Source organism: Tenacibaculum sp. FZY0031 (genome assembly GCF_036350695.1).
Taxonomy (GTDB): domain Bacteria; phylum Bacteroidota; class Bacteroidia; order Flavobacteriales; family Flavobacteriaceae; genus Polaribacter.
On record NZ_JAZDVY010000011.1, the window covers coordinates 57,672 to 115,342 of the forward strand.

The following is a 57,671-nucleotide window of genomic DNA, read 5'->3' on the forward strand; positions in this document are numbered from 1 at the left end:
TCCATGTGCAACATTCCTAAGAATCCACATCGGAAACCAAACCCAAGTGCTGCTGAGCTTTCTGGTTGAAATACCAAGGAAGCATCGTTTAACTGTAGTTTTTCCATCGAAGCACGAAGCTCTTCATAATCTTCAGTATCTACAGGATAAATTCCTGCGAATACCATGGGCTTTACATCTTCAAATCCTTCAATTCTATCAGTCGTTGGATTGGCAAAATCGGTAATAGTATCTCCTACTTTTACTTCTTTTGCAGCTTTAATCCCTGTAATTAAATACCCTACATCACCTGTTTTAATCTCGTTTTTTACAACTTGGCTTAGTTTTAAAGTTCCTACCTCATCTGCTCCATACTGTCTACCAGTAGCCATAAACTTTATTTGTTGATTCTTTTTGATGGAACCATCAATTACTCTAAAGTAAGTTTCAATTCCTCTATATGAATTGTATACTGAATCGAAAATCAAGGCTTTTAAAGGGGCTTCAGGATTTCCACTAGGCGCAGGAATTTTTTCAATAATCGCTTTTAAAATATTATCTACTCCGAATCCTGTTTTTCCACTTGCGTGAATTACATCTTCGGGCTCACATCCTAATAAATCAACAATATCATCTGTTACCTCTTCAGGGTTAGCTGAAGGTAAATCTACTTTATTTAATACTGGAACAATTTCCAAGTCGTTTTCTAACGCTAGGTATAAGTTAGAAATCGTTTGTGCTTGTATACTTTGTGCCGCATCTACAATTAATAATGCTCCTTCACAAGCTGCTATTGATCGAGAAACTTCGTAAGAAAAATCTACGTGACCTGGCGTATCAATTAGGTTTAATATATAATTTTCCCCCTCATACACATAATCCATTTGAATAGCATGTGACTTAATGGTAATTCCACGTTCACGTTCTAAATCCATGTTATCAAGTAACTGATTTTGTTTTTCACGCTCAGTAACTGACCCCGTATAGTCTAACAATCTATCTGCAAGGGTGCTTTTACCGTGGTCTATATGTGCAATAATGCAAAAATTTCTAATGTTCTTCATCAATCTAAAGTTTCTCAAGCCATTGCCAGACATGTAACATAAACTTTTGTCAACTCAATATCTAGCATGGATTCATTCGTCGTAATTCTAACTACTTGTAATTTGCAAAGATACTTTATTTGCAGGCTACTACAAACAAAATAAATAGCGAAAATTAAACATCATTTTTAACTTATTTAACTAAGTACACCACCGCATATGCCTAGTCCAATTATCAGATACAAAACAGCTAGTATATAAAAAATTTTTGAGGCTGTTTTACTTTTTTTTCTGATAGCTGCGCCAACAACAGCAAATAATATAGGTGGTCCAAACATAATTAAACCTATAATTACAAATAAGCCTGAAAGGTCACCTACTTCTAAAAATACCATATCTTTTTTCTTATATTTCTTTTCTTAACGCTTCTAAATACTCTTTTTTATCATCCCTGTAAAATAGATTCATTGTCTCAAAAGGAATAATTTTATTGTCTTTATCAACTATATGTACACATGATTTCTTTACCGCTCGTACATCAAAATTATAAGCATCAATAAATTGCATGATTATAACTCTAAATAAATTATCGTACCCTAACTCTGGTGCGTCAATATTAGGCAAACAACACATGATTGATTTCAAATTTTCTTCAGCCACCTCAACAGAATTCCCTGTACTAAATAAATCTATCATTTTTCCGTGTAAGGCTTCATCTTGCTCGTAAATAATGGTGTTTTTACTATTATCTAACAAATCATTGGGGTTGATATATCTAGTTAACGGAAATACTTCTCCTCCCAATTTAAGAGCATACCCCATTACCAAGGCATCAGGATTACACGGTACTGGAATTAAATCGTCAGTATTGAAAACATCAGTTTGTTCCATTATTTTTCTTCTAACTTCAGTAAGTGTCATTCTATCCGTTTCAGGATTAAAGCTTTCTAGCCTTCCCGCTATTTGTGTTGGTTGAAACGTAACCCCTCTCACACACTTTTGTTGCAAAGCATAATCGATAATTTTCCCTATTTCGTGATCATTTAATCCTTTTTGAAGCGTAACTACCAAAGTTGTTGATAAATTTAACTTATTCAAGTTATCAAGTGCTTGCTTTCGAATACTGTTCAAGTCTGCTCCTCTTAACTCTCTTAGCACACTATCTTCAAAGGAATCAAACTGTAAGTAAACTTCAAAATCTGGCGTATAGGTTTTCAATCGTTCTGCAAAAGCAAGATCTTTCGCTATTTTAATTCCGTTAGTATTCAACATTAAATGCCGGATAGGAAGTGATTTTGCATAGTCTAAAATTTCCCAAAATTCAGGATGTATCGTTGGCTCTCCTCCACTAATTTGGACTACATCAGGTTCTTTTTCGTTTTTCACCACAGCATCTAACATTGTTTTTACTTCTTCTAGTGTTCGATGGCGTCCGTAAGTAGGTGATGAACCAGCATAACAGGTAGGACAAGTTAAATTACATCTATCAGTAACCTCAACAACGGTTAAGCACGAATGTTGTTCATGATCTGGACATAAACCGCAATCGTAAGGACATCCATAAGCTGTTTTTGTGTTAAACGTATAAGGCATCTCACTGGGTTTGTTGTAGTTTCTGATATTTTTATAATACTCAATATCATCAGCTATCAACACTTTTGAGTTCCCATGCTCTCTACAACGTTTAAGCATATACACCTTATCATCTTCAAAAACAATTTTGGCATCTACTCTTTTTAAACATTCAGGGCATAAGCTCAATGTAAAATCATAGTAGTTATATTTTCTTTCTGGCATTTTTTTAAAATTATAAGTTTATAAAGTTAAAGGTATTGCTAAAAAGCTATGAAACTCTTTGTAAGTGTACTTTTGTTGTAAAACTAACATCATTAATTTCTTGGTTTAAAATCTTTTTTAGCTATATAAATTCCTTCAGATTTTTCCCATTTGGTATCAATAATTTTCTCAAAATAATTGCGAAGAAATTTTAAGTTTTGTCCTTTTACTTTAGTCGTAACATTTAATAGTTTTTTAAGTTTTTTCTTTTTTCGAGCGAAATAAAAACTATAGTAGACCATTGCTAGTTTACTATTTAAAATTGACACTGCATTATCAAAATTAAAATACTCACTTTTAGGATTGTTGAAATAATATTCAAAATAATCTTGAGAGTAAGTTAAATGAATATCATTCTTTTTATTACCTGAATAAATCAAAAGAGCTAAGTCACTCATCCCTAAACCCATTTCTAGGTTGACAAGATCAAATTGGTCTTCAGCTTTACAATAAGTAAAATTCTCAATTTCATTTTTATACTCAACAAGCATTAATTGGTATAACTCTTTTACCGGATTACTAGCTCTTTCAATCATAGAAGACAACGTATCTTTTATAAGACTAAAACCATCATATTCTTCCCAAGTATGATAAATTGACTCATCAACAGAAGAGAAATTAGCGAAAAAGTCTCCTCCACACCCATCAATCCCTATATAATTTAATGGAGATATTAATGTGACAGCTTCACATGGAGCCAAACCAGAAAATAAATCATCTGACATCTCTAACATTGAAGGTCTTGCTGCGTCAAAATATTGAGTTCTATCACTTTTATATTTCACTTCTTCAAAACCATGAAGAGGGAAAATAAACAATGACTTAAACAAATTTATACTAGGATTACACCCTTGGGCTCTTTTATACTTTTCATAAAAAAGTGGCACTTCTGTACCATAAAATTTTATAAGAAAATCTTTACTCTCTTTGAAATTTTCTATTATAAACTGCTCAGTTTCTGATTTCATAAATTTTTTATTGCTTTAAATTCCTAAAGGAAGTTACCAAGAGTACATCTTCCTTAAATAGTAAATTAACCCAAAATTAGGCTTGGGAATATACAAAAACCTTCCCATATCAAGTATGGAAACATTTTCTTACATAGATAAAAACAACTATTAAAGTGAGACCAAACGAAAAGGGAAATAACTTAAACTGTGAGAAGTTTACAACTTTTACCTATGTAATATACATAACAAACTATACATAGTATTTGAATAGTACTTAACCCTAGTACAAAAAAGGTATTGGGTTTTAAAAACTCTATACAAAAGCGAAAACCAAAGTATGCCAACATAAAAACCTTAAAAAGTTCTCCTGATTGTAAAACGTATTCCTTTTGTAGGTATTTTAAACTTATGAATAGCATTATTAAAAACACCAACTCATATAGTGCAACTGGATGTCTTAACACTCCATCCCCTAAATCCATACCTAAAAAGAATTTAGTTTCTACTCCGTAGGTAAACTCATTTATTCCTGAAAGAAAACACCCTATTCTCCCTATAAAAATCCCAGCAATTATAGGAAACACAAACAAATCACCTGATGATTTTGTTTCTCCTATTATTTTTTTTGCTAATTCTACCCCTATTAAACCGCCAAACAAACCTCCCATAATAGTTTTTACATTCAATAATTGAATGACGTTTTTTACTGAAAAAGTTACTAAGGGATTTTCTAACACTCCTACTAGTCGAGAACCAATAAAAGCTCCTATAGCAGCTCCTAAAATAATTGACAATCTGTTATTGGAAGAAATATAATCTTTCCTTTTCTTACGTAAGAAAACATAATAACGAAAGGCTAAAAAGAATGCTAAATATTCTAGAACAAGATGAATATTAACTGTATAACCGAATAAAGTAGGCTCAAAAGGAAGTTCCAATAAAAAAGTTTATGAGTTAAAAAGTGAAATATACATAATTACTCAAAAAAAAGTAACTTTGCAGCATGGTAAAAATAGGTAACATAGAACTTCCTGATTTCCCGCTATTGTTAGCACCAATGGAAGATGTGAGTGATCCACCGTTTAGAGCTTTATGTAAAGAAAACGGTGCAGATGTAGTGTATACTGAATTTATTTCTTCAGAAGGATTAATTCGCGATGCAGCTAAAAGCGTAATGAAACTAGATATTTACGAAAAAGAACGTCCTGTTGGGATTCAAATTTTTGGTGCTAATCTAGACTCTATGTTACGTTCGGTTGAGATTGTTGAAAAAACGAATCCAGATATTATCGATATCAATTTTGGTTGTCCAGTAAAAAAAGTAGTTTCTAAAGGAGCTGGGGCTGGAATTTTAAAAGATATTGACTTAATGGTTTCTCTTACTGAGGCCATGGTAAAACATACCAACTTACCTATTACTGTAAAAACTCGTTTGGGTTGGGACCATGATTCTATTCGAATTATTGAAGTTGCCGAACGCTTACAAGATGTAGGTTGTAAAGCTATCTCTATTCACGGTCGTACACGTGCTCAGATGTACAAGGGCAATGCTGACTGGGGACCTATTGCTGAAGTAAAAAACAATCCAAGAATGCATATTCCTGTGTTTGGAAATGGCGATGTTGATTCTCCTGAAAAAGCCATGGAAATGCGTGATAAATACGGATTGGATGGCTGTATGATTGGTCGTGCTTCTATTGGATATCCTTGGTTTTTTAATGAGGTAAAACATTATTTTAAAACCGGCGAACATTTATCTAAACCAACTATTTCTGAACGTGTTGAGATGGCTCGTCGTCATTTAGAAATGGCTATTGACTGGAAAGGGGAACATTTAGGTGTTGTAGAAACGAGAAGACACTATACAAACTATTTTAAGGGAATTCCACATTTTAAAGAGCACAGAATGAAAATGGTTACTTCTGATGACCCTAAAGATGTTTTTGCTGCATTTGACGAGGTGCAAGCTAAGTTTGGAAATGCAACAATTCCTGAAATAGGGTAGGCTAACGTTTTATCTCTCAATAAAACTTTTTGAAATTCTAGAACTTGCAATTTTTGCTGCTAAATATCCTAAAGCCGAAATTGTAACAACTACTACTAGTAAGTTTAACCATCTAAACTCTACTGGGTACGCCAGATTTTGTGTAATCATTAGCAGTTCAAAACGTTGCTGTATGACTACTAGGATACCACCTAAAACAATTCCTATTCCCATTCCTACGAGTGTTAATAAGAAGCCTTGTAATACAAATATCTTTTTTATATCCTCTATGCTACTTCCTAAGTTAAAGAGAGTTTTTAAATTTTGACGTTTATCAATAATCATCATAATAATTGACCCTATCACATTAAACAAAGCAATAGCTACAATTAACGTAAAGATTAAATACGAAATAAAATTTTCTGTATTAATTACCTTATAATACAACGTATTTAACTGCGCACGTGTTTGTACTTTTAATTCATCTCCTAAAATACTTTGTAAGTTTTTTTGAAATGTATCTAAGTTTATATTGCTTTTTAAGCGAAGTTCAACACCTGTAATTTGGTTTTCATCGTACCCTAACAGTTCTTGCGCAAGTGAGGTTTCAGTAAACACATATTTGTTCTGAAATTCTTCCGAACCTGTATACACACCTACTATTTGCGTTGACACAGATCGAAAAGCATTATTAGCATTGATAAATCCTTTTCCTGGTTTAGGTACTAAAATTTGAAGTGCTTCTCCAAAATTAAAAATTCCTAATGATAATTTATACGATATTCCGTACCCTACTACTGCTGTATTCTTATATGCTTCATCAATCCAAGTTCCTACTGTTAGCAGAGAATCTATCGGAATAATTTTTGAATAATTAGAGTCTACTCCTTTAATTTGAGCTATGTGTTCTTTGTTTTTGTATTTTAAAAACACACGCTCTTCCACTACTTTTGAAGCCACTTCTATCTCTTTATTTTGCTGTAAAATACTATCTATTTTTTGAGAGTACAGAAAAGTCTTTCCTTTAGATGCAGTAATTTTTATATCTGGATCAGAAGCATTAAGCAATGAATCACTAAACGTTTTTAATCCTGAAAAACCAGATAATACAACAAACAAAGCCAAGGTACCAACTACAACACCAAAAACAGCAATTGCTGTGATTATATTAATTGCATTGGTACTTGTTTTTGAAAACAAGTATCTCTTAGCTATGTATAAAGGAAAGTTCAAGCATTCATGAATTTAGCTAGCCAAAGTAACAAAAATTATTAACGTTTTTGACGACGAGGTAAAACATCTGGATTTTTTATAGGGTCTATATCTTCTCCTTTTAAAGACTTGTCAATATCTTCAATATAATCCAAACTATCATCTCCAAAGAACAGCAATTCTGGCATTCTTCGTAATTGATTTTTTGTTCGCTGAGCTAATTCATGGCGAATTAAAGGAGTATTAGATTTTACGCCTTCAATAATTTTATCTCTTTTTTCAGAAGGAAAAACACTTAAGTATACTTTTGCAACACCCAAATCGGCAGTAACCGAAACTTTAGAAACCGATATAATCACTCCCTTCATTCCATCTTGAGCAGCACGTTGTAAAACGTCTACTAAATCTTGTTGCAACACTCCTGCTATTTTTCGCTGTCTATTTGTTTCTTCCATGTTGCAAATTTAAGCATAAAATTACGGAGTGTAAATTTTATTTTTTATGGCATACATAACTAAGCCCACTCTGTTTCTTACATTTAATTTGGTAAACAGGCTGTCTCGATAACCATCAATAGTTTTTGGGCTTAAAAACATTTTTTCTGCTATTTCTTTATAGGTCAATTCAGAGCATGCTAATTTCATAAAAGTTATTTCATTGTCCTTAAACGCTAAATTGTTTCTTGAATTTTTTCCTGAAACGGAATCTAACAATAATGTGGTTACGTTTTTGGTGTGGTAAAACCCGTTATCCATCATTTCTAATAATGCTTTCTCTAAGATTTCTTTTTTGGTATCTTTTAGCAAGTACCCTACAGCGCCGGCTTTTAACATTTTTAAAATGGTTCCATCAGCATCCTCTACAGACAATGCCATCACATGAACTTGTGGATAGTTATTTACTATCCATTCTGTAGTCTCAATACCATTCATCACAGGCATATTGACATCTACTAAAACTAAATCAGGTATGTTTTTAGGTGATGCTAAGAACTTTTCTTCAACCTCTTTACCGTTTTTACAAGTGTAAAGCACCTTAAATTTATCAAAAGTGTTTACCATACCTTCTATAGCTTGTGATAATAACGTATGATCATCTACAACAACAACTGAGTATTTCATAATTTCTTGAGTTATATTGGTTATTTAGTTGTTGGGGAAATACACTAAGGTTCTTTAAATATAGTAATTTATTATTAAACTTGTTCCTTTTTGGGGTTCCGACATAAACTTTGTCTCTGCATTAATAAGCTTAGCTCTAGCTTTTATATTCTGTAAACCTAGGCCTTTCAACCTCACTCTTTCCATGTCAAAACCCACCCCATTATCTTGAGCTTTTACCTCTATTGAATTGTCTCTGTAGGTTAAAAAAACTTCTAATTTAGAGCCTTTAGAATGCTTTATTGTATTAGAAAAAAACTCTTGAAGGATTCTAAAAATAACTATTCCATGTTTTTGATTAATCTCCTGTTCTTCTCCTGCAATTGTTAACCTAGCATCAATATAATTTAGTCTATTAAATCGCTCTACTTCTAAATTTAATGCGTCCTTTAATTTTATATTATTAATAAAATCGGGGTTAATTATTTTTGACAAGGCTCTTACCTCCGTTAAGCTTTTTGCTATAATTTCAGATATTTCTCCCATGTTTTCAGGAGAAGCATGTTGCAACTGTATTTTAGCTAAAGTTAGGAGTTGTCCTATATTATCGTGCAACTCCCAACTAATATTTCTTAACGTTTCTTCTCTTATTTCTATTTGAGTCTCAGCTATTTCTCGTTCGTAACGTTTTTTATTTTTATCCCTTTCTTGCAACAGTTTATTCTTACGGCGTTGAAACACCGTAAATAATGTCACTAAAAAAACAATAATGATAACAATTACTATTGTAGTGACTATTAATATTCTACCTTCTTGTTGCTCCATAATAACCCAAAGGATATAATAACATTCATTAAAACAATTAACGAATGTAGAATTGGTAATAAATCTCTATTTTTCATGTAGGTCCAAAAACTAAAAAACGGAATCGCCGGTAAATGAAAAACTAAAAAACCTACCGAAACCCAAAAAGGTAATAATCTTTTATAGTTTATTATTTCATCAGATAGCAGCAATTCTCTTAAGTATAAAAAAACTAAGACACCTACATTAAACGATCCAATAATTACTAGGTAATAAAATATATTTTTAAAATAAAAAACAAATATCCATGTAACTACAAAAACAGCCATCAATAACTCTGGTATTTTCAACCATTTCTTATCTCTAATCAGATTTTTATACAGAAAATAAATAACAATATATTGAAAAAAAGTATATCCATAATAAAGAAAAAAGCTTGACTCCCTTGCTTTTATATAATAACTCCCAATTATTTCTGTTAAAAACGTCACTATTAACAAAAGCGTTAATAACCTCATAAAATAGGTTTTCCTTTTTAATAATAAAAAGAAGCTTAACGTAGCTACAGCCAACTGTGAGCATAAAGGAATATCAAACTGAGTCATAAAATAATAAAACTAGTACGGAGGAGAAAGTTGTCCATAGTTTCCTGCTCCACTTAACAACTCATTATATAGAGGTGAAGCAAACATAAATCCAGCTTTATTTTCTCTCACTGTTTTGATTCTATAATTGTAATCGTCTCTCTTCCCTTTTTCAAACTCTTCTCTCGTATTATATATCCATTTATATCCATGCTTTGCCAGCATTTCTTTAAACGTTACTAATTTTCCTTGTTTTGCAGATTGCACAGGGTCAAAAGCTATTTGTTCTCCATTAATTGTAGTCGTAGGAATGTAAATTAAACTACTATAATTTTTCCCTGTATCCTTATGATTTTCTTTGGCTGTAGAGATAAAACTAATTCCCGTAATTTTAATTTTTGCTTTTTTACTCAAATTTTCTACGTGTCCTAAATACTTTTTAAACTGTACAAAATCGAATGTATTAGCACGTGTATCCTCATACCCTAAGGCTTCTTCTAGCGGAGCTATTCTTGTTCTATCATAACTTGATAGCATTTGAATAACTTCCTTGTAGTTTAGCATTTCCTTTGTTCTTCCTTCATCAGAGTAACAAAAAGTGCCTTCTGGCACTTGAGATTGCCAATCGTCACAATCACATTTATTGCCATTGATCTTATCGCATGAAATAGCAAAACTCATTACAAGAATTAACAATACTAATTTAAGTTGGTTAGTGTTTTTCATAATAAAATTGATTTTTTGATTTTCTAAATATAAAGGCTTATTTCTTAATAAAAAAAACAGAATCGTACAGAAACCCCTTAAAACCTAAGTTATCAATTGGTTACTCAAGATTCTACAACCCACAAACAGGAAAAACCCCTTGCCTCTACAAATGTTTTAACTCTTGTTTTTTCATGGCATATACTCTTGTTTTTTTCTTGTAAAAAAAGTTAACCATCCTTTCTACACTAATTTCACTACAGAAAAAGAGTTTTTACTTGGAATATTTAAAAAAATGTTCTTAAAATTTTACTCGTAATTTTCGAAAACACATAAACAACCTGTAATACAATATTATAGAGAAGTGATTTTTATTAAATTTTTCATAGCATTTCAAATCTAATAATAATAACTACATAAAACCAAAACTTTTATTTCCTAAAATACGCAGGAGAAAAACCACCTTTAAAACCTAGGGCTATCACAACACTTTTACAGTTCTACTCCTCGAAACTCTACTCTAAAATTCTTTCAATTTTGTCTTCAGTTATTTCGAAATACTAGGCGAACACCGAAAAGCCTCATAATAAACAGAGTAGGTAGACAAAATAAAAAATATGCCAAATTTAGTTCCAGAATTAAACAGTTTAGACTTCAACGTATATGTTGGAGGCCCTTTACAAGCTGCCATACAAGCACAAACAGCAGCTTCTATGGCCACTGTAAATTTTATTAAAGAAGTAGGATTTGAAAAAGACAATGACCCTGCTACTCCAGATGAATTACGTTATGTAGATTTTAACTATAAAAAGTCAGTTCCCAATCCACATCTTGGAAAAACACCTCAGCAATTGACTGATGAAGGATTACCATCAAGTACAGATGTAAGTAGTAATTTTATTGAAAGTGAAATTGAAATTAAAGTACCATTTTTAACGATGCTTACCATTCCATCAATTCGTATTGATGAAATTAACATTGATTTTAATGCTCGTTTGAGTTCTACTGAAACAAGAAATGTGTCTTCTGAGTTTGCTGCTAGTGCAGAATTAGGAATCAATTACAAAATTGTAAACTTTAAAGCTTCTGCTTCGTACAAAAGAAACACCTCTCAAGGTGTGAAAGTAGATAAGACATACAACCTTGGGGTAAAAGTTCGTGCCGTAAACGATGAATTACCAGAAGGATTGAGTAGAATCTTAAACATGTTAGAAGACAGTATTGCTGCTGTAGCTTAACATTTATAACGAGGTTGTACCGTACCAAACCGTACAACCTCATTTTAAAAACTTTTTATTATGGTAAATTTAAATGAATACTTGGGTGGAATTGCCACCAGCATCGCAGAGGCACGCTTAATGTCTGATTTGAAATCTTTAGAAATTGCTGAAAAGTTTTCACGTCATGAACTCTTGAAACATTTTTCTATTCCTCGTTTTAAAGCGCAAAATATTGAACTCACCATTCCTGTAGCGATTGGAGAATTAGAAGAAACTTATGAAGCCGATTACGAACCTATTGATAATGTTGCTTTCAATTCACAAACCTATACAATCTTAAAAGATGCTTCAAAAATTACTTCTTTTGATAGAAAAACGTCTACTATACTTCGTTCAATAATAGCACAAAGAACAGATGAACTTGAAAAAAACATAAAAGCATCTAGAGAAATCGACCCTGTATTATCAAGATTTTCACAACAATTATCTGAAGAATTTATCTCTATTTATAATGAAAAAGTTAGTTATGATGTATTAGTTAAAAAGCTTAACTCAGAATTAAGACCATCTATTAAAAGTAGGCAAATAACCCAAAAAAACACGAAAGTTATTGTAGAGGCTCATAAACTAAATGAAATCAAACCTGAAAATATTGTTCAGATTAAAATGACATTAAATGAAGAAGGTATGGAATGGTATACTTCAGAAAATGAAGACGGTGTAAGAGAAACCAAACTATTACCAGAATAGTCATGAGAAAATCGATTACCAAAATAACCAATCAACTCAAAACTCAATTGAATGAAATACATGAGTTGGCGAATCAAATTGAGAAAAAAAATACACAAAGCACTAAAAATATTCGCGATTGGTTGTTAGCCACAGAAGATGTATTAAAGGGGCTTAACTTACCAGAGTCATCTATGTTTGCCGTAAAAAGAGCTGTGTTAAGTTCATTCATCCCAAATAGTAGAAATAAGAAAAAAGAGGTTTTACAATTAGGAGCATCAACATTAACAGAAGCTCAACACGATTTATGGGAAGTATACACTCCCTATGCTACTATATTAAATAATTCAACAACCTTAATAGAACAACTTTTAGCTGTTATTTATCAAACCAAACAATTTAAATACGATACAAGTGAAGATTTTACGCAATTCCTAGAACAAGTTTGGAGGTTTTGTTGCAATCATGAACAACTTAAAGGGATTAGTTCACAAATTCTCTCAATGATAAACCAGTCGGATGTACTTATTATAATGGCTGAAAAAATAGCGCTAGAAAGTTTATAGATAGTTCGCTATATTTTTTACTTTTACCTTATGAACAAAATTGAACATATTGGTATCGCTGTTAAAGATTTAGAAAAATCGAATGCTTTATTTGCTTCTCTTTTTGGAGAATCACATTATAAAATTGAAGAAGTTGCTAGCGAAGGAGTCAAAACTTCATTTTTTAAATCTGGTCCTAATAAGATTGAATTGTTAGAAGCTACAAAGCCTGATAGCCCTATAGCCAAGTTTATAGAAAAAAAAGGAGAAGGAATTCATCACATTGCTTTTGCAGTTGATAACATAAAAGAAGAAATTAAGCGTTTACAAGATGAAGGTTTTACAGTTTTAAACGAAACCCCTAAAAAAGGAGCCGATAATAAACTAGTAGCTTTTTTACATCCTAAAACTACCAATGGTGTACTTATTGAGTTATGTCAAGAGATAGAAGAATAGGAAGTATTTAAAAATTAAATATTTGTATCTTGCAACGCCTTAAAATCAGTATTTACTAATGACAACCTCTTTTGATTCTTTTCAAAAACGCCGATTACAATCTTCATACATATCTGTAGTAGTAAGTATTGCACTTGTACTTTTTATGATTGGTGTTTTAGGTCTAGTCCTTTTAAAATCAACAAAAGTTGCAAATCACTTTAAGGAAAAAGTAGTTATGACGCTTTTCTTAAAAGATGAAGTTGCTGATAAAAACATTAAAAGTCTTAAAGAGTCTATTAAAAAAGAAGAGTTTGTTAATAAGGTGGTTTATATTTCTAAAGAAGACGCTGCCAAAGAGTATAAAAAAGATTTAGGTGAAGATTTTTTACAGTTTTTGGGAGATAATCCGTTAAAAAACGGAATTGACATTTATCTAAAAGCTGATTATGTTACTCCTGAAAAAATGAGTGAACTTGAAAAATCTTTTGATAAAAACAACTTTGTTGCTGAAGTAAGTTACGACAAACCATTAGTACAATTACTTACCAAAAACATCCAACGCATTAGCTTTTGGTTATTGGTGTTAAGTGGTTTTTTCGGGTTGGTTGCTATTATTTTAATCAACAGCTCGATCCGATTGTCTATTTACTCAAAACGATTCAATATCAAAACCATGCAAATGGTAGGTGCTACAAAAAGCTTTATTCGCAAACCTTTTATTTGGCAAAGTATAAAACTAGGACTATTAGGAGCTTTTATAGCAATAAGTGGCTTAGGTATTTTAATTTATTATGTAGACAAATACATTCCTACACTAGAATTACTTACAGATTATATTGCCTTAGGATATGTAGCTGGAGGAGTTATATTGGTTGCTTTTTTTATTACGTGGATTAGTACCTTCTTTGCTACACAACGATTCTTAAATTTACAAACCAACGATTTGTATTACTAAAATATTTATGAAAAAAGACAATTCACCCAAACAAGAATTTCTATTCGGTAAACGAAACTATATCATTATGCTTATTGGTATTGCTGTAATTGCCTTAGGGTTTATTTTAATGGCAGGTGGCGGTAGTGATGATCCTAATGTGTTCAATCCAGAAATCTATAGTTGGCGCAGAATTCGTTTAGCTCCTACCTTAGTCATTATTGGATTGGGTATAGAAATTTATGCTATTTTTGCCAATCCTAAACAATAAGCATGGATTTATTAGAAGCAATTATCCTTGGAATTATCCAGGGTCTTACTGAATTTTTACCTGTATCCTCTAGTGGTCATTTAGAATTAGCAAAAGCTTTATTTGGAGACACTTCTGTACCTCAAGAAAGCTTAACTTTCACCGTAGTGTTACATGCTGCAACAGCATTAAGTACTATTGTAGTGTTTAGAAAAGAAATTGCTGAAATTTTTAGAGGATTATTTCAGTTTCAATGGAATGAGGAAATGCAATTTTCTGTAAAAATTGTGCTGTCTATGATTCCTGCTGTGGTAATTGGTTTAGCCTTTGAAAAAGAATTGGAAAGTTTTTTTGGAGGGAAAGTATTATTAGTAGGTTTTATGCTTTTAGTAACTGCTGTATTGCTTTTATTAGCAGATAAAGCGAAGAATACGAACAAAAGTGTTTCTTTTAAAAGTTCAGTAATTATAGGAATCTCTCAAGCAATTGCTATGTTACCTGGAATTTCACGTTCAGGAGCTACTATTTCAACATCTGTGTTATTAGGAGTAGATCGTACCAAAGCTGCTCGTTTTTCATTTTTAATGGTGGTACCATTAATTTTAGGAAAAGTAGCGAAAGATATTTTAAGTGGAGATATTAATTTTCAGAGCTCAGAAATTGTTCCTTTGTCTGCTGGATTTATTGCAGCTTTTATCTCGGGATTATTAGCGTGTACATGGATGATAGCCCTAGTTAAAAAGAGTAAATTATCATACTTCTCATTATACTGTGCTATTGTAGGTTTAATTGCTATTGGCTACTCTTTATTTTTCTAGATGACTGCAGAAGATTACAAAAACGGACAGGTTTTATTGATTGATAAACCTTTGGAATGGACTTCTTTTCAGGTAGTGAATAAACTTCGCTGGCATATTCGTAAACATTTTAATATTAAAAAAATTAAAGTTGGACATGCTGGAACGCTTGATCCTTTAGCTACTGGCTTGTTAATTATTTGTACTGGTAAACAAACCAAAAACATTAACGAATATCAAGGACAGGTAAAAGAATATACAGGTACGTTTGTTGTGGGAGCTACCACACCAAGTTACGATTTAGAAACTGAAATTAACGAAACGTTTCCTACAGAACATATAACAGAAGAATTACTGCATAAAACTACGGAACAGTTTATTGGTAAAATTCAGCAAAAACCACCTATTTTTTCTGCCATTAAAAAAGACGGAAAACGCTTATATGAATTAGCTCGCAAAGGTGAAACCACCGAAATTAAAGCTCGTGAAGTAGAAATTAACGAGTTTGAAATTACCAAAATTGATTTCCCTAATGTTGAGTTTAGAATCGTGTGTAGTAAAGGAACTTATATTCGTTCTATTGCTAATGATTATGGAGAAGCGTTAAATTCTGGAGCACATTTAGCTGTTTTAAGAAGAACTAAGATTGGAAACTTTTCTGTAGATAATGCGTTGAGTGTTGATGAGTTTATTGAAAAGCTAACTCATAATGAATAGATATAAGAAACTAATAAAGAAATTTAAAACAAGTAATAAAAAGAGCAACAATTAATAAAATAGTAAAGACCATTATAAGGTTCAGTCTTTTTTTGTCTTTTTTTGCTTTGACTCTGATTTTTTCTTTTATCTTTTCTAGTTCTTCTTCAGGAACTTTTATAAATTTTAAGTTATTATTATTACCTGTATAGTTCTGTTTATTTTTAAACAGCCTTTTTCTATCCAGTAAACTCTTCTTATTTTCTCTTAAAGTTGAACTAATTTTACTCATGTGTCCCTCTCCTGCCATAGTAATTACTTTACTATAGGACGAAAAAAAACAATAATGTTACAAAAACCGACTATACCAACTTTCTGTAATTGGCACTTCCCAATAATTTTCTAATTCTATTTTAGTTTGTACCAAATTATCAAAAACGATGGTTTTAGCTGATACAGACTTCTTTTTAAGCAACTTTTTAAATTCTTTGACTTCTTTGTACTGAATAAATTCTCCTTGCTTAAAACACACATTCATCTTATCTAACAGCTCCACTTCATATTCTTGTTGTAATTGTAAAATAAATGCTACTTGTTTATCAATGTCTGCATTCGTTAATTCAGAACCTTCTTCAACAGAAAAAATAATGAAACGGTCATATTTCAGCTCAAAAGAAACTTTGAAAGCAGCCTCTTCAGACTTCCACCCATCTACAAAATGATGTAACTTTTCTTTTAGACCGTCAATTTCTTGCGGGTAAAATTTTCGACTTGATGGATATACCCAAATCTTTGCTTCTTCTGATAAACTACTGAACTCTACAAACATATTTATTCCTTATGGGCACAAAGATACAGAAAACAATTCCCCTTTTTGACAAAAACAAAAAGGGGAATTTCTAGCTTTTTTATGTACTTTATTACTGAAGCATTGATACTAAATCTTCTTGTGTGTTTTCTCCTTTGTTTTTATTGTACCAAACTTGTAAATCTGTTTTAAAATCAGCATCCAAGCTACCGTGTTTCTCTTTATAATCAACAACCATTTTAGTTGCTATGGTAGGTCTTGGTCCCCACGTATTGATTACTTCATTCTCTTTATTTAAAGCAATTAACTTAGGAATTGACCTCCCTCCATTCGTTAAAAATTCGTCCATCAATTCTAAATTTTCATCTCGTAAAACTAATTTTAAATTGATGTTTGGATTTTCTTCTGCTACTTTATTAATTACAGGTAAGTTTTGTGCTGCATCACCACACCATCCTTCAGTTAACACTAACCAAGTTTGTGGTTCTTTTACATCTTTAATTTTAGCAAGTGTTTCTTCGGTTAGTTGTAGCGTTTTATCTAAACGCTTCATACGCCTATCGTTCAACTTGCTATAATTTAATAAATCATCTGATTGCTTGGGTCCGGTAGATTTTCCTTGAGCCAACAAATTACTTACCAACTCTCTATACTCTTGATAAGAAAACGCTTTTTCTAAGCTATTTTGAATAATTTTTTTCATCATAAATGTATTGTTATTACAAAAGTATTTTATTTATAATGAATCATAGGTAACCTAAGTTACCATTCACTATAAAACTTGAATAACATAGACGAAAACAAAAACAACACCTTACACTTCTGCTGACTCTTGAGTTTTTGCTTGTAAATTAGTAATGATATCTTTAGTCATAGAGGCTAAATCAAACTGATGTCTCCATCCCCAGTCTTTTCTTGCTGCTGAATCATCAATTACTTGAGGCCAACTATCAGCAATCGCTTGTCTAAAATCTGGATGATATGTGATAGTAAATTCTGGAAGGTATTTTTTAATTTCAGTAGCTATTTCAGCTGGCGTAAAACTAATTGCCGCTAAGTTGTATGAAGTTCTTGTTTTAATATTCTCTTCATCTGCTTGCATTAACTGGATAGTTGCATTGATAGCATCGTCCATATACATCATTGGGAGACGTGTATTTTCTGACAAAAAGCATTCAAAAGTTCCTTTTTTTAACGCATCAAAATAAATATCAACCGCATAATCAGTCGTTCCTCCACCTGGTAAGGTTTTCCAACTTATAATTCCTGGGTAACGAATGCTTCGTACATCTACTCCATATTTATCATGGTAATAATTACACCAATGTTCTCCTGCAACTTTACTTATTCCATAAACCGTAGAAGGCTCCATAATGGTTTGTTGTGGTGTATTCATTTTGGGTGAAGTGGGTCCGAAAGCCGCCATTGAGCTAGGCCAATACACCTTTTCAATGTGTTTTTCTTTTGCCAATTCTAACACCGCCAATAACGAAGTCATGTTTAAATCCCAACCTTTTAAGGGATACTTTTCTGCAGTTGCCGATAGCATAGCTGCCATTAAATACACTTGGGTTACTTTATATTTTTGAACAACATTTAAAATTTGTTCTTGATTGGTCGCATCGATGATTTCAAAAGGCCCTGAACTCATCATTTCTGCATTCCCTTCTCTAATATCGGAAGCTATTACATTATCTACGCCATAAATAGTGCGTAATTTTTGGGTTAGTTCTGTTCCTATTTGCCCGCAAGCTCCTAAAATTAATATCGTTTCACTCATTTTAAATTATTCAAAAATACATGTTTGCAAAGTTATTAAATTTAAGATTTCGCAAAAAGCATTTGTTCTTTTTTAACTATCTACAAAAGAGACTCCTAATCTATTGATTTCAAACTTCTAATTGAATTCTGTAAAGAATGCCAAGTAAAATATGTACTTTTATCCTTTAATTTTTTTATGAAAATGAGTCGTTTTTTATTGGTTATTGCTTCGTTATTTATTTTAGTTACTTCTTGTAAAAAAAAGAGTGTGCAAAAAGAAGAATTCCCTACTAAAACTGAAATGAACATTTCGGTTAAGCATACCGATTACTCTGAAATAAATAAAAAATACGTTGATGAAATCAAACCTTGGAAAGAATACTTTATTGTTGAAGATTTTTTGCAGGAATTAAAAAATACAAGTCCTACTGAAGCTTTAAACAATGCTTTAGAGTTACAAACACTTACCAAGCAATTTAAGGATAGTTTGAATATAGAGTCGCTAAAAACACCTGCTTTTAAAGCTCGTATTAATGTTTTTGAAAATGAAACTTTACGTTTAGCAGACATGACTTTTATTCCTTCTATCTCTGCGCAACAAGTTAACAGTCAGGTTGAAAAAATTATGATGCTTTTTAGCAGTGTTAACGATAAGATTAACACAGTTTACACTAAGAAGCAATTTGATAGTGAAATAAACCTTGATAGCTTATTTAAGAATCAATAGTTTTTAAGGCTTCGTAAATTAAATTACTTTCAAACCCTCTGTACAAGAGGTAGTCTGCAATTTTCTTTTTTCGTTTGAAATGATTGGTTTCGGATACGGACTCATTCTTTTTTTCAACCAACTCATATAAGGTTTTTATATATTCCTCTTCGTCGATTTCTTTCAGAGCTGATTTTATGTTATACACAGAAATATCTCTAAATTTCAACTCCCTAACAATTCGGTCTTTTCCCCATTTTTTTATTCGGAACTTTCCCCTTGCAAAACTTTTGGCAAAGCGTTCTTCATTTAAAAAATTATGTTCTAATAAGTGTAATAAAATATGTTCTCTGGCTTCTGGAATTAAACGGTATTCTTTCAGTTTTTCTTCTACCTCCTTATGACATCGATCTTGATACACACAGTAGTGCTCTATCTTTCTCTTTATTTCTTCAACTGTAAAAACCGGTTTATTCATAGCACGAAAATATAAAAAAGGGTTAAAAGTAAATTACTTTTAACCCTTTTTACAGTTAACAAAAAATCAATTATAAAACGCTACGTAACCACATTTTAAACTTGGTGATTAAGTAGAATAATATCGGTACTACAATTAATGTCAAGAAAGTTGCTATGAATAATCCGTAAATAACAGTCCATGCTAATGGACCCCAGAAAATTACATTGTCCCCTCCAACATATATATGTGGATTCAACTCACTAGCTAAGGTAAAGAAATTAATATTTAAACCTGTTGCCAATGGAATTAACCCTAAAATGGTTGTGATTGCCGTTAAAAGTACTGGTCGTAAACGTGCTTTTCCTCCTCTAATAATAGCTTCTCCTAATGTATGTACATCTACAAACTCATCAGATGACAATCCATGTTCTACTTTTTTACGATCAATTAATAACTGAGTATAATCGAGCAGTACTACCCCGTTGTTTACCACAATACCTGCCAGCGAAATAATTCCCATCATGGTCATCATAATCACGAACGGTTTTGCCGTGATAATTAATCCTCCAAATACTCCTATTAAACTCAAGAAGATTGCTAGCATAATTATTGCGGGCTTAGAAACAGAGTTAAACTGGAAGATTAAAATCAGGAAAATTAATCCTAACCCTCCAAAAAATGCTTTCATTAAGAACGCCATTTGTTTGTTTTGCTCTTCAATTTGTCCTGTATAGTCAACTTTTACTGAATCTGGTTGTTCAGTAAACGTCTTCATTTCATTTTGAATTTGTGATACAATGGCAGCTGCATCTGTATATCCTGGAGCTAACGCTGAATATACGGTTACCACTCTTTTTACATCTTTATGCTTAATGGCACTAAATCCTGAGGTATTTGTTTGTTTGGCTACTGCCGACACAGGAATTTCTTTAATGGTACCTGAAGACATGTCTCTAAAAGTAATTTTTTGGTTAAAAATTGCACTTTTATTATACCTGTTTTCTTTATTAAAACGAACATAGATATCATAGTCATCCCCATCTTCTTTATAAATTCCCGCTTTCGAACCAAAAATAGCATTACGCAATTGGTTTCCTACTTGCGATGAACTTACGCCTAATTCTCCAGCTTTTTTACGATCAACATTTACTAACATTGATGGTTTAGATTTATTTACATCAATCTTTAATTCATCAATCCCTGCAATACTTTTTGAGTTGATAAAGTCACGCATCTTTTCTGCAGTATTGATCAATTCAGCATAATCATTTCCTTCCAACTCAATATTGATAGGATATCCTGCTGGCGGACCTACCGCTTCTTTTTCTACAGAAATTTCTAGCCCTGGGTAAATTCCTCTTAAGGCTTCGGTAACTTTTCGTTGTAACTCTTTACTGTCTGCTCCTCTACGGTATTTGTACTCACGCATGGAAGCAGTAATTTTTCCTCTATGAGGCATTTCTGCTGTAGAACCTCCATCTGTTTGTGGGTTTCCAGATCCTGCTCCTACTTGAGACACTACACTTTCTACTAAGAAATTATATCCGTTATCTATATATTCTGGTGAATTTAAGACTTTATACACACGCTCTTCCAAATCTTTCATTATCAGATTTGTCTTTTCAATATCCGTTCCTTGTGGGTATTCGATATACACAATAATCTGATTTGGTGTATTGTCTGGGAAAAACTCAACTTTTGTACGTTGACTTCCTATTGAGGCTCCAAAACCTCCAAAAGCAATAAATAATAAAACAAACGTACCTAAAGAAATAATGTATGGTCTCCAGCCTCTTAGAGCTGCTCTTAACATTCTTTCATAAAAACGTTCCCAACGTGGTAACACCGTATTTTGAAAACGATTTGCCCAAGGACGTAGAGCTAATCGGTACACCCACAACATGATTGCTGTAAATATCATTACCGTTCCTAGCGCTCTATACGTTCCTCCTAAAAGTGCTATTAATAGCCCTATCACCGCCATTACTGACGATAAAATTACAATACGTCTTAAGGGCATATTTTTATCCTCAACACTCATAAACTGCGACACCAATACTGAGTTAAAGAAGATCGCCACAAATAATGAAGAACCTAATACTACAGATAATGTTACTGGAAAATAAATCATAAACTGCCCCATGGTTCCTGGCCACATTCCTAATGGAACAAAGGCTGCCACCGTAGTTAATGTTGAGATAATAATTGGAAATGCAATTTCTCCAATTCCCTTTTTAGCGGCTTCAATTCTGGGCATTCCTTCATCCATTAAACGGTATACGTTTTCTACAACCACTATACCATTATCTACCAACATTCCTAGCCCCATAATTAACCCAAAAAGAATCATGGTGTTCATGGTATATCCTAACCAACTCAATATCATTAATGACATAAACATTGACATTGGTATTGCAAACCCAACAAATAAGGCATTTTTAAACCCTAAGAAGAACATTAACACCAATACTACCAGAATAACCCCAAAAATGATGTTATTTACCAAATCATCTACTTGACCAATCGTTTTTGAAGATTGATCGTTAGCGATGGTTACTTTTAAATTACTTGGAAATATATTGGCTTTGGTATCTTCTACAATTTTCTGAATTTTTTCAGCAGCCTCTACCATATTTTTTCCTGAACGTTTTTTTACATCCAGCATTACTACAGCTTCTCCAAACTCACGAGCATACGTAGTTTTATCTTTATCTTTAAAAGAAACTTTTGCAATATCTTTAAGGTAAATTGAATTTCCTTTTTCTGATTTTACTACAAAATCTTGTAATTCTTGTGGATCTTCAATTTCTCCTAAAATTCTAACAGTACGTCGTTGTCCACTAGCAATTAAATTACCTGCAGACATTGTTAAGTTACCTCCGTTAATTGCATTAATTACATCCTGGAAACTTACTTGCGCTGCCATCATTTTGTAAATATCAACAGCTACCTCAACTTCTTTTTCTTCAGCACCGCGGATATCTACTTTTTTTATTTCTTGTAAATCTTCAATTTCATCTTCTAGATACTCTCCAAATTCTTTTAATTTATCTACAGGATAATCTCCCGAGATATTGATATTTAGAATTGGCATTTCTTCAGAAATACTTAATTCAAAAACATTCGGTTCTACTTTCGCTCCGTTAAACGTAGGCCAATCTTCTCCAGACGTTTCTTGATCTATTTCATCTTTTACCTTTTGTTTAGCTTGATCTACTGAAATATTTTCGTCAAACTCAACGACCACCATTGAGTAGTCTTCTTGAGATGTAGAGGTTATTTCTACTACATTACTTACCGTTTTAAGTCTATCTTCTAACGGGTCGGTAATTAGCTTCTCTATGTCTTCAGCTGTATTTCCTGGGTACAGAGAACTTATATAAATTTTGGTTTCTCTAATTTCTGGGAAATTTTCTCTTGGCATACTTAAAAAGGCAGAAATACCTGTTATAAGTATCATAACCATCATTACGTAGATAGTTGTTTTATTATTTATTGCCCAAGAGGATAAACCAAACTCTTTATCTACTTGTTTTTTTTGTTTTTCAGTCATTAGACTTTAGTTTTTAGTCGTTAGTGTTTTTAAGGTACTTTTGAAGACTGCTTATCATCTTTGATAATTCTTCTAATCTTTCTCTTAAATTATTTTCTTCTTCTATTGAAATATACTTTTGATTTTTAGCGATTGCTACACAAACCACACATTCTTTAACAGAACCTAATGCTATTTGTAAAAATCTAGAAAATTGCGGGTTTGTATCTCCTGAGCCTTCTGCAATATTTAATGCAACAGAAGTGGCTGCCTTTATGAATTGTGATGTTAATCGATAGTTTTCTTCTTTTGGAAACGTATTGCTAACTTTATAAACAATATCTACAAAATCAAGTGATTTTTGATACACTTTTAAATCTTCGAACTGGAATTTAATCTCTTTCATTCTACCGACTAAAAAACTATTTACTTACAGCTAACACCTTAACCTCTTGTCCGTTTTTTACACTACGAGCTCCTTCTTCTATAATTTTTGTTCCGTTTTCGATTCCGCTTAGAACTTCAATAATATCTCCTTGTGTTTTTCCTGTAGTTATAATTGTTTGTTTAGCGGTTCCAACCTGATCTTTTAAGTCTTCTACCACATACACATATTGTTCTCCATTAGCATTTTCTGAAATAATACTTTGCGGAATTAAAATTGCTTTCTCATTAGAGTAATCATTTATTTTCAACTTAGCTGTTAAATTAGGTTTAATCTTACCTTCATGATTAGGCACACCTACTTCTACCTTAAACGTTCTATTTGCTGGATTAATAAAATTACCTGCTTGACGAATTTTAGAAGTTAACTTTTCTCCTAATACTGGAAACTCAACCTCAACATTTTTTCCTTTCTTAATAGAAGTAATATAGCTTTCAGGTACATCTGTTTCGATATACATGTTTTTTAAGTTTACAATTCTGAAAACTTCAGACCCCATTCCTGGTGCTACTACTGTTCCTTGCTCTTTAATTACATCATCAATTACTCCTGAAAAAGGGGCTGTGATGACCGATTTTGCTAACTGTCTTCTTAATTGACTAACCGCGTTGGTTTGTGCTTCATAGTTAGTTTTAGCTTGTAAAAACTGAATTTCAGATCCTATTTTTTGTTCCCATAAACGTTTTTGACGTTTATACGTTGTTTCTGCTAATGCAGCTTGTGCTTCTATTTGCGCTAATTGATTAGCCAAACCTCCATCGTCAATTTTCGCTAAGGTTTGTCCCTTTTTAACATACTGACCTTCTTTTACGTAAATACGTGTTAAAAGCCCTGGCATTTCAGGATAGATAAGTACATTTTGTTTTGTTTGTACTGCTCCTTGTAATTCTAAATAGTGATCAAAAACCTCTTCCTTAGCAGAAAGTACTGTAATTAACGGAACTTTCTTGTTGGTATCTAATTCTGAAATCTTGTTGTTTAAAACCTTAATTTCATCAGATAGTGTTTGCATTTGTGTATCTAACGATGCTTTTTTCTCTCTAATTTTAGTTAAATCATTAGATGCTATTACGTCTTGTACAGACTGTTCTTTTTTACCTCCACATGAGGCTAAAAGCAATGTAATAGCGAATAGTGAATATATTCTTCTCATTATTATAGTTGATTTTATTTTAGTGGTATGTTTAATGCGTTTTCTAATTGTGCCTTTTTAGCAATTACGTTCAACATTGATTGCACATAATTATTTTGTTGTGTGTATAACTGATTTTGTGCTTGTAGTAAATCAAAACTTGAAGAAATTCCTTCAAAAAACTTTATTTGTTGCTTTTTTTCTATTCGTTCTGCTAATGCTAAATTTTTCTTAGCTGTTTCGTAGTTTTCAATTCCTAATTGATACTCACTTTTAGCTCTTTCTACTTGTAGGTTTAACTTCTGCTTTGCTTCTTCTAAGCGGATATCAGCGTTTTCTAATGCTATTTTTGCTTGTGCTGTTCTTGAACTTCTTCCCAAACTACTGAAAATAGGCACATTTAAACTTACTCCAAATAATGAATAGTCAAACCACTCTTGATTGCTATCTAAGAAATTAAAATCATCTGAGTTGGCATTAGCTCCGTAATTGATAAAGGCTGATAAACTTGGCAGAGCTTTACTTTGTTCTAACTTCATTAACAAACGCTTACTTTCTCTATCGTTTTGAGCTATTTTAAAATCGATATGATTATCGATATTAAATTGAGTAGCTAATAAGCTTAAATCGGTATTCTCGATTACTAAATTATCTAAGGTAGAAGTTAATGTTAACTTGGTATCTATTGAATTTCCTAGAGAAACATTTAACATTTGATATGCAATTTCTTTCAATCGCTCAGCATTTCTTAGGTTGCTTTCTACATTTCCTAACGTAATTTGCAATTGCTCTACGTTTTCTAACTCGGTTAACCCATTGTCGTAGGTTTTTTGAGTTTCATTCAAGTTTTTCTCTAATATTTTCTTATTGTTTTCTAAAATTTCAATTGATTTTTCAGTAACCAATACATTTCCATAAGCATTGATAACGGCTTCACGAGTGGTTAATTCTGTCTTTTCCTTTGCTTGTTCAGAGATTTTTAAATATGTTTTTGCTGATTGCAAGCCTACCAAATACGAACCATCAAAAATTAACTGAGATAATGTTACTGATGCATTCACTGTTTGTTTTGTTCCAAATCTCAAAGGAATAAAACCTGTTGGCGTTGTTACTTCTTTTCCATTTCTTATAGCCCCATCAAAATATTCCTCTACAATATCTATGGTACTTTGAGTATTGTCAAAAGCTGCAACTGGTAATAAAGACACTTGTTGCTTTATCCAATTTTGATACTCTACTTTTCCATTAATTTGTGGTAAACCTATTGTAGTTGTTTCCCATTTTTTCTTTTTAGCCGCTTCTATATCGTTTAAGGACACTTTGTTGTCGTAACTGTTTTTTATAGCATAATCAATCGCCTCTTGCATTGATAAACTCATTTCTTTTTCTTGAGCAGATAGGTACCCTGTAAAAAAGAACACAAATACACCGTATATGTATTTCCTCATTGTTTTTAGTTTTTGTTTATATTTTTTAATTGTTTTTCTAATTCTTGTACTCCTTTAGGAGTCGCTATTGCCCTAATATGATACTCTAAAATTTCATACTCAATCTCCATAACCTCTTGCATATCGTTACTGTACAACTCACTTTCAAACACTCCAAAAACTAGTGTAAAATAAAAATTCACTAAGAGCGCTTCTTTGATATTTGCTCTGTACAAACCTTGCTCTATTCCTTTTTTTATGTTATCTATATTACAATCTCGAAACATACATACCTCCCGTTCTATCAGTTTTGTGTACGTTTCTGGATAGTACTTCTTTAATTGATACATCGGTGAAGTTTTTGCATTTTTAAACATTTCTTTAAAAATTGCTTTTACTGCAAATTCTTCTTCCACAGCATTGTAATTCTGCCCCTTAACAGTATCAATTGTTTCGCTTATTGTGTTGTGAACCGACTCTGTACTAGCATCTACCAAGGCTGTTTTATTTGAAAAGTACTTGTATAATGTTTTTTTGGACATTCCAAGCTCCTTCGCAATATCATCCATCGTTGTGCTCTTAAACCCAAGGGTTAAAAACATTTCTCCTGCTTTATTAATTATTTTATTTCTCATAATTGTTTGCAAATGTACAACAGGAAACTCTAGAAACAAAAAAAGTTTCCAGAGTTTTAATCTTTTTTTAACATTAGGTTGTAGCTAAAATTTATGTTTACCTTATTTTTACAAAAATTTTCAAATTTGGACATATTATCATATCAATCAGACTTTATTGCTTTTTTAGAATCTCAAAAATTTACAAGAGAACCTAAAAACCTTTACGAACCAGTAGACTACATCTTACGATTAGGAGGCAAGAGAATTCGCCCAATGTTAACTTTAATTGCTGCTGATGTTTTTTCTAACGATTACCAAAAAGCCTTACCTGCCGCATTTGCTGTTGAAGTTTTTCATAATTTCACTTTAGTACATGATGACATAATGGACGATGCTCCTTTAAGAAGAGGAAAGGAGACTGTACATGAAAAATGGAATATCAATACCGGTATTTTGTCTGGTGACGCCATGCTTATTTTAGCCTATCAATATTTTGAAAATTACGAGCCTGTAATTTTTCAAAAGCTAGCACAATTGTTTAGCAAAACTGCTTTGGAGGTTTGTGACGGTCAGCAATTAGATGTTGATTTTGAAACAAGAAATGATGTAACTATTGATGAATACATTAAGATGATTACATTAAAAACTTCTGTTTTAGTTGCTGCTGCTTTAAAAATGGGTGCTATTGTTGCAAAAGCTGATGAAGAACAAGCGCAACACTTATACAACTATGGATTAAATCTAGGTATTGCTTTTCAATTGCAAGATGATTACTTAGACACTTTTGGTGATCCTAAATCTTTTGGAAAACAAGTTGGAGGAGATATCATCGAGAATAAGAAAACATTTCTTTATTTAAAAGCTTTAGAAATAGCAAGTGATGCTGACAAAGAAAATTTACTAAATCTTTACAACGGAAAACAAAAAAATAACTCTGAAAAAGTAGCTACTGTTTCGGCTATTTTCAAAGAAAATAACATCCCAGAGGAGACACACAAACTTATTGAGTACTACACAGATAAGTCATTTAAAAGCTTAGATTACCTTAACATTTCTAATGAACACAAAGAGGGGTTACGCGCTTTTGGAAAAAATTTAATGAACAGAAAAGTGTAAAAAAATAGGTTTTTATTTAAAAAAGTTTTTATTTTTGCAATCCAAATTTAACGGGTCCTATAGCTCAGTTGGTTAGAGCACCTGACTCATAATCAGGGGGTCCATGGTTCGAGCCCATGTGGGACCACCTTTAAAGCTTCACTTTTGTGGAGCTTTTTTGTTTCGTAAAAACCACAAAAACAAACACTTACCCTGTAAACATCAATAAAACTAACACTATTAGAAACCTCCTTTGCTTATCGCCCCCCCTAACCACTCCCAAAAAACTAAAGGAAAATAGTTTTTGCAGGTAACTCAACGATGATATTATTCCTCCTTTTTTGATTGATTACTTTTAAATCCAATTCTTCTTCTTGATTCTTGATCTTTCTTTTTCAATTCAGCCTCTAACCTTTTATACCTACTAATATCTTTAATCGCTACGACTACAGCAGCAATATAATTTTCATTATCTGCTATAGTCTTCCACTCAACAAAACTCTTCTAATCTCATTTGTTTGCTTGTTCATTAACAGCACATCAATATCGTTGGTAATTTCACCTCCTAAAGCCAATTCAGCAGGTAGGTTTTGTGCTGGGAAAACCTTTCCTTCATGCGGATTCAACACTTTAAAATAGGTATGCAATATGAAAATTGGGAATTTGATTTAGAATTAGTAGATACAAAAAGAAGTTACGAAATTTACAAATACATAAAAGGAGATATTACAGAGATAAATAATAAACAAGTAACATATATCCATTTATATTTTGAACTGGATATATTATTTAAAATTAAGATTCAAACGTCAGCTAATCTATATACTCTATTATGTTAGTAAAAATAAAAACAGCTACAATTTTTCATATGTATCTACAAAAAAAGTCACTATAAATAAGCACTTTAACAAGTAGTTAAAAATCAATAAGTTTTTCCCGAATCCTTTACAAATATGAATTACTTGGCATAGCAAACAACAAATTAATCGATTTCCTGTGTTTAGGAATTAATAAAAACATCTTCACCTCTTTTGTTCGTACATAAAAAAATGGTACAGATGCCCTATTTTTTAGCATTACACTTATGGGTAATATTGCTACACAAAATCTAAAAATAATTATGAGAACAAGATTATTTATATTAATGCTGGGCTTAGGCTCTTTACTCACTACTAATTCTCAAAATTTGGGAGACTTTAAACCCAAAGAACAACGCGGTGCTTACGGCTCTAGAAAATTTAAATCTAAAGATGTTTATATCGCTAATTTTTCAGTAAACTATCAGCTATATAATCTAAAAACTACAAAAACAAATGGTGGTTTTATGGGGAGAGCATTATCTGGTAAAACAAAAGCTTCTTTAGCTGTAGGTATGGATATTCCTGCTACTACACTACAACAAATAACAGATGATGCTTACCAAAGTTTTATACAAGATTTAAAATCAAAAGGATTTAATGTACTGAATGGAGATACAGCCGCAAACACAAAGTATTATGAAGGGTATCAACGTTTTGAAAATATGGAAATGAGCCTATCAGAGGTTCCTGGTATGATAACTGTTTACCCTAAAAATACTGTTTTTTTTGTAAAAGGATTTACCAATGACGGTAAGAAAAAGCAAGGTGGATTTTTAGGAAGTATCAATAGATTAAAAAATGATGACGGACGTAATAGCATTACTAGTGAAATACGTACATATTCAAAATTATCGTCAGAATTAAATGATGCTACCATTATTAATGCAGATGTATATGTGTTATTTCTTGACGTAAAAAAGCCATATCAAGGTAGGGGAGCAAAGATTACTGCTAACACCAATTTACGTATTGCTGCGTATGAGCATGTAAAAAGTAGAGTAAAAAACAAATCGTTTACTACCAAAATAGGATTGACAGGAAAATCAAAGGAGAAAAATTACTTGTGTGTTTCGGCAATAGATTTTGTGTCAGGAAAACATAATATTGGTAGTTCGCCACTTGGTACGTACACGGGAGTACTAAAAAAAGATTTACAAATAAATGACGTAGTAGGTAAAGAAAAAATACAAGCTTTTGCAAAAACCGACACAGATTATATAGGCATAGAAACTGCTTTTGGAAAAATGTATAGAGCAGATAATATTTCGGTAGAAAACACTGCATTAATAAAAGCAAACGCTAATAAATACGAAAAAGGTGTAGCACAAGCTATTACAAAGTTTTTAGAACATCATGTGAATGAGTTTAACCGAAAGTTTTTTTAACATTAGTGTTTGTTTTTAAGACTCTATATAAATAATATTCAAAAAAATCAATTATTATGAAAGTTAAAATTAAGGAGGCATGCATGCATATTGTAGCTTATTTTTATAATAAGCACAAGTTATGCATAGCAAGAATTCCGTAAGCATATTAAGAAAAAAGATTTTAAAAAAACACAGAATAACATTCGAGTCTTTTACTAATGGTAATGGTGATCTCCTATGATTTTAAGCTAATCAAGTCTTACTAGTGGGTCCTAACATGGTAATACAATCAGGCGGAACAAATACATATCAAACATATAATAAAAAGCATCTAATTGACGGTACTGTAATTAAAATAAGTAAACAAACAGGTAAAATTGAAATGCTTACTTACAGAGACGGCCCCTGTTTTAACTTAATTAACTGATAACCAACAACCGAACAATACAAAAATGATTTAGGCAGATACAAGGTTAGACCGTTAGGTAGACACAGTCGCAAACACAAAGTATCATGAAGGTTATCAACGTTTTGAGAATATAGAGATGAGCGTATCATAAGTACCTGGTATGCTTATAGTTTATCTAAACGATGCTACTATTGTCAATGCAGATTTATATGTTCTATTTCTTAATTTACTGAGCAAAGCTGAATTAAGCTGAAAGCACAATCATTAAACCTCATTTAAAATGAAAAAACTTTTTTTTATTGTAACATTTATTAGCATAACAGCTTGTTTAAATACGGTTAATGCTCAATCATTTATTTATGATGACATCAAGTTGTCGTCTATTTACGATTTTTCTGAATTTAAATTCGATAAATACAGAGCGTATCGTACACACTTTGAAAAAGCTAACAGTAAAGGAAAGAGCTTAAAAAACAAGAAAAAACACAAACGAATAGACTTTATTAACCATGGTAAGGCTCTTTATAGCACTAAGGTTACATATAATTCAGGACTCTTTGACGGGCAATTTCCATTTTGTACTAGATATTACGCCTCAAATGAACAGTTGAATTATGATTATAATATTGAAAATGGAAATAATATACTTCGAAACCCAATGTTTTATGAAAATGGTAACTTTTGGAATGGCGTTGTAGAAGATAAAGGCGAACCTGGGGTTAATCGGTTTGTGGAAATTGACCCTGACGGAAATAAGATTGCTGACTTACCTTATAAAGAAAGATATTTTTATAAAGAGCATCCAACGTACGGTAGAAATCGTGTCGACTATGTTTCGTCGAAAAACCCATCATATTATGCTCCTGCAAATAATGAAAATGACCGATACTATGGTTACGACCATACGGGAAGTTATTATAATTATGAGAATGACCTCGAGCTGACAGGGTTTATTTATCCAACTAAAAAGAATGTAACTAATGGTTCTGTATTGTTTATGGAAGACAAAAAGACACAAGAAAACTATTGGGTAGTAATCATTGACAAAGAAATTAAATTTAAAACAAAAGCACATGCCAATGAAAAGCCAGACATTCTGCAATTGAAAAGACAAACCGATTTTGAAGTCTATTCATATAATATTGCGACCTTAGTTAGCCACGGTATTGATACTTTAAACGGTTATGGGGTACATATGATTCCGCAAGATAATTACAAACTAAGTGATGCAACTTTTTTGGAAGTTGGGCACTTTAAAAACGGAAAACTTCACGGTATTGGCTACCGCACAAAAATAGTGAGATATCATAGCGGTTACAGGTATGATGTTGATGCCTACTACGGATTGTTTGAAAACGGAAATCCCAAGAACACAAAGCATATTTTTGGTAACTCGGTGACAAAACATGAGAATATTTGGGATGTTATGCCAATAGAAGGTTTTTCTCATAAGGGTAGAAGAGCCCTTACAGGACGAAAAAAATATGGTTTTGAAACCAAAATTAATGAGTTAAAAGTAGGTGATATAGTTTATATAGAAAGTATTAACCGTACTGCGAAAATAAAAAGTGTGAATAATACCCAAAAGTATATCACGGTTTTTTCCGACAACCCTAATATACAAGCCAAAATTACTAACAACGAAAAAGTTTATATGAAACATGATTATGTTGCCGACAACAATCAATCCTGTGAGAAAACAATACGAGTGCCAATTTATAAAGAAACAAAAAAACATGTTTATACCATTCCTGCAAAATACACAAATGATTCTTATACGGTAAAAGGAGTTTATTACGATAAACACGTATACAAATCAAACTATATACCTGCCCAAAAAGTTTATAAAGAAATAAGGTATGTTGATGGGTATACAAAGCAAGTATGCCCAATATGTAACGGAACAGGTGCTGCTAATAAAGGTAAAATTATAAAAACGGACTGGATACCAGTAGTATTTAACTAAAATACAATTTAATAGGTTTAGAAAAACAAAACACTAACTACAGCTCCATTAACTAACATAACGAAATAAAGCCAAATTATAGCTTGATACTACAATGAAACCATTGCTATCTATATTAGAACGAACATTGCAACACAACCGAAAGTGGGATTTTATCATATTTACGCTATTAACCTTACTTTCGGTAGTAAATGGGCAATCTACCGTTTTTTATATTATTTACTTTTTTTGGTTTAGTGAACTAATACGAATTATTGTCGATAGATTTTGTTATAAACAAAATGAAAATTCCATAGTTAACATCAAGAAAGGAAAAACCATTTTTAGCTCTTTATTTATAATGGTAGTTTATTTCATTTTTATTATTGTCTTTTTTGGATTTATAGCAAACTGGAAAAATAATGAACTTACTTTAATTAATATGGAAGTGCTATTTTTTAAAAATTGGTTTTTTAATAGCAATCTATTATTCGTATTGGTTGAACGGATTTACCTCCATAAAACAGAGCAACCATTAGCTGTTGGTTTTGGGATGTTTACGCCAAATATACTCATACTTCATATATCCATTATTATGGGTGCAGCGTTGCTATTTTTTGTGGTAAAAAATTTTCCTAAAACTTTTACACCCGATAATTTATGGGGCTCTGTCATTATCATATTCCCTTTTTTGATATTGAGTGCCATACTTTCTTTTTATAACACTTCAAAAATAAATATTCAACAATAAAATTTTAAAAAATGCAATTATTTATAAATCGTTTCATAACACTATGCTTTTTGCTAACAAGTTATTTTTTGGTAGCTCAAAATGAAATTGCTTATTACCCACCTGACTGGAGTTTTAAGAATACTATTGATGCGGTTGACTTTTCTCAAATAAAAACAATGACTAAAGAGGTCTTTGAAATTGATGAAAACAAAGAATATCCTTTTTCTAAAGAATATTGGAGCTGGAATAACACCTACCAATTAACGGACTATCGTTTTATAAATCAGCCAATGAAAGAAATGAGTTTTGATGTACGGATAAACTATACAAACCCGAATGGCAACCAAATAAAAACGATTACCATCTTTAATACAGTGAAAGAAAAGATGATTGAAGAACGTCAGTACAGCTATGGTTCTTTTAATGTAGATAAAATTGTCGTAAAAAGATATTTACTCAATACCAATCCAGATGTTTTTGAAGTAACCTATCAAGGAAATGATGATGATTATATTAAAGAAACAGTTTTTACCTCAAATAAAAAAATATCCTCGCAAACTAAAAGCTGGTACAATTACGCTACAAAAAGTTTAAAAAAAGAATACTATAAAGAGAACATTAAGACACCCGTAGAAACAGAACATTTAAAATTTGATGCACTTGAAAAACCTCTTGAGCGTACCATTGGTAATTTGGGCGTAACCACAACAACAAAATACAACTATAAAAGTAGGAAGGTAGAAGTGTTTGGTGATGAAACTGATTATAAAGAACTTATAAATATAGAAAAAGACAGTGAACCCTACCAAAAATTTGAATATGAATATGATGATAATTATAATTGGATAGTACGTAAAACATATCAAATGAAAAATAATAAGTGGTTATATACTACTATTACCAAACGTACTATAACATATAAAAACTAATATGAATAAGATGAAAAAAATAATCGTTTTACTGTTTGTTATCAATGTTTTTAAAACGTATAGTCAAAAAACAAATGACTATCTAATACCACCACAAACTCATTGGAAATCATTCGGTTTTAAAAAACAGGTAAAACAAGTAAATATAGCCTACTACAAAGTAGATAGCATATCATACAAACCAACAATGATAGAAGTGTATTCTTTTAACAAAGAAGGCTTTATTATACAAAAGTATTTTAAAATATTTGGTAAATACGCTAGCGAAACAGCTACTAATTATGAATATAATAATGGCTTGTTAGACAGTATAAACACGTATGCTTCATCAGTAAATTTTAATAACAAACAAAAATTACATTATAACACCAATCAAAAACTCACAAAAATTGTAGCGAATGGCAAGTTTTCAAATTTTACGGATACGTATACGTATAAAAATGGTTTGGTAAATTCAATAGAAAGATCATACTCCAACGGGGGGAGAATGACAACTTATTTTAACCATAATAAAAATTACAGTCGTATCAAAGAAACTAGTGTAAATGGTAAAATTACTGAAAGTTATACTGTTTACGATGGAACTGAAAAATTTGCATCATTCTATTTGGGCAGAGAACCGATAGTTACTTTTTACAAGGCTTATCATCATAATGATTTAGATATCGAAGTAAATGAAAACGCATTAAACTATGCCTTAAAAATGCGAAAATTAAAAGAACAAGAACCTAATTCATTTATCAAACTTATGGGTGAACTACAAGGTAAACCCACCACAAGAACCATTTTTACTATTCCTGCAGAAAGTAGAAACGAAACGGGCGATTGGATAAAGCGTTTGCAAATAGACAAACAATATAATATGCATATAAGACGATTGGTATTTAAAAAACTAATCTATGCAGATGGATCCGAAAGTGGTAGTACCAATTTTGATATGTTTTTTGAAAAAAAAGTAGCTCGTTTAAAATAAAACACCCATAAAAAAATGAAAAAATATTACACACTCATTATCATATTTTTATTAAAGACACTTGTAGCTGAAGCACAAACTATAAATTGGGTAAACGCTCCTGTTAATCCATTACCCAAAGGTGCTAGTTTAGATAAAACACAACTAAAGGGTGATGTATTTCAAGACAGTTTTACTTTTTACGATAATAAGGGTAATTGGTTAGATATAGAACATAGAATACATATAAAATTTGACAATTATAACAGACCCATATCAGCAACATATACCAATGGAAAAACACTCAATTTCAAATATGATGCTAACGGAAATCTTATTTACGACGAAGGAAAAATTTATGAATACGATGCACAAAACAGAATTAAAAAAGCAATTTACAGCTACAAAACAGAAGAATATAGTTATATAAAACAAGGTGATTTGGTTATAGTAACTATTACATCTAAAGAAACAGATAAACTACCAACTACTAAAACTGAATATTACAGAAACGGGTTGCTAACAGCAAGAAAAGCAAACCAAAATAACAGTAAAACATTTTTTAAATATCAATACGATTCTAAAGGTAACTGGATACAAAGAACAGAAACCAATGCTGCAGGTAATGTGTTACACCAATATAACAGAAGCATTATTTATCATAGTGAATATAAAGATTTTGAAAAAAATGCACAAATTAAAAAAACTACGGGCGACTTAAACTTAAAAGGCGGTTTGGCCATACCTCATTTATATATCAATGGTAAATTAGACAATACGTCGCTATGGGACAAATTTAACAACGATTATATATTCTTTAATCCATTAACGAACACTTATTACATTGCGAGAAACGCCCTTGACACATCAATAACTTTAAATACTACAATTCCTTTTGAATTTTTACTACAGTCAGAAAATAGTATTATTAGTGATGGTAAATCAGCAATGTGTATAGAGCGAGGCATCCCATCAATTTTTTCTTACAGAAAGTGGAAATACCAATCAGAATATAAAAATATTATTGCTAGAGATACTAAAAGTAAAGATGTTTATTTTGCAGAAAGCGCACTGCAAAATACTAGTAAAGAAACCAAGGCATACCCTGCAATTTCTATGACCTCTAGAGGGAATTCAATTTGGTATATCCCATCAGAAGACAAAGAACACGTAAGCTTTTTTATAGCAGGTAAACGGTTTAAGGATTATAAAATTGAAGGATATGTTGAAGGGACAAAAGACTACGTGTTTTCAATCAATAATGTTCCAACTTATGTATTAAGCAACTTTGCTAATTCAAAACCAGGCGTATTTAACAAAGGACGTTATTTTAATTTTTCTACCGATAAAATTTCAGGCAAAACTAATACTACACAACCTCAAAATAATAAAACAGACAATGCTTGCATAAAAGGTAACTGTACCAATGGTTATGGCACTTATGTTTTTAATAGCGGTAGCAAAGTGTTTGGCTTTTTCAAAAGTGGTAAACTACACGGTTATGCACAATTTTTCTTTGCCAATGGTAATCGTTATGACGGTGATTTTTATAATGGGTATCGTAATGGTTTTGGAATTTATTATTGGAATAAACTCAACGAGCAGTATTATGGGCATTGGAAAGATGGCAAACAACACGGTTATGGGTATTACGTTAAAAACAACAAAACTTTTCAGGCGGGTATTTACACACAAGGTAAATTAACCACCAATCTTTTTACTGATTATTTACAGAAAAAATCAACCGGTAAAAATTGCTTAGGAAACTGCCAAAATGGGTATGGTGCCTTTAAATACAACCAAGGAGATGTATATGTTGGCTTCTTTAAAAACGGACAACCATATAAGGCAGGCGCTTACAGGTGGGCTAACAAAAACTTTTATGTAGGCGACTGGGATAGTAATGGTAAAATTAATTATTCAGGAATGTTTAAAACACCAACCTATGTGTATTCTGGAGCATTTGCCCACAATGGATATATTACGGGTTTAGGTGTTAAAACAGATGTTAAAACCTTCACTCAAACCTATGGTGAGTTTAAAAACGGTCAACTAATTGTAAATTATGCAAACGGCTACAATCCTGCAAATAGTAAAACAATGCCTCAGAAATAATTGAGAATGTACAACAAAGTTTGGCAAAAAAACAACTATCAATAAAGTAAATAAAGACCACGCAGTTAAAGATTTATATAAGATAAACATCTAAAAAAAATATAAATAAACTAAAAAACAATATGCTCCTAAAAATTAAATTTATTACAGTCATTTTTTTAGTATTAAATTGTAATGCTATTGCACAATCTTTACCAAAGATTACAGCTAAAGATTACGGATTTACACAATCGGTTAAAAAAGTTGAGATGGTAACGTATACGTTACATTCTGAAAAAGCAATACAAACCGAAAAAGTTAGCTACAATTTCAACACTGATGGTACCATAAAAAGCTACGAAAGAAAAAGCAATACGAGTAGCGATTGGTTAAAATTAAGCAGTAACTATAAAAAAGGTCTTTTACGTAAAAGAATAACTAAACATCGTAATTCTAATTTAAACAGAAAACATCAATATGTTTATGATACACAGCATAATTTAATAGAAGAGCGCATCTATTTAAAAAAAGGGGAAAAAAATCATATAAAATATGAGTATCAAAACAATAAGCTACAAAGCATTATAGCTAATATAAATGATACTAATTCTATAACTACATTTTATTATACCCAAAAAGGTAATTTGTATAAAAAAGTACATCATCAAAAACATAAAGCTAAAGAAGATGTAATTTCTAACCACTTCTATTTAGAAGATAAAGAAATTTTATCCTACACAGAACCTAGCACTAATTACAAGGCATATATATATACAGAAATAGTAGATATTGCTTTTAAAATTATTGAAGAGAATAATGCTACAAGCAGAATAAATAAAGGTATTCAACGATTTAATAAAGAGGCACCAAAAGATAATATCCCTTTTAACTTAGAGCAATATAGCAATCAAACTTGGCAATTTTACGAAAAGCATTTAGACAAGGTAGAACCTTACCAAATAACCATCTATTCCTACAAGAAAGACACCTTGGGTAACAAGGTAAAATATGCCACAGCCAATGTAAATATCAAGCAAGAAAACATAGCAACTATTCAGTTTTTTAGAACAACATTACAAAATGGCAATATCGTTGGCGACACAAAGTATAATGAAAACACGTATTTAGAATTGGTAGAACATCTTAAATATATCAAAATTCCTAAATAAACATTTTTAACTATGACAGAAAATAATTATGAAATAAAACCGCTTTCCTCTAAAGATAAGAAAAAAATTAGTCAGCAGTATGTTTTCTTGGTTATTTTCTTAATTTTTGTAGGTGGTATATTCTTTTTCATTTTTAAAAATGTATTAAAGCCCGCAAAATTTAGTACAATTCCTATAATCGTTTTTGCTATTTTTTTATTGTTCTTCTTAAGTATTATAGTATACACTTTTTGGAGTACCTACATTGATTTAAAAAAAGGAATTAAACATTGCTATACTGGAATTATTACCGATAAACGAATAGATAAACACACCTCTTCTTCAAAAAATTTTACCTCAAGAGCGGGTAATAGTTCAAATAGTACTACCACTAAAACTTCATATTATATAAGTGTTGACATTCAAGAACACAGTATTCCTTACACGGTATATTCAAAAGCTATTATAGGAGACAAAATATATTTAGAAGTAAGTCCAAAAAACAAAGAGGTTTTAACATTTACTATATTAGAGAACCATCAGCAATCGATTGAAGTTAATAACACCCTTAATTTCATTCCAAATAAAAGTAAAACTATGCCAATGAGTCAAAAAGAAGTGGATGTAGTTAAAAAGATATTTTGGAAAAAAATGAGAAAAAGATTAATTTTTGTAATAGCATTTGCATTACTGTTATTATTGTTATGGCAAGGTATTTTTATTTTTATAATTCCTGTACTTGTTGCTTTTGTATATACTTCATTTAAACTACTTATAGAAATAAATAACTATGCAACGTTTTTTAGAAATGGAAAACTCAAACAAATAACAACAGTTCAGGTTAATGACAAACTTAAAATCACTTCCAATAGAAACGCAACCAAGTTCCGTTTAGTTACTAATAATGGAAACATTGATGTGTCAGAAAACATATACAACAAAGTAAAATCAAACGATATTATTGATTTGCACAAAGCATCGTTCATTACTATTCTTATTGCAGTAAATTTTAACTCACACAATATATACTTGTTTAATGAAACTATATAAATCTTCTGTTATGAAAAAAATAGGTTCACAGCTTCTTTTAGGTATCATTTTTATGTTTTTTATAAACAAGGCATATAGTAACGCTGCGCAACCTGGTATTTGGAATGCTGGTGGAACCGTATTTACAATGCTATATCCCGAAGACTCTCTCTCTTTTAAAAAAGTGCAAATGCAACAAGAAAACATATACATTCAGTTATATAAAGGTTTTGCAGTGGTAAAAGGAGTATATTGGTTTCGTAATACAACAAATGATTCTTTACGATTCAAAATGGGGTATCCTACCAATGGCATCTATGCTGGTGGAGACAACTATCTTAACCACGTTACTTTAGATTCATTAAGCCAATTTAAAATAAGAGTCAAAAACAATTTGCTACCGTTACTTAAAGAAGCACATCCAGAACTCAATAACAATTACAAAAAAACAATACCATTTAGTGATAATTGGAAAGTTTGGAACATGGAATTCACCCCAAACGAGCTACAAAAAGTAGAAGTGTATTTCATTGTAAACACCAACAATGCAAGAGTAAAGAAAGGTTATGAAAGCGAAAGTAAAAATGCATTTATTTATCTGTTAGAAAGCGGAAGTGTATGGAAAAACCCCATAAAACATGGTGATTTTTACATTGAATTAATGGACGAATTAAACGATTCTGACATAAAAGGACTTTCCTCAGGATTTGATTTTAAGTATAATGATAAACATAAGTTATTTAAAGGCTCAAAAGTAAATTTTTCACCTACCCCTAAAGATAATCTTGTTGTTACATACTATAAAGATGATGATAAATTTTCTTTTGAAAATATAATTCAGCAATCAGATTATTTATTTACAAATATTGATAAATTATCAAGTTTATCATTAGAAGGTTTTACGTATTCCAATACTAAAATTAGAGAACCGTACCATGTTAAGACTACTTTTTGGGGAGTTTTTCCTGCTTTAGTAATTTTCTTACCCATTGTCATAATTTTAGTTATTGTCTTTATAATTATAATTTGGTTCATAAAAAAAGAATAAAAAAGAGCAACAAATGATCCATTCTGCTTTACTTAACTTTTTTATTTTACCGCTATATACTGTGTTTCCTCATTTTACTAAAAACAGCACAAATGTTATTAAGCCTTATTTTAATTATAATTGTTTTGTAAATTTTAAAACAAAAAAGTTTATAATTTCATTTTTTCCTAGACCTATTGCCTTTTTATTAAATTTAGCTCTTAAACATAGGGTGGTTTTTAAAACCTTATGCAATATTTTTTATTTATGAATTCAATAATACTTTTTGTCAACCTCTTTATTATATTCATATTAACATTAATAGTAGCTACCACGTTAATAACTAAAAGAGAAAGTATAAAAGCAAGGCTGTCGTTCAGTTTTTTCTTTTTAAATATAATTTTAGTTTGTGTTTCTAATTTAATCACCTTCTTTGGAAGTTATAAATTGGTTTTTGTACCTTTTTTAATATTAGGATTCGTTTTTCTTTTCGGACCTATGTTATTACAGTATGTCTATTTTAATTTAGAAATAAAATTACCCAAATATTGGTCGTTAAATTATTGGGTTCTTTCGTTACTCTGTTTGAGTGGGGTTTATTATTTGTTTTTGCCAGATGAATTGAAAAAAAAATATTTTGCAGAAATATTACAAGGAACCCATCTACCCCTTATAATAATAACGAACTTAAGTTTATTACACAGTGTTATTTATTTTATTTATTTACGAGTATTTATAAATCGTTTTACCGTAAATACTAAAGAAAATCATTTACAAATTAAAAAAGAGTGGGTTTCTCAATTTGTAAATTATATGATTTTATGCAATGTAATTTTAATTATTTACTTCATTATTGTTTCAGTCTTTTATGTAGAGTACATTGTCATTGGTGATTTAGTTGTGATGCCCATTATCGTATTTACTATTTATTGCTTTATAGTAATTAAACATTCTCAGATGCATAAAGAAGCTGAGTTAAAATATGTGTTAGTGCAAATTGAAAATCAGAATAAATTACTGGAACAACGCTTGGAAATTTCTCGCGATCTACACGACAACATAGGCTCAAAACTCACTTTTATTGTTGTTACCATTAATACTATTAAATACTACATTACTGACGAAGACGAAAAGTTAACCGATAAACTAAATACTATAAAAGATTTTGCAAAAGTAACTACGCAAGAACTACGAGATACCGTTTGGGCAATGAATAAATCAGATATTTCTATTAAAGATTTACACTCTCGAATTGCAAATTTTATCGAAAAAGCGAAACAATCACAAAATAAAACTAATATAACTGTTAATGTAGATGAAAATTTCCCTGAAGATGTAACCTTTACATCCTTACAAGGACTGAATGCATTTCGCATTATTCAAGAGGCTACCAATAATGCTCTTAAATATGCAAAAGCTTCACAAATAACCATCCATATTTATAAAAAAGAAGATAATATATGTTTCTCTGTAAAAGATAACGGCAAAGGCTTTATAGAAAAAAACGTAGAATTAGGCAATGGATTATTGAATATGAGAAAACGATCCATAGAATTAAAAAGTCAACTCAACATACAAACTGAACTAGAAAAAGGGGTTGAAGTTTCATTTTGTTTTATAATTCCAAAAACAACAATACATAAGGTATGAAAACTAGAGTAGCCATTGTAGATGATAATAATTTTTTAATAAAAAGCACCAAAGAAAGCCTCTCTTTTTTTGAAGATATAAGCATCGTATTTACAGCCAACAACGGATTAGAATGCTTACAAAAACTTAGCGAAAATAAAAATACTGACCTGATATTAATGGATATTGATATGCCCAAACAAAATGGCATAGAAGCCACTGCCTTAATAAAACGAAAATATCCGCAAGTAAAAATAATTATGCTTACTGTTTTTGATAATGACGAACAAATTTTTAATGCAATACAAGCAGGAGCAGATGGTTATTTATTAAAAGACGACGAACCAAAAACTCTTTATAATGCTATCACAAAAACCCTTACTGGTGGCGCTGTTATGACTCCATCTATAGCTCTTAAAGCACTAAATCTTTTACGCACTCCTTTATCTCTACAAAAAAATGAAGAAGAAAATGTAAAACTAACAAGTAGAGAAATTGAAGTCTTAGAACAATTAGCAACAGGGTTACCATATACCTCAATAGCTGAAAATTTGTTTATCTCACCATCAACAGTTAGAAGGCATATTGAAAATATATATAAGAAGCTACAAGTACACTCAAAGATTGAAGCGATTACCTTAGCAAAGAAGAAACGCTTAATATAAAACTTTAATCTATAGCAATATTTATAGGCATAAGATTCATTACAAACTAATGTTTATCTTAATTTCACAATCCTTAATTTATATAAGAAAAATAGATGTTTTACATAAATTGCAACAATTACATACTTACATAATATTTTAAAACGCCTGCAACATTTTAAAGATTATATGAAGTAAAATGAAAGTAAATAAAAACCGAGATAAAATTAATCTTCTGAAAAACAAACACTTCCCTTGCAAACATCAATAAAACTAACATTATTAGAAACCTCCTTTGCTTATCGCCCCCCCAAACCACTCCCAAAAAACTAAAGGAAAATAGTTTTTGCAGGTAACTCAACGATGATATTATTCCTCCTTTTTTGATTGATTACTTTTAAATCCAATTCTTCTTCTTGATTCTTGATCTTTCTTTTTCAATTCAGCCTCTAACCTTTTATACCTACTAATATCTTTAATCGTTACAACTACAGCAGCAATATAATTTTCATTATCTATTATAGGTCTTCCACTCAACAAAACTCTTCTAATCTCATTTGTTTGCTTGTTCATTAACAGTACATCAATATCGTTGGTAATTTTACCTCCTAAAGCCAATTCAGCAGGTAGATTTTGTGCTGGGAAAACCTTTCCTTCATGCGGATTCAACACTTTAAAATGATCTGAAAAATCAATAGATATTTTTGAATCATCAGCTATTCCAAAAAGTTCATTTGCAACCTCATTAGCCAATATAACTTGCTTATCAGTGTTTGCTACCAAAACCCCGTCACTAATGTTTTCTATAATCATATTTAACTTTTGCTGATTCTCATACAGTTCATTCATTCTTTTTTCATTCTCATTTTGCAGCAACAGCTCTTTGGTAATATCTCTAACTACTGCATATAATCTTCCCGTAGCTGTATCTGAAGTAGCATTCCATGACAACCATTTAATACTTTGATCCTTACATATCCATCGACTTTGAAAACTCACCAAAGTTGCTCCTTCTTCTAATTTGTTAATTGCCTCCTTTGTTTTTTCCAGATCCTCAGGAAAAATATAAGCAGCAAACGGAGTATTCAAAAGTTCTTCTTTTGTATATCCTAAAAGATTGCTTAACGAAGGATTGACTCTTAAAAATTTTTCACTGGTAGCAATTACTAAACTATCTGTAGAGATATTGAAGAAGGTATCGGCTGTCTTTTGCGACTCCATAATCATCTTTCTTTCTGTAATATCTGTAGAGATACTCCCAATAGCATAAACCCTGTTATTGATATCAAACAATGGAAATTTTACTGATAAATATGTATGCTTTCCATCAGACTGCTCAATCTCTTCTTCTATTTGAATTTCTTCTCCCAACTTCATAGCCTCTAAATCTGCTTCAAGGTACCTGTCTGCTAATTCCTTTGGTAACATATCATGGTCTGTTTTTCCTAGTAAATCTTTACCATACGTTTCAAAAATTGATTGATACTTCTTATTTGCCAACATATACTCTCCATTTATTTTTTTAACAGAGATTGCATTTGTTGTATTATCAATGATAGAATGTAATAATTTTTGACTTTTTAAAAGCTTTTCTTCCGATTTCTTTTTTGCCTTAATTTGCGCTCTTAAAATAAAGAAAACGGTTGTTAGCATTCCTAAAATAACAACGATTAGCCCCAATGAAATCCAATTCCACCAAACATCACTAGTATTAAAATTTATTTGTTTCAAATAAATAATACCTAACGCTACAACCATGCTACTATTTATAATATAGCCATATAAGTTTTTTCTTTCCATTGAAGTTTTCATTTACAGAGATATTCAACATACTAATATATTGAATTTTAAACACATAAAAAACTTCCTATACCACTTAAAAACACTACAAAACCAGCATTTTAAAATCTAAACTACTACTTTTACTTACCCCTCTTAATTTGATACTTTATGTCGGTCTTATTTTAGTAAAATACGCAAGGCTTCATTATATTTTTAGTTGAATATTCCAACATTCAAAAGCGCATTCTTTGAAAAACCCTTTTTAAATCAGTATCTTTTGCAGCCTTATGATAAAAAACTCAAAGACAAAAAGAATAAACGAATATTCAGTTTTAGCTTTTTAGTTTTTAGGAATCAATCAGATAAGTTTATCCCTCCTTCAATTTAATCATCATTTTTTAGCAAAAAGAGGCTTCTCATATCCTTTTACTTGAAAATGTGCTTATACAAGTACGCTTTCTTCATATTTATTAAAACAAACAATGAATTTCACAAAAAAAAGCCTAGTCTTAGTTGCTTTTTCCTTGGTTACAATCGTGTTTTCACAAGAAAAACCTGAGGTTAAAATTGGCGGAGCACTACGGCTCAACTACAACTTATCTTCTTTAATTAACTCTTCCGTTTTTTCTCTTGAACTACTCAGTGCTTCAACTATTTTAGTTGTTTTCTTAAACTGACTAGGAGCTATTAATTCGAAAATATATTTTCTAATTAAATCTTCAAAAAAAGCTGTTCGTCTTTTAAAAACGAGAGTTCAGATAACCATTGTTTTGACATTAAGTGCATATCTTCTGCACTCAACATATTTTAGATGTATGCTTGTTGTTTTCATTGAGCTAGCTTTTACGATTAGACATTTCGTTTTATATCATTAACTCTTTTATAGCATGTAATTTTGGAATACAAACATTCCAATTTTTCTCTTTTTGTATTTTCAATCTAAAAGCATCTAAAGCCGTTTGTTCTCCATGAATAAGAAACACTTCTTCTGGTATATTTTTTATCTCACTTAACCAATCTAACAAATCTTGCTGATCTGCATGTGCAGATAAACTTTCTATCCTTTTAACTCTTGCTTTTACAGGAAAATATCGTCCAAAAAACTTTATTTCATGACAACCTTCTTGCAACTGCCTTCCCCTAGTTCCTGCTGCTTGATAACCAAGCAACAAAATCGTTGTAGTAGGATCATTAATCATCTGTTGCAAATAAGTTAAAACCCTACCACCAGTTACCATTCCACTTCCAGCAATTATTATTTTAGATCTCGGATTATCAATAGTTTCCCATGTTTCTCTATAAGATTCAATAATATTTATATGGTTACACATTGCTTCGTATTCATTCATGGGTAGTTTATGCCATTGTGGATATCGTTTAAAAACCTCCAAAACATTATTTCCCATTGGGCTATCAACAAAAATTGGTATGTTTGGTATTGTATTTTTCTTATACAGTTTCCATAAAACATACATTAACATTTGCAAACGCTCCACAGCGAAACTAGGAATGATTAAATTTCCTTTATTTTGAATTGTTTCTTTAATGAGTTTTGATAGAATTTCTTCGATGTTTTCTTTTGGGTGCAATTTATGACCGTAGGTACTTTCTAAAAAAAGGTAATCAGCCCACTCAGGTTTTTTTGGGGGGGCTAACAAATAATCATTCACTCTTCCTACATCTCCAGAAAACACAAATATTTTTTCATTTATATCTAATTCTATGAAAGTTGCCCCTATGATATGTCCGTTATATTGAAACCTATATGAGATTTTATCTGAAAAAGAAACCCATTCTCCTTCCGCTACAGATTCAAATAAGGTTATTGTTTTTTCAGCCTCAGTAATTGTATAAAAAGGAAGTACAGGATTGTGTTTACTATAATTTTCTTTGGCTGCTTTTTGCGCTTCTTCTTCGTAAATTTTAGCACTATCGTTTAATATAATTTTTGCAATGGCCAACGTTGGGGTAGTTCCTATAATTCTCCCTCTAAACCCTTGCTTATATAAACGAGGTAAAAAACCTACATGATCTAGATGTCCGTGAGTTAGCAATACAGCATCTATTTTCTTTACATCTACAGGAAGCGCTACCCAATTTAACTCTCTAAGTTCTTTGAGTCCTTGGAACATACCACAATCAATCAAAATTTTCTTACCGTATGCTTCGAGCAAAAACTTTGAGCCTGTAACGGTACCAGCCGCTCCTAAAAAATGAACTTTAGCAAAAGTTAGCATATCTCCTTCGTTTTAAACACTACATAATTGCTGTATTTCTAATAGAATTCTACTTTTTCTCGTATCTGAAACACCTAAATGATCTAGGTAAAAGCTATCTTTTATCAATTCTCTGCACAGCACTACATCTCTATTTAACAAAAACTGCTTTTCTCTTTTAGTTAATAGTGTAGAAACTGTAATTGGATATAGCCCTAACCTATCAATTATATCTTTTAGGCTATTCTTTTTCGGATAATCCCAACTTAGTAAATACAATCCTGCACAATTACCATATTGGCTAGCATCTTCTGTAAATCGTGTATTCGTTACCACCCAGCCTTGAGTTAGCGTTGTTTGGTGCTTATTAAAGGCATTCCAATGTTTTTTCACATCTCGATAACGGGAATGGATATACAACGGAATTTTAACATTACACACAAGTCCTTGCTCACTGTGAAACTTACATTCCACAACCGTAGTTTCGTTGTTTTTATGAGCCAACACATCTATTTCGTGCTCTACGCATTCTCCTTGTAATACTTCTCCTACTTTCACTTGGTATCCAGAATATTTTAAAATGGCCGCCACAAAATGTTCAAAAGGAAAACCTGTTGGTCCTAACTCATATATTGCTTTTTTTAATTTGTACTTTGAAGCAAATACCTTCTTTTTTTTCTTGAGTAAAGCAAAAGCTCTATTGTAAATTTCTTTAGTGGTAATTCCCTGATACAACTCATCTTGAACTATTTCTATAATTTCCGACACTAAGGAATCATCAGCTCCGGTTCTTTTAAGCGAGTTTTTTAATTTAGCTAACGAGAACAGGGCTACTTCTCCAGAAGCTTTTACTATTGTTATTTTATTTGGACTATTTTCCATTATTAAAAAAATCTCTAACCAAAGCCTTCACCTGATTATCTGTCATACTGTCAACTCTTTGCACTTTTTTAACCCTCGCATTTAATTCTTTATGAGAATCCTCAAGTTCTTTCTTAAACTTCTCAAAAGTTTCAGCAGGACCAAAAATAGCTAATGAGTCAGCGCTGTTAACTTCCTCTGCAAGTTCATTGAAATACCTTTTTGTTTGATGTTTTTCTCTTTCCAAATACTTACTATCTTGAACTACATCTTGTGGCCCTCCTTTTAATCTAGTTCCAGAACCTCCATGAATACGAAACGTTTCTATGTTTGATGGTATCGTTTTTATGTTTTCTGTTCCATTTTCAATGGTTACAACAAGAGCTTTCTCTTTATCTAACCAAACTCCTATGTTTTTCATTGTTTTGTTTTTTTAGTTTCTTAAATCATGTAACACCAACACAGGCACCTTTAACTTATACCCTATTTCTTTTACTAATGGTTTAGAAAATATAGTATCAAAAAATGCGTGCTTTTTATTGATAAAAGCCACCATATCACTCTCTCTACTTTCTACAAAACATTTTATTGCTGTAGACACAGTTACGCAAGACAATGAATGAAATGAAAATTTTAACCCTTCAAAATAGTCACTCAACATCTCTTTGTGTTCTTTTTGATTTTCATCTATATCTCCATTATTAGTAATATGTAATACTCTTAAAGATGCATTACAAGCTCCAACTATATCTATTAAATACTCTAATTCTCTTTTTTTATAATGTGTTCTGTAACTCGTAGGAAAAACAATTTCTTTGGGTATTTGTTTCTTAGCCTTTTTTGGTACTACTAAAACTGGACAATTACGAATCTTCTCCATTACCTGTATTGCATTACTACCAAATACAGAACTACTATCATTAGTTAATCCTTTGGTAGCCATTACAACCATTTCTATATCTTTTTGCTCCACTATTTCCTCAGCTGCATCCAATAGTGATTTATTTTGTAGCGACATGTAGTCAAACGTATGAAAAGGATTTACCTCTTCTTTTGACGTTATTAATTTTGATATTTTATTCAGTCCTTCTAATGATTTTTTCTTTGGCTCATCATATCCTTTCTCTCCTGACTTAGGAGGCACTAAATCTTCTATTAAATTATATGTTGTTTTAAAAACATTTAACACGTAAAAGCTACATCTTTCAGTTCTAAAAAGCTCTAAAGCATATACGATTGCATCATATGATGCTTCAGAAAAATCGGTTAGTAGTAAAATCTTTTTTTTCATTTCTATTAAAATTCAGTTAAAAAGGAACTATACCATAAGCTTCATTCAGCAAAAACAATCCTAAGAAAAACAACAACACATATATGGCCTGTATAAACTTTAAATTGGTTTGCTTTAAGAGCTTAATGGTTTGTTTAGGAAAAGTAAACAGGATAATACCTTTAATTAAAGCCAGCCAACCAAATAGAGTTACTAACAATTTAATATTTGCTTCCCATATATTATGAGCCAATACATTAAGTAAACCTATTATAATCGCAAACAATGAAAGAATAATTAAAAACCGAGCATCCTGTAAATTATCTACTATTTGTTTTACCCTTTTAGGATTAAAACTCAACACAAAGAAGAAAATAATACAATACCATCCCCAGAACTTTAGTAAAAAGACTGATATACCCATAACTTATTAATTTACACCTTACCCAAAGATACAAACATAACTCATTGATTTACATGACTTTTATCATGAATTCTGATACTCTTTTTTTTATTACTCCTGAAAAACACTTCTTTTTTCTGGGTGTTTTTTCCCCTTGTTATGATGTATAAAGTATTAAATTTACTTGCTTTAATAATTAACCTAACTATCAAAATGAAAAACGACAAACCCTTCTTTATTTTAATGCTTATTGCTGCTTTTATCTCTTCTTGTAGTATACTTAAAACAGCTCCTTATGATCAATACTCTTTTCAAAAAACTATTGAAATAAAAATAGATGCTACTCAACTTATAGATAAAGCTGAAAGCTCTTACCAAGAAAACAGTAAAGAAATTGAACAACTACAAAATGAAATTACTAAAATTGTTGAATACGAAAAATACAAACCTAATAATGAAATAACCTATAAAATGTGGTTATTATTAGCTGATCAAGACAAAAACTTACTTGCTGGATTTTTGAAACGATGGAAAGAAAAGGATAAGCTTTCTCCTTTTTTTATTACAGAAGCTAAAGAACAAATAACTGAAGCTTTTAACCTGTTACTTGAGTATGAAAGCAAAAAAGAACCTGCTACCAAAAACAAATTATTAGAACTTATTTTTAAAAACTAACCCGCTATGGATTTTGATAAAATATTACAAGAATTAAAAAAATCATTACTTTCTTTATTTGATGATACGTTTAGTGAATTCTCACAAGAATCAAAAAAAGATATTGAACGATTCTTAAATGAATCAAAAGACAAGCTCGAAAGGTGGACTTCTTTATTAGCACAAGGCAAACTTACTGTAGAAGATTTTGAATGGCTTGTAAAAAGTCAGAAAGACTTATTCCAAATGAACGCTTTACAAGCTGCTGGTATTTCAAAAATAAGCTTGGGGCATTTTAAAAACAAAGTTATAAACACTATCGTAAACACAATAAAAACTTTGATTTTTTAACCAAAACCAAAAAAAACCATAAATGCTTATCCATTCATGGTTTTTATTTTTTCTTGACGCTCTTCTACCAAAAACTTAGGGTTCTCTTGAAATTCCCCCCATAGTGATAGCAGCTCTCTAAAAATAGGGATTTCAGCAACTTCATCTTTATACTGAATAATTAAATACGACAGTAAATTATAACAGGCTGTATACTCACCACATGCAATCACATTGTTTAACATATCGCTAGCTTTGTCTTTTTGCGTAAACCATAAAGTAGTACCAAACGATGCGCTTTTATTTGAATTTTTAATAATGGGCTCTCCAATCTCCCCTGTATGTTTTACAATTTCTTCCCAACCTCTCTCGTTCTCTGGTCGGGATGTTTGGTTTCCTATAGCATCCTTACACCGTAATTCATACACTGTAGAGGTAATTATTTTATTCGGAAAAGTACTGTATATAGCACTTGCATGTTGCCTCCTATCATTCTTAAGAAAAACCACACTTGCCATACGAACTAAAGATTTTGCTCTATTAAGTATGTAAAACCCTACTCTTCTTGGTGGCAAATACAATCTTTGATCTACACCTGTTTCATTTTGCATTAATTTAGATAAGGAAAAAAACAAAAAATGTATGAATACTAAAAAAGCCAATATTACCACACTTATCGTATACCAAACCATCATTTTTTGGACTCCAAAAAACACGGTAACTATTAACATAAACAATAAGGTAAAAGCACTGGACACATAAGACACGTATTTGCTAAACCAAGAATCAGAAGCAAACTTAAAGCCCTCTCCTGGATATGGTGAAGATACATCACATAAAAAATACAAGTCATGAAGTTCGGGTTTTCCGTCGCATTGATTTTGTGCTTCAGACACAAAAACAGAAGCGCCCTGATTATCTACAATACCTCCATCCATCAATCCTATTTCCTCTAAATCATTATGTTTGGGACTAAAATCGTACGGAAAACCTATAGGTTCAAATCCCCCTGGAAATGCTGTCGAAGCAGCTATTATATCTCCTAACTTTATATCATCAATAACTCCTTTATATTTGCTATGCACTTTCCCATTTCCAAACCTTTTTTGGTTTCCTTTTATGTTTTGAAACCTAAACTGATGCGTACTATCAAAATCTGTAGCATTGAAAATTACTCTTTCTAAATGTGTTTTCCCTTCACTGATTGCATTTTGAACCTGTCCTAAAGTTGCATGATTTGTTAGTTTATTGTATTCTATGGCAAAAGCGTTAATCGGGTTCTTTCGCTTATGTTTATTCTCAGGCTGGTTCCAAATTAGAGGCCATCTTAAATGACTCAAGGCATTACTTGTTAATTCATCATTAGCTAACCACGCATAATACTCGTCAAAAAAAGCTTGAAACTCTTTTTCTTCTATTTGAGACTGCGCATATTTAACCCCGGTAATTGTTCCTCCTGATACTGTAGAAATAGCTTTTACATTTTCTAACAACCCTACTTTTTCTAATAAAGATAAGGTTCCTAAAGAAAAACAAGCGGCTCTATATCCTCCTCCAGAAAAACACAAAGCAATAGACTTAAACACTTCCATCGTTTTCATGCAATTTTTATAATTTTATCTTATCCTCTTAAAGCATGTAGTCTAGCCACATATTTCCCAATCACATCAAATTCTAAATTCACTTTAGTACCTATTTTAAAGTTTTTAAAGGTTGTATGCTCGTATGTGTATGGGATGATAGCCACACTAAACTCATTTTTTTTAGAATTTACCACGGTCAAACTTACGCCATTTATTGTTATTGAACCTTTTTCAATGGTAACGTTTGAGCCATCAAAATCATACGAAAAGGTAAAAACAGTACTCCCATCGGCATCTTCAATGTTTTTACAAACTCCTGTTCCATCTACATGTCCCTGTACAATATGCCCATCTAACCGAGCCCCTAACTTCATAGCTCTTTCAAGATTTACCTCATCTCCAAGCTGTAAATTACCTGTATTTGTTTTATCGAGCGTTTCTTTAATTGCTGTAACTGTATATTCATCTTTGTCAATTGCTACAACTGTTAAACAAACCCCGTTGTGTGCTACACTTTGATCTATCTTTAACTCATTTGTTATGCTACTTTTTATCGTGAGGTGTAAATTTTCTTTTTCACGCTCAATACCTTTAACAATTCCAAGAGTTTCTATTATTCCGGTAAACATTCTATAAAAATTTAGTTACTTTTGTTAGCATCAAAAATACAACTTTACCTACGAAAGTAAACTATGGATAAAGCAAACAAAATTATTGTCGGAATTTCGGTTGGAGACATCAACGGAATTGGTATCGAAATTATTTTAAAAACATTTGAAGACAAACGAATGCTTGATTTTTGCACTCCAGTTTTATTCGCTTCCAACAAACTAATTTCATATCATAAAAAGGCTTTAAGACTTCATACCAATATTCATGGAATTACTTCTTTGGACAAACTTGTGCACGGTAAGGTTAATTTATTAAACAGCTGGAAAGAAGAGGTTAAAATAGACTTAGGTACAATCACCGAAGAAGGAGGTAAATTTGCCTTAAAATCGTTACAAGCAGCTGTTGATGCTTTAAAAAAGAACCAAACAGACCTTCTTGTTACCGCTCCTATTAACAAAGAGAATATTCAGTCTGAAGAATTTAAGTTCCCTGGTCATACAGAATACTTAGAAAAAAATTTAGACGGAAAAAGCTTAATGATTTTAATGACAGATGAGTTACGTATTGGTTTAATAACTGGCCATATACCTGTTTCTAAAGTTTCAGAAACAATTACACCCGAACTTATCAAAGCAAAAGTGGACATCATGTACAATTCTTTAAAACAAGATTTCAACATTAGTAAACCTAAAATTGCAGTATTAGGCTTGAATCCACACTGTGGTGATAATGGAATTATTGGCACTGAAGATGACGAAATTATTCGTCCTACGATTGCTGAAATTAAAGAAACTGGAAAATTAGTTTTTGGTCCGTATGCTGCCGATGGTTTCTTCGGTTCAAAAACTTACGAGCAATTTGACGGAGTTTTAGCCATGTATCACGACCAAGGTTTGGCTCCTTTTAAAGCTTTATCGTTTGGAAATGGTGTAAATTTTACCGCAGGTTTAAACAAAGTAAGAACCTCTCCTGATCATGGAACTGGATTTGATATTGCTGGTAAAAACAATGCTAATCCTACATCTTTTAAAGAAGCCTTATTTACCTCATTACAAATATTTAAGAACAGAAAAGAGTATCAAGAACTTACAAAAAACGCATTAAAAGCAAAATAGTTCATTTTTTTTACTCAAAACATAAAAGTAAAAACATTTTTTATATCTTTGCACGCTCAAATTGATAGTTGTAGATGAAAGACTTAAAACAATTCAACATACCTTTTGTAGGTTTAAAAGAAGGAAGTCATTTGTTTGAATATCAAATTGACAAAACGTTCTTTGAAGCATTTCAGTTTGACGAGTTTAACAATTCAAACATAAAAGCTGATATTACATTTGTTAAAAAAAGCACGTTATTAGAACTTGCTTTTAACATAAATGGAACAGTGAATGTTCCTTGTGATATTACTAATGAGTTATTTGATTTACCTATTAATGGTACTTTAAATTTGGTTGTTAAGTTTGGACCTGAGTTTAATGATGAACACGATGAAATTTTGATACTTCCGCATGAAGCTTATCAAGTAAATGTGTCTCAATATATATATGAGTTAATAGTGTTATCAGTACCGAGCAAAAGAGTACATCCAAATGTTATTGATGGTACTATGCAATCGGATGCTTTAAGAAAATTAGAAGAATTAAGAATAAACGAAGAAAAACCTGTTGAGGAAGAATCAACAGACCCTAGATGGGATAAATTAAAGGATTTACTAACAGATAAATAAGACATAAAATGGCACATCCAAAGAGAAAAATATCTAAAACTAGAAGAGATAAAAGAAGAACTCACTATAAAGCTTCTGTACCTCAAATAGCTGTTGATCCTACAACTGGAGAAGCTCATTTATACCACAGAGCTCACTGGCATGAAGGAAAATTGTATTACAGAGGGCAAGTAGTATTAGAAAGTGCTGCTGCTGAGGCTTAAAAACTAGTTTAAAAAATTAAAAAACCCTCTACTTTGAGGGTTTTTTTATGTTTTTACATCAAAAAATCCTCTTTTTGATGTTTTTTTCTACAAAAAAGTGAAATAATTTTCATTACTTTGAAAACTCGTTTTACTACAAAACAAACAACTATGACTAAAATAACTGCAGCTATAACAGCGGTAGGAAAATATATTCCAGAACATGCGCTAACTAATAAGGAGCTAGAAACAATGGTAGACACCAATGACGAGTGGATTACTAGCAGAACAGGAATTAAAGAAAGAAGAATTTTAAAAGGTGAAGGCCTTGGAACTTCTTTCATGGCAATAAAAGCAGCAGAAGATTTACTTCAAAAATCAAATACAAACCCTGAAGATATCGACATGGTTATTGTAGCAACAGCTACTCCAGATATGCCTGTAGCTTCAACGGCAGCTTATACAGCTTCTAAAATAGGAGCCGTGAACGCTTTTTCTTATGATTTGCAAGCAGCTTGTTCAAGTTTTTTATACGGGATGTCTACTGCTTCAAGCTATATTGAAAGCGGTAGATACAAAAAAGTTTTGTTAATTGGTGCCGATAAAATGTCATCAATTATTGATTATAGTGATAGAGCTACTTGCATCATCTTTGGTGATGGGGCTGGCGCTGTTTTATTTGAACCTAATAACGACGGTTTAGGGTTACAAGATGAATATTTAAGAAGCGACGGAATTGGTCGTGAATTCTTAAAAATTGATGCAGGTGGATCAATTTTACCAGCATCAGAAGACACCGTTAAAAACAAACAACACTTCGTTCATCAAGAAGGAAGAACTGTGTTTAAATTTGCTGTTTCGAACATGGCAGATGTTTCTGAGAAAATGTTAACCAGAAACAATTTAACAAAAGATGATATTCAGTGGTTAGTTCCACACCAGGCAAATAAAAGAATCATTGAAGCTACTGCCAATAGAGTTGGCTTAGAAGATGATAAAGTGATGATGAACATTCATAAGTACGGAAACACAACTTCTGCTACTTTACCTTTGTTACTTGCAGACTATGAAAAAGAGTTGAAAAAAGGAGATAATTTAATTTTTGCCGCATTTGGTGGAGGCTTCACATGGGGAGCTATCTACTTAAAATGGGCCTATAACTCATAACTAAACAACTAAAATTTAGGAAAATGGACATTAAAGAAATTCAAAGTCTTATAAAGTTTGTAGCTAAGTCAGGTGCAAGTGAAGTAAAGCTAGAAATGGAAGATATCAAAATCACCATTAAAACTGGAAGTGACACTCCTGAAACTACTATCATACAAGCTCCTGCTCCAGCAGCGGCTCCACAAATGATAGCTCCTGCCCCAGTTGCACAACCAGCTTCTCCAGCCGCAGCCCCAGTAGCAGCTGAAGCTACAGACGACTCAAAATACGTAACTATAAAATCACCTATCATTGGTACTTTCTACAGAAAACCTTCTCCAGACAAGCCAAACTTTGCTGAAGTAGGAACAGAAGTAAAAGTTGGAGATACTGTTTGTATCATTGAAGCAATGAAGTTATTTAACGAAATTGAATCAGAAGTATCTGGTAAAATTGTTAAAGTATTAGTGGATGATTCTTCTCCTGTAGAATTTGATCAACCATTATTTTTAGTAGACCCATCATAATTTTTGGTTTAGAAGTTTTAAGTTTAGAAGTTTAGCTACGCTAAACTCTTAAACAACTAAACCTAATAAACTCATAAACTAAAAGACATGTTTAAAAAGATATTAATTGCCAATAGAGGCGAAATCGCGCTACGTGTAATTAGAACCTGTAAAGAGATGGGGATTAAAACAGTAGCTGTTTATTCAAAAGCAGATGCTGAAAGTTTACACGTACGTTTTGCTGATGAAGCAGTGTGTATTGGACCTGCACCAAGTAGCGAATCTTATTTAAAAATGGATCGTATCATAGCAGCTGCAGAGATTACAAACGCTGATGGAATTCACCCAGGATATGGGTTCTTAGCTGAAAACGCTAAATTCTCAAGATTATGTGAAGAGCACGAAATTAAGTTTATCGGAGCTTCTCCTGAGATGATTGATAGAATGGGAGACAAAGCAAATGCTAAAGCTACCATGAAAGCTGCTGGAGTACCCTGTGTACCAGGTAGCGACGGTGTAATTACCACTTTTGAAGAATGTGAAAAAGTTGCCGTAGAAACAGGATATCCTGTAATGTTAAAAGCATCTGCCGGTGGTGGAGGTAAAGGTATGCGTGCTGTTTGGAAAGCAGAGGATTTAAAAGATGCTTGGGATTCTGCAAGACAAGAATCGAAAGCTGCTTTTGGAAACGACGATATGTATATGGAGAAGTTAATCGAAGAACCTCGCCATATTGAAATCCAAGTAGTAGGTGATGCTTATGGTAAAGCTTGTCACTTATCTGAAAGAGATTGTTCAGTTCAACGTCGTCACCAAAAATTAACTGAGGAAACTCCTTCTCCATTCATGACAGAAGAATTACGTGATGCTATGGGAGCTGCTGCTGTTAAAGCTGCTGAATTCATTAAGTATGAAGGTGCTGGTACAGTTGAATTCTTAGTAGACAAACACCGTAACTTCTACTTTATGGAGATGAATACACGTATTCAAGTAGAACACCCAATTACTGAAGAGGTTGTAGACTACGATTTAATCCGTGAGCAAATTTTAGTTGCAGCTGGTGTGCCAATTTCAGGTAAAAACTACAAGCCACAATTACACTCAATTGAATGTAGAATTAATGCAGAAGATCCTTATAACGGATTTAGACCTGCTCCAGGAAAAATAACCTCTTATCATGCGCCAGGGGGGCATGGTGTTCGTATCGATACTCACGTATATGCTGGGTATATGATTCCACCAAACTACGACTCAATGATTTCTAAGTTAATTGTTACTGCACAAACTCGTGAAGAAGCGATTAACAAAATGAAACGCGCATTAGATGAGTATGTTATTGAAGGTGTAAAAACAACTATTCCTTTCCACAGACAATTAATGGATCATCCAGATTATGTAGCGGGTAATTACACTACTAAGTTTATGGAAGATTTTGAAATGGAATCATAACATATTTCAACATAGAATAAAAAAATCAGTGAGTAACTTCACTGATTTTTTTTATTTCATAAATTCGCATAATGAATTTTTTATACAATTTACTTCTTACCATAGTATCTATCTTACTTCCAATTGTAGCTTTATTCAACAAAAAAATAAGGCTGTTTTATAAAGGGAGAAAAGAAACTTTTTCTAAACTCAACAATATTTCCAAAACCGATAACGTAATTTGGTTTCACGCTGCTTCTTTAGGGGAATTTGAACAAGGCAGACCTATTATTGAAGAATTAAAACAGCACTATTCAGATTATAAAATTGTAGTTACATTTTTCTCTCCTTCAGGTTATGAAGTAAGAAAAAATTATCCATTAGCTGATGTCGTTTGTTATTTACCTTTAGATACAA

General features: G+C 31.6%; 60 protein-coding genes and 1 tRNA gene (2 of these 61 cut by a window edge). 32 read left to right on the forward strand and 29 right to left on the reverse strand.

The genetic code is table 11. The features are described from left to right. The 5 genes from lepA to V1T75_RS14945 all read right to left on the reverse strand — a co-directional run. Window positions 1-1,043, reverse strand: the 5' portion of a protein-coding gene (gene lepA, locus V1T75_RS14925) for a translation elongation factor 4 (RefSeq protein WP_330489298.1). Its footprint begins 754 nt before the window's first position; 1,043 of the gene's 1,797 nt are visible here — the first part of the coding sequence; its start codon is at window positions 1,041-1,043; its stop codon lies off the left edge, out of view. 176 nt (window positions 1,044-1,219) lie between these two features. Further along, a complete protein-coding gene (locus V1T75_RS14930) occupies window positions 1,220-1,417 on the reverse strand; it encodes a hypothetical protein (protein WP_330489299.1) in 198 nt (65 codons plus the stop codon). 10 nt (window positions 1,418-1,427) lie between these two features. Continuing rightward, window positions 1,428-2,819: a radical SAM protein gene (locus V1T75_RS14935; RefSeq protein WP_330489300.1), complete on the reverse strand. Its 1,392-nt coding sequence runs from the start codon at window positions 2,817-2,819 to the stop codon at window positions 1,428-1,430. A gap of 92 nt (window positions 2,820-2,911) precedes the next feature. Then, a complete protein-coding gene (locus tag V1T75_RS14940; RefSeq protein ID WP_330489301.1) occupies window positions 2,912-3,826 on the reverse strand; it encodes a hypothetical protein in 915 nt (304 codons plus the stop codon). 182 nt (window positions 3,827-4,008) lie between these two features. Then, the gene (locus V1T75_RS14945; protein WP_330489302.1) at window positions 4,009-4,746 is read right to left on the reverse strand and encodes a prolipoprotein diacylglyceryl transferase; all 738 of its coding nucleotides are present in this window, start codon (window positions 4,744-4,746) and stop codon (window positions 4,009-4,011) included. 65 nt (window positions 4,747-4,811) lie between these two features. On the opposite strand from V1T75_RS14945, the gene dusB reads away from it, so the two are divergent. Further along, window positions 4,812-5,813 carry a tRNA dihydrouridine synthase DusB gene (gene dusB / locus V1T75_RS14950; RefSeq protein WP_330489303.1) on the forward strand — a complete coding sequence of 334 codons (1,002 nt, stop codon included), beginning with the start codon at window positions 4,812-4,814 and terminating at the stop codon, window positions 5,811-5,813. A gap of 9 nt (window positions 5,814-5,822) precedes the next feature. Here dusB and V1T75_RS14955 read toward each other — a convergent pair whose 3' ends face one another. From V1T75_RS14955 to V1T75_RS14975, 5 genes are all read right to left on the reverse strand, one after another. Then, window positions 5,823-7,025 (reverse strand): ABC transporter permease, encoded by a 1,203-nt coding sequence (locus V1T75_RS14955; protein WP_330489304.1) that lies wholly within the window; start codon window positions 7,023-7,025, stop codon window positions 5,823-5,825. 38 nt (window positions 7,026-7,063) lie between these two features. Beyond that, window positions 7,064-7,459: a 30S ribosome-binding factor RbfA gene (rbfA, locus tag V1T75_RS14960; RefSeq protein ID WP_330489305.1), complete on the reverse strand. Its 396-nt coding sequence runs from the start codon at window positions 7,457-7,459 to the stop codon at window positions 7,064-7,066. Window positions 7,460-7,480: 21 nt separating this feature from the next. Then, entirely contained in the window at window positions 7,481-8,128 is a 648-nt protein-coding gene (locus V1T75_RS14965; protein ID WP_099215718.1) for a response regulator transcription factor, read from the reverse strand. Window positions 8,129-8,179: 51 nt separating this feature from the next. Next, entirely contained in the window at window positions 8,180-8,929 is a 750-nt protein-coding gene (locus V1T75_RS14970) for a sensor histidine kinase (RefSeq protein WP_330489306.1), read from the reverse strand. Between the two features lie 596 nt (window positions 8,930-9,525). After that, window positions 9,526-10,218, reverse strand: coding sequence for a hypothetical protein (locus tag V1T75_RS14975; RefSeq protein ID WP_330489307.1), 693 nt, complete (start codon window positions 10,216-10,218; stop codon window positions 9,526-9,528). Between the two features lie 596 nt (window positions 10,219-10,814). On the opposite strand from V1T75_RS14975, the gene V1T75_RS14980 reads away from it, so the two are divergent. The 8 genes from V1T75_RS14980 to truB are packed head-to-tail and all read left to right on the forward strand — an operon-like array spanning window position 10,815 to window position 15,827. After that, the gene (locus V1T75_RS14980; protein WP_330489308.1) at window positions 10,815-11,435 is read left to right on the forward strand and encodes a DUF2589 domain-containing protein; all 621 of its coding nucleotides are present in this window, start codon (window positions 10,815-10,817) and stop codon (window positions 11,433-11,435) included. 60 nt (window positions 11,436-11,495) lie between these two features. After that, entirely contained in the window at window positions 11,496-12,167 is a 672-nt protein-coding gene (locus V1T75_RS14985) for a hypothetical protein (RefSeq protein ID WP_330489309.1), read from the forward strand. Between the two features lie 2 nt (window positions 12,168-12,169). Beyond that, the gene (locus tag V1T75_RS14990; RefSeq protein ID WP_330489310.1) at window positions 12,170-12,712 is read left to right on the forward strand and encodes a hypothetical protein; all 543 of its coding nucleotides are present in this window, start codon (window positions 12,170-12,172) and stop codon (window positions 12,710-12,712) included. A gap of 30 nt (window positions 12,713-12,742) precedes the next feature. Continuing rightward, window positions 12,743-13,147, forward strand: a complete 405-nt coding sequence (mce, locus tag V1T75_RS14995; protein ID WP_330489311.1) for a methylmalonyl-CoA epimerase — start codon at window positions 12,743-12,745, stop codon at window positions 13,145-13,147. 58 nt (window positions 13,148-13,205) lie between these two features. Beyond that, complete coding sequence (locus V1T75_RS15000) at window positions 13,206-14,084, forward strand: cell division protein FtsX (protein WP_330489312.1); 879 nt, start codon at window positions 13,206-13,208, stop codon at window positions 14,082-14,084. Between the two features lie 7 nt (window positions 14,085-14,091). After that, the gene (locus V1T75_RS15005; protein ID WP_330489313.1) at window positions 14,092-14,334 is read left to right on the forward strand and encodes a DUF3098 domain-containing protein; all 243 of its coding nucleotides are present in this window, start codon (window positions 14,092-14,094) and stop codon (window positions 14,332-14,334) included. 2 nt (window positions 14,335-14,336) lie between these two features. Next, window positions 14,337-15,131 carry an undecaprenyl-diphosphate phosphatase gene (locus tag V1T75_RS15010; protein WP_330489314.1) on the forward strand — a complete coding sequence of 265 codons (795 nt, stop codon included), beginning with the start codon at window positions 14,337-14,339 and terminating at the stop codon, window positions 15,129-15,131. After that, window positions 15,132-15,827 carry a tRNA pseudouridine(55) synthase TruB gene (gene truB, locus V1T75_RS15015; protein ID WP_330489315.1) on the forward strand — a complete coding sequence of 232 codons (696 nt, stop codon included), beginning with the start codon at window positions 15,132-15,134 and terminating at the stop codon, window positions 15,825-15,827. Between the two features lie 10 nt (window positions 15,828-15,837). Here the strand turns inward: truB and V1T75_RS15020 are convergent, their stop codons facing one another. The 4 genes from V1T75_RS15020 to V1T75_RS15035 all read right to left on the reverse strand — a co-directional run bounded on the left by V1T75_RS15020 (window position 15,838) and on the right by V1T75_RS15035 (window position 18,394). Beyond that, complete coding sequence (locus V1T75_RS15020; protein WP_330489316.1) at window positions 15,838-16,098, reverse strand: hypothetical protein; 261 nt, start codon at window positions 16,096-16,098, stop codon at window positions 15,838-15,840. A 57-nt stretch (window positions 16,099-16,155) separates the two neighbouring features. After that, entirely contained in the window at window positions 16,156-16,635 is a 480-nt protein-coding gene (locus V1T75_RS15025; protein WP_330489317.1) for an ABC transporter ATPase, read from the reverse strand. A 91-nt stretch (window positions 16,636-16,726) separates the two neighbouring features. After that, window positions 16,727-17,317 (reverse strand): thioredoxin family protein, encoded by a 591-nt coding sequence (locus V1T75_RS15030; protein WP_330489360.1) that lies wholly within the window; start codon window positions 17,315-17,317, stop codon window positions 16,727-16,729. 111 nt (window positions 17,318-17,428) lie between these two features. Continuing rightward, window positions 17,429-18,394, reverse strand: coding sequence for an NAD-dependent epimerase/dehydratase family protein (locus tag V1T75_RS15035; protein ID WP_330489318.1), 966 nt, complete (start codon window positions 18,392-18,394; stop codon window positions 17,429-17,431). A 183-nt stretch (window positions 18,395-18,577) separates the two neighbouring features. Between V1T75_RS15035 and V1T75_RS15040 the strand changes: the two genes are divergently transcribed. Beyond that, window positions 18,578-19,102: a hypothetical protein gene (locus tag V1T75_RS15040; protein WP_330489319.1), complete on the forward strand. Its 525-nt coding sequence runs from the start codon at window positions 18,578-18,580 to the stop codon at window positions 19,100-19,102. On the opposite strand, the gene V1T75_RS15045 is transcribed toward V1T75_RS15040, so the two are convergent. The 6 genes from V1T75_RS15045 to V1T75_RS15070 form a co-directional block, all read right to left on the reverse strand. Beyond that, complete coding sequence (locus tag V1T75_RS15045) at window positions 19,089-19,559, reverse strand: regulatory protein RecX (protein WP_330489320.1); 471 nt, start codon at window positions 19,557-19,559, stop codon at window positions 19,089-19,091. The two genes, V1T75_RS15040 and V1T75_RS15045, sit on opposite strands and share 14 nt — an antisense overlap. 70 nt (window positions 19,560-19,629) lie before the next feature. Next, entirely contained in the window at window positions 19,630-23,094 is a 3,465-nt protein-coding gene (locus V1T75_RS15050; protein ID WP_330489321.1) for an efflux RND transporter permease subunit, read from the reverse strand. A gap of 13 nt (window positions 23,095-23,107) precedes the next feature. After that, complete coding sequence (locus tag V1T75_RS15055) at window positions 23,108-23,479, reverse strand: four helix bundle protein (RefSeq protein WP_330489322.1); 372 nt, start codon at window positions 23,477-23,479, stop codon at window positions 23,108-23,110. 16 nt (window positions 23,480-23,495) lie between these two features. Further along, window positions 23,496-24,671, reverse strand: a complete 1,176-nt coding sequence (locus tag V1T75_RS15060; RefSeq protein ID WP_330489323.1) for an efflux RND transporter periplasmic adaptor subunit — start codon at window positions 24,669-24,671, stop codon at window positions 23,496-23,498. A gap of 14 nt (window positions 24,672-24,685) precedes the next feature. Further along, window positions 24,686-26,098 (reverse strand): TolC family protein, encoded by a 1,413-nt coding sequence (locus V1T75_RS15065; RefSeq protein ID WP_330489324.1) that lies wholly within the window; start codon window positions 26,096-26,098, stop codon window positions 24,686-24,688. Between the two features lie 5 nt (window positions 26,099-26,103). After that, the gene (locus V1T75_RS15070; protein WP_330489325.1) at window positions 26,104-26,712 is read right to left on the reverse strand and encodes a TetR/AcrR family transcriptional regulator; all 609 of its coding nucleotides are present in this window, start codon (window positions 26,710-26,712) and stop codon (window positions 26,104-26,106) included. A gap of 126 nt (window positions 26,713-26,838) precedes the next feature. Between V1T75_RS15070 and V1T75_RS15075 the strand changes: the two genes are divergently transcribed. Both V1T75_RS15075 and V1T75_RS15080 read left to right on the forward strand, forming a co-directional pair. Then, window positions 26,839-27,810, forward strand: a complete 972-nt coding sequence (locus tag V1T75_RS15075) for a polyprenyl synthetase family protein (RefSeq protein ID WP_330489326.1) — start codon at window positions 26,839-26,841, stop codon at window positions 27,808-27,810. Between the two features lie 53 nt (window positions 27,811-27,863). Then, window positions 27,864-27,937: transfer RNA gene (locus V1T75_RS15080), tRNA-Ile, on the forward strand. Between the two features lie 328 nt (window positions 27,938-28,265). Here V1T75_RS15080 and V1T75_RS15085 read toward each other — a convergent pair. Then, a complete protein-coding gene (locus tag V1T75_RS15085; protein ID WP_330489327.1) occupies window positions 28,266-28,436 on the reverse strand; it encodes a hypothetical protein in 171 nt (56 codons plus the stop codon). A 473-nt stretch (window positions 28,437-28,909) separates the two neighbouring features. On the opposite strand from V1T75_RS15085, the gene V1T75_RS15090 reads away from it, so the two are divergent. The 11 genes from V1T75_RS15090 to V1T75_RS15140 all read left to right on the forward strand — a co-directional run bounded on the left by V1T75_RS15090 (window position 28,910) and on the right by V1T75_RS15140 (window position 42,576). Next, window positions 28,910-30,034, forward strand: coding sequence for a hypothetical protein (locus V1T75_RS15090; RefSeq protein WP_330489328.1), 1,125 nt, complete (start codon window positions 28,910-28,912; stop codon window positions 30,032-30,034). A 671-nt stretch (window positions 30,035-30,705) separates the two neighbouring features. After that, window positions 30,706-32,391: a hypothetical protein gene (locus tag V1T75_RS15095; RefSeq protein WP_330489329.1), complete on the forward strand. Its 1,686-nt coding sequence runs from the start codon at window positions 30,706-30,708 to the stop codon at window positions 32,389-32,391. A gap of 94 nt (window positions 32,392-32,485) precedes the next feature. Further along, window positions 32,486-33,121, forward strand: coding sequence for a hypothetical protein (locus tag V1T75_RS15100; protein WP_330489330.1), 636 nt, complete (start codon window positions 32,486-32,488; stop codon window positions 33,119-33,121). A gap of 11 nt (window positions 33,122-33,132) precedes the next feature. Further along, on the forward strand, window positions 33,133-34,032 hold the full coding sequence (locus V1T75_RS15105; RefSeq protein WP_330489331.1) for a hypothetical protein: 900 nt from the start codon (window positions 33,133-33,135) through the stop codon (window positions 34,030-34,032). 10 nt (window positions 34,033-34,042) lie between these two features. Beyond that, a complete protein-coding gene (locus tag V1T75_RS15110; protein WP_330489332.1) occupies window positions 34,043-35,005 on the forward strand; it encodes a hypothetical protein in 963 nt (320 codons plus the stop codon). Window positions 35,006-35,020: 15 nt separating this feature from the next. Next, a complete protein-coding gene (locus V1T75_RS15115) occupies window positions 35,021-37,099 on the forward strand; it encodes a hypothetical protein (RefSeq protein ID WP_330489333.1) in 2,079 nt (692 codons plus the stop codon). A gap of 122 nt (window positions 37,100-37,221) precedes the next feature. After that, entirely contained in the window at window positions 37,222-38,247 is a 1,026-nt protein-coding gene (locus V1T75_RS15120; RefSeq protein WP_330489334.1) for a hypothetical protein, read from the forward strand. A 12-nt stretch (window positions 38,248-38,259) separates the two neighbouring features. After that, the gene (locus V1T75_RS15125; protein ID WP_330489335.1) at window positions 38,260-39,276 is read left to right on the forward strand and encodes a hypothetical protein; all 1,017 of its coding nucleotides are present in this window, start codon (window positions 38,260-38,262) and stop codon (window positions 39,274-39,276) included. A gap of 10 nt (window positions 39,277-39,286) precedes the next feature. Next, a complete protein-coding gene (locus V1T75_RS15130; protein ID WP_330489336.1) occupies window positions 39,287-40,303 on the forward strand; it encodes a hypothetical protein in 1,017 nt (338 codons plus the stop codon). A 246-nt stretch (window positions 40,304-40,549) separates the two neighbouring features. Continuing rightward, window positions 40,550-41,932, forward strand: coding sequence for a sensor histidine kinase (locus tag V1T75_RS15135; RefSeq protein ID WP_330489337.1), 1,383 nt, complete (start codon window positions 40,550-40,552; stop codon window positions 41,930-41,932). After that, a complete protein-coding gene (locus tag V1T75_RS15140) occupies window positions 41,929-42,576 on the forward strand; it encodes a response regulator (RefSeq protein ID WP_299001590.1) in 648 nt (215 codons plus the stop codon). Before V1T75_RS15135 ends, V1T75_RS15140 begins: the two co-directional genes overlap by 4 nt. A gap of 348 nt (window positions 42,577-42,924) precedes the next feature. Here the strand turns inward: V1T75_RS15140 and V1T75_RS15145 are convergent, their stop codons facing one another. The 6 genes from V1T75_RS15145 to V1T75_RS15170 form a co-directional block, all read right to left on the reverse strand. Continuing rightward, window positions 42,925-44,355 carry a PAS domain S-box protein gene (locus V1T75_RS15145; protein ID WP_330489338.1) on the reverse strand — a complete coding sequence of 477 codons (1,431 nt, stop codon included), beginning with the start codon at window positions 44,353-44,355 and terminating at the stop codon, window positions 42,925-42,927. A gap of 845 nt (window positions 44,356-45,200) precedes the next feature. Next, the gene (locus V1T75_RS15150; protein ID WP_330489339.1) at window positions 45,201-46,574 is read right to left on the reverse strand and encodes an MBL fold metallo-hydrolase; all 1,374 of its coding nucleotides are present in this window, start codon (window positions 46,572-46,574) and stop codon (window positions 45,201-45,203) included. Between the two features lie 12 nt (window positions 46,575-46,586). Further along, a complete protein-coding gene (locus V1T75_RS15155; RefSeq protein ID WP_330489340.1) occupies window positions 46,587-47,435 on the reverse strand; it encodes a restriction endonuclease in 849 nt (282 codons plus the stop codon). Continuing rightward, window positions 47,425-47,835, reverse strand: a complete 411-nt coding sequence (locus V1T75_RS15160; RefSeq protein ID WP_330489341.1) for a hypothetical protein — start codon at window positions 47,833-47,835, stop codon at window positions 47,425-47,427. The genes V1T75_RS15155 and V1T75_RS15160 overlap by 11 nt, the downstream gene beginning before the upstream one ends. 12 nt (window positions 47,836-47,847) lie before the next feature. Then, on the reverse strand, window positions 47,848-48,705 hold the full coding sequence (locus V1T75_RS15165; protein WP_330489342.1) for a universal stress protein: 858 nt from the start codon (window positions 48,703-48,705) through the stop codon (window positions 47,848-47,850). Window positions 48,706-48,721: 16 nt separating this feature from the next. Continuing rightward, complete coding sequence (locus tag V1T75_RS15170; RefSeq protein WP_330489343.1) at window positions 48,722-49,108, reverse strand: hypothetical protein; 387 nt, start codon at window positions 49,106-49,108, stop codon at window positions 48,722-48,724. 192 nt (window positions 49,109-49,300) lie between these two features. On the opposite strand from V1T75_RS15170, the gene V1T75_RS15175 reads away from it, so the two are divergent. Together V1T75_RS15175 and V1T75_RS15180 are read left to right on the forward strand one after the other, a co-directional pair. Continuing rightward, a complete protein-coding gene (locus tag V1T75_RS15175) occupies window positions 49,301-49,762 on the forward strand; it encodes a hypothetical protein (RefSeq protein ID WP_330489344.1) in 462 nt (153 codons plus the stop codon). A gap of 6 nt (window positions 49,763-49,768) precedes the next feature. Beyond that, on the forward strand, window positions 49,769-50,092 hold the full coding sequence (locus V1T75_RS15180) for a hypothetical protein (protein ID WP_330489345.1): 324 nt from the start codon (window positions 49,769-49,771) through the stop codon (window positions 50,090-50,092). Window positions 50,093-50,118: 26 nt separating this feature from the next. Here the strand turns inward: V1T75_RS15180 and V1T75_RS15185 are convergent, their stop codons facing one another. Next, entirely contained in the window at window positions 50,119-51,672 is a 1,554-nt protein-coding gene (locus V1T75_RS15185) for a patatin-like phospholipase family protein (RefSeq protein WP_330489346.1), read from the reverse strand. Between the two features lie 20 nt (window positions 51,673-51,692). Further along, entirely contained in the window at window positions 51,693-52,283 is a 591-nt protein-coding gene (locus V1T75_RS15190) for a riboflavin synthase (RefSeq protein ID WP_330489347.1), read from the reverse strand. A gap of 63 nt (window positions 52,284-52,346) precedes the next feature. Between V1T75_RS15190 and pdxA the strand changes: the two genes are divergently transcribed. The 7 genes from pdxA to V1T75_RS15225 form a co-directional block, all read left to right on the forward strand. Then, the gene (gene pdxA / locus V1T75_RS15195) at window positions 52,347-53,381 is read left to right on the forward strand and encodes a 4-hydroxythreonine-4-phosphate dehydrogenase PdxA (RefSeq protein WP_330489348.1); all 1,035 of its coding nucleotides are present in this window, start codon (window positions 52,347-52,349) and stop codon (window positions 53,379-53,381) included. Window positions 53,382-53,455: 74 nt separating this feature from the next. Next, window positions 53,456-53,992 (forward strand): YceD family protein, encoded by a 537-nt coding sequence (locus V1T75_RS15200; protein ID WP_330489349.1) that lies wholly within the window; start codon window positions 53,456-53,458, stop codon window positions 53,990-53,992. Window positions 53,993-54,000: 8 nt separating this feature from the next. After that, window positions 54,001-54,195 (forward strand): 50S ribosomal protein L32, encoded by a 195-nt coding sequence (gene rpmF, locus V1T75_RS15205; RefSeq protein WP_047789948.1) that lies wholly within the window; start codon window positions 54,001-54,003, stop codon window positions 54,193-54,195. A 150-nt stretch (window positions 54,196-54,345) separates the two neighbouring features. Continuing rightward, window positions 54,346-55,341 carry a beta-ketoacyl-ACP synthase III gene (locus V1T75_RS15210; RefSeq protein WP_330489350.1) on the forward strand — a complete coding sequence of 332 codons (996 nt, stop codon included), beginning with the start codon at window positions 54,346-54,348 and terminating at the stop codon, window positions 55,339-55,341. Window positions 55,342-55,364: 23 nt separating this feature from the next. Further along, a complete protein-coding gene (gene accB / locus V1T75_RS15215) occupies window positions 55,365-55,847 on the forward strand; it encodes an acetyl-CoA carboxylase biotin carboxyl carrier protein (RefSeq protein WP_330489351.1) in 483 nt (160 codons plus the stop codon). Between the two features lie 87 nt (window positions 55,848-55,934). Next, window positions 55,935-57,275 carry an acetyl-CoA carboxylase biotin carboxylase subunit gene (accC, locus tag V1T75_RS15220; protein WP_330489352.1) on the forward strand — a complete coding sequence of 447 codons (1,341 nt, stop codon included), beginning with the start codon at window positions 55,935-55,937 and terminating at the stop codon, window positions 57,273-57,275. Between the two features lie 71 nt (window positions 57,276-57,346). Further along, on the forward strand, window positions 57,347-57,671 hold the beginning of the coding sequence (locus V1T75_RS15225; protein ID WP_330489353.1) for a 3-deoxy-D-manno-octulosonic acid transferase. The gene runs 914 nt beyond the window's last position; the window shows 325 of its 1,239 coding nt (coding positions 1-325); its start codon is at window positions 57,347-57,349; the stop codon falls past the right edge of the window.

What these genes read in the sequence shown, in the direction of transcription:
- V1T75_RS15170 (WP_330489343.1), bottom strand. Translation starts at nt 49,108, where the DNA reads ATGGGTATATCAGTCTTTTTACTAAAGTTCTGGGGATGGTATTGTATT.
- V1T75_RS15120 (WP_330489334.1), top strand. Translation starts at nt 37,222, where the DNA reads ATGCTCCTAAAAATTAAATTTATTACAGTCATTTTTTTAGTATTAAAT.
- V1T75_RS15165 (WP_330489342.1), bottom strand. Translation starts at nt 48,705, where the DNA reads ATGAAAAAAAAGATTTTACTACTAACCGATTTTTCTGAAGCATCATAT.
- V1T75_RS15210 (WP_330489350.1), top strand. Translation starts at nt 54,346, where the DNA reads ATGACTAAAATAACTGCAGCTATAACAGCGGTAGGAAAATATATTCCA.
- V1T75_RS15130 (WP_330489336.1), top strand. Translation starts at nt 39,287, where the DNA reads ATGAAAAAAATAGGTTCACAGCTTCTTTTAGGTATCATTTTTATGTTT.
- V1T75_RS14985 (WP_330489309.1), top strand. Translation starts at nt 11,496, where the DNA reads ATGGTAAATTTAAATGAATACTTGGGTGGAATTGCCACCAGCATCGCA.
- V1T75_RS15175 (WP_330489344.1), top strand. Translation starts at nt 49,301, where the DNA reads ATGAAAAACGACAAACCCTTCTTTATTTTAATGCTTATTGCTGCTTTT.
- V1T75_RS15040 (WP_330489319.1), top strand. Translation starts at nt 18,578, where the DNA reads ATGAGTCGTTTTTTATTGGTTATTGCTTCGTTATTTATTTTAGTTACT.
- V1T75_RS14930 (WP_330489299.1), bottom strand. Translation starts at nt 1,417, where the DNA reads ATGGTATTTTTAGAAGTAGGTGACCTTTCAGGCTTATTTGTAATTATA.
- V1T75_RS15185 (WP_330489346.1), bottom strand. Translation starts at nt 51,672, where the DNA reads ATGAAAACGATGGAAGTGTTTAAGTCTATTGCTTTGTGTTTTTCTGGA.
- V1T75_RS14975 (WP_330489307.1), bottom strand. Translation starts at nt 10,218, where the DNA reads ATGAAAAACACTAACCAACTTAAATTAGTATTGTTAATTCTTGTAATG.
- V1T75_RS15100 (WP_330489330.1), top strand. Translation starts at nt 32,486, where the DNA reads ATGAAACCATTGCTATCTATATTAGAACGAACATTGCAACACAACCGA.
- V1T75_RS15125 (WP_330489335.1), top strand. Translation starts at nt 38,260, where the DNA reads ATGACAGAAAATAATTATGAAATAAAACCGCTTTCCTCTAAAGATAAG.
- V1T75_RS15180 (WP_330489345.1), top strand. Translation starts at nt 49,769, where the DNA reads ATGGATTTTGATAAAATATTACAAGAATTAAAAAAATCATTACTTTCT.
- V1T75_RS15190 (WP_330489347.1), bottom strand. Translation starts at nt 52,283, where the DNA reads ATGTTTACCGGAATAATAGAAACTCTTGGAATTGTTAAAGGTATTGAG.
- mce (WP_330489311.1), top strand. Translation starts at nt 12,743, where the DNA reads ATGAACAAAATTGAACATATTGGTATCGCTGTTAAAGATTTAGAAAAA.
- V1T75_RS15000 (WP_330489312.1), top strand. Translation starts at nt 13,206, where the DNA reads ATGACAACCTCTTTTGATTCTTTTCAAAAACGCCGATTACAATCTTCA.
- V1T75_RS15005 (WP_330489313.1), top strand. Translation starts at nt 14,092, where the DNA reads ATGAAAAAAGACAATTCACCCAAACAAGAATTTCTATTCGGTAAACGA.
- V1T75_RS15060 (WP_330489323.1), bottom strand. Translation starts at nt 24,671, where the DNA reads ATGAGAAGAATATATTCACTATTCGCTATTACATTGCTTTTAGCCTCA.
- V1T75_RS15095 (WP_330489329.1), top strand. Translation starts at nt 30,706, where the DNA reads ATGAAAAAACTTTTTTTTATTGTAACATTTATTAGCATAACAGCTTGT.
- V1T75_RS15140 (WP_299001590.1), top strand. Translation starts at nt 41,929, where the DNA reads ATGAAAACTAGAGTAGCCATTGTAGATGATAATAATTTTTTAATAAAA.
- V1T75_RS15055 (WP_330489322.1), bottom strand. Translation starts at nt 23,479, where the DNA reads ATGAAAGAGATTAAATTCCAGTTCGAAGATTTAAAAGTGTATCAAAAA.
- V1T75_RS15160 (WP_330489341.1), bottom strand. Translation starts at nt 47,835, where the DNA reads ATGAAAAACATAGGAGTTTGGTTAGATAAAGAGAAAGCTCTTGTTGTA.
- V1T75_RS15025 (WP_330489317.1), bottom strand. Translation starts at nt 16,635, where the DNA reads ATGTTTGTAGAGTTCAGTAGTTTATCAGAAGAAGCAAAGATTTGGGTA.
- V1T75_RS15105 (WP_330489331.1), top strand. Translation starts at nt 33,133, where the DNA reads ATGCAATTATTTATAAATCGTTTCATAACACTATGCTTTTTGCTAACA.
- accC (WP_330489352.1), top strand. Translation starts at nt 55,935, where the DNA reads ATGTTTAAAAAGATATTAATTGCCAATAGAGGCGAAATCGCGCTACGT.
- V1T75_RS15045 (WP_330489320.1), bottom strand. Translation starts at nt 19,559, where the DNA reads ATGAATAAACCGGTTTTTACAGTTGAAGAAATAAAGAGAAAGATAGAG.
- V1T75_RS15155 (WP_330489340.1), bottom strand. Translation starts at nt 47,435, where the DNA reads ATGGAAAATAGTCCAAATAAAATAACAATAGTAAAAGCTTCTGGAGAA.
- V1T75_RS15135 (WP_330489337.1), top strand. Translation starts at nt 40,550, where the DNA reads ATGAATTCAATAATACTTTTTGTCAACCTCTTTATTATATTCATATTA.
- V1T75_RS15110 (WP_330489332.1), top strand. Translation starts at nt 34,043, where the DNA reads ATGAAAAAAATAATCGTTTTACTGTTTGTTATCAATGTTTTTAAAACG.
- V1T75_RS15020 (WP_330489316.1), bottom strand. Translation starts at nt 16,098, where the DNA reads ATGAGTAAAATTAGTTCAACTTTAAGAGAAAATAAGAAGAGTTTACTG.
- V1T75_RS15050 (WP_330489321.1), bottom strand. Translation starts at nt 23,094, where the DNA reads ATGACTGAAAAACAAAAAAAACAAGTAGATAAAGAGTTTGGTTTATCC.
- V1T75_RS14940 (WP_330489301.1), bottom strand. Translation starts at nt 3,826, where the DNA reads ATGAAATCAGAAACTGAGCAGTTTATAATAGAAAATTTCAAAGAGAGT.
- V1T75_RS14990 (WP_330489310.1), top strand. Translation starts at nt 12,170, where the DNA reads ATGAGAAAATCGATTACCAAAATAACCAATCAACTCAAAACTCAATTG.
- V1T75_RS15010 (WP_330489314.1), top strand. Translation starts at nt 14,337, where the DNA reads ATGGATTTATTAGAAGCAATTATCCTTGGAATTATCCAGGGTCTTACT.
- V1T75_RS14980 (WP_330489308.1), top strand. Translation starts at nt 10,815, where the DNA reads ATGCCAAATTTAGTTCCAGAATTAAACAGTTTAGACTTCAACGTATAT.
- V1T75_RS15090 (WP_330489328.1), top strand. Translation starts at nt 28,910, where the DNA reads ATGAGAACAAGATTATTTATATTAATGCTGGGCTTAGGCTCTTTACTC.
- truB (WP_330489315.1), top strand. Translation starts at nt 15,132, where the DNA reads ATGACTGCAGAAGATTACAAAAACGGACAGGTTTTATTGATTGATAAA.
- dusB (WP_330489303.1), top strand. Translation starts at nt 4,812, where the DNA reads ATGGTAAAAATAGGTAACATAGAACTTCCTGATTTCCCGCTATTGTTA.
- V1T75_RS15070 (WP_330489325.1), bottom strand. Translation starts at nt 26,712, where the DNA reads ATGAGAAATAAAATAATTAATAAAGCAGGAGAAATGTTTTTAACCCTT.
- V1T75_RS15115 (WP_330489333.1), top strand. Translation starts at nt 35,021, where the DNA reads ATGAAAAAATATTACACACTCATTATCATATTTTTATTAAAGACACTT.
- accB (WP_330489351.1), top strand. Translation starts at nt 55,365, where the DNA reads ATGGACATTAAAGAAATTCAAAGTCTTATAAAGTTTGTAGCTAAGTCA.
- V1T75_RS14935 (WP_330489300.1), bottom strand. Translation starts at nt 2,819, where the DNA reads ATGCCAGAAAGAAAATATAACTACTATGATTTTACATTGAGCTTATGC.
- V1T75_RS14970 (WP_330489306.1), bottom strand. Translation starts at nt 8,929, where the DNA reads ATGGAGCAACAAGAAGGTAGAATATTAATAGTCACTACAATAGTAATT.
- V1T75_RS15035 (WP_330489318.1), bottom strand. Translation starts at nt 18,394, where the DNA reads ATGAGTGAAACGATATTAATTTTAGGAGCTTGCGGGCAAATAGGAACA.
- V1T75_RS15030 (WP_330489360.1), bottom strand. Translation starts at nt 17,317, where the DNA reads ATGAAAAAAATTATTCAAAATAGCTTAGAAAAAGCGTTTTCTTATCAA.
- rpmF (WP_047789948.1), top strand. Translation starts at nt 54,001, where the DNA reads ATGGCACATCCAAAGAGAAAAATATCTAAAACTAGAAGAGATAAAAGA.
- V1T75_RS15150 (WP_330489339.1), bottom strand. Translation starts at nt 46,574, where the DNA reads ATGCTAACTTTTGCTAAAGTTCATTTTTTAGGAGCGGCTGGTACCGTT.
- pdxA (WP_330489348.1), top strand. Translation starts at nt 52,347, where the DNA reads ATGGATAAAGCAAACAAAATTATTGTCGGAATTTCGGTTGGAGACATC.
- V1T75_RS15200 (WP_330489349.1), top strand. Translation starts at nt 53,456, where the DNA reads ATGAAAGACTTAAAACAATTCAACATACCTTTTGTAGGTTTAAAAGAA.
- V1T75_RS15065 (WP_330489324.1), bottom strand. Translation starts at nt 26,098, where the DNA reads ATGAGGAAATACATATACGGTGTATTTGTGTTCTTTTTTACAGGGTAC.
- V1T75_RS15145 (WP_330489338.1), bottom strand. Translation starts at nt 44,355, where the DNA reads ATGGAAAGAAAAAACTTATATGGCTATATTATAAATAGTAGCATGGTT.
- rbfA (WP_330489305.1), bottom strand. Translation starts at nt 7,459, where the DNA reads ATGGAAGAAACAAATAGACAGCGAAAAATAGCAGGAGTGTTGCAACAA.